Consider the following 57,671-nt stretch of genomic DNA (forward strand, 5'->3'; position numbering starts at 1 on the left):
TTCTCCCGTGGAACTTCAAGCCGTCAAGCTGAACCTGAGGTGGGATGCAGCCGCCGCTTACATTTATTCCGCCTGTTTCAATGTCTGCGCTTGCACCGTTTTGTCATTGCGAAAAGCTCACGAATAGAATGCGTTCGCATAGTGTCGGACTTGGATATCATGTCATCGGGTGCACCTTGCTGCCGCGTCTCACCGAAAGGGCGCGGCAGCAAGGTGCACCCCAGTAAGCCTTCTCCCAGTTTGAACTTTCTTCCCCCGGTTCGACCGTTCATTTCTGGACGGAGGGAGAGGTTCAGGAGAGGCACTCCTCTCTTGGCCGCGTGGGGCGCGAGCAGGATGGGGTGTCGGGGAAGGAGTGCGGAACGACCTTCCATGACCCGTCGGAGACGCCAGGGGGTGCAGGGGGAGCGGCGAGCGACGACCCTGCCGCTCTCCGCGCAGGAGGCCCCGCGGCGAGCGGCCCTCGGAGAGCCGGCAGTGTGTATGCAGCAAGCGCAGCGCCGCGCAATACACATAGTCGGTCCCTATGTGTACCGCTTGTCCGGCTTTGTTCCTACTTCGGTTGTTTCAGGGAACCGCCCTCGCGTCCCTATTTCCACTTCGATCTATCGCAAGAACAAGGAGAAGACGCGATGTTCGAAGGATATCAATTTTGTCACATCGAACTGTGGTCGAACAAGTGCGGTAACGGCGCCGGCCCCGAGCCGCATGCGTTTAGAAAGAACGGCCAGCGCAAGTGGACAGCGCAGGAGATCCTCGACGAAGCAGAGCGTATTGCAAGCGCGTCGGCTCATGTCATCCCCGGTCGGCCGGGGCCCCAGATACTGCCGCGTGCGGTCGAAACCTTTCGTGACATTAGGCAAGCGCAGGAGACGGCATCGCAGACGCGGGAGACTTATGTCAAGCGGGGAAAGGGCAAGAAACCGGTGGCGGTGACGCGGAAGCTGCGGAAGGACGCAGCGACGCTCTACGCGAGCGTCTTTTCTTTGCCGGTCCTGTCCGAGGACGCCTTAGCCGATCCAGAACTCAAGCGGCAAGCCATGGATGTTCTGGAGCAGACCCTGGAGTGGGAGTGCGAGAGGATTTCCAGGGCGGGCGGTTTGGTCCTGGCAGGCGTGGTCCATTGGGATGAGGAGCATCTGCATCTCCACGTATTCGCCGTCGACCCGGTCCGTGGACGTGTCGATCATCTCCATCCCGGCCGAGTGGCGAAAGAAGCAGTAAACCAGTCCGGTGAAGCGAAGTCGAAGGACCGCGGAAAGCGAGCGAATGTCGCGTACTGCGACGCCATGAGGGGGTGGCAGGACGAGCTACACGAGCAAGTCTTCGCATCGGTGGGGCTAATGCGCATCGGTCCCGGCCGGGACCGATGGAGCCGCAAGGCGTATGGTCGGGCGAAAGCTCTACAGCGCGACATTGCTACTCGGGAGAACCGTCTCGCCGATCTTGAAGCATGGGAGGGTACTCAGGAGAAGCGGCAGGCACAGCTGGATGCCCGCGAGAAGGCGCTCTGCGGACGCGATGCGAAAATAGCCCGGCGTGAGACCGAGGTAGCCGAGAAGGCGCGAACGGCCGAGTCTGCCAGGGCGGACGCAGTCGCGCTGCGCACGGCGCTGGACCTTGGAGGTCGGGCTGTGGTCCATCGGGAGCTCGACTACCGGCCGGCCTCGGCGGAGCGGGAGGAAGGTCTGGAGTTTGGACCCCGGGCGCCGAAATCGAAGAAAAAGCGAGAGCGGCTCATGGATGCCGTTCAGCCTGCCTACGAGTTCGTGGTCGATCTCGCGAAGAGGGCGTTCAATATTCGTCGACGCGAGACACGTCTCGCGAAGGCCGAGGCTAAGAACCGAAACGCCGCGACAGCAATCATTAAGGAACGCGAGCGAGCTGGGCAGGTGGTTCCAAAGACTCTTAGCCAGATCGCGAATGGCGAGGCCCTCCCGCTTGACCGAGACGCGTTCCCGGACGCCTTGTTCGTCGCGCGGGGATCTGATGTCTCGGCTCTCCAAAATCGTCTGGACAAGATGACCAATGTCTCGGTTCGACGCACTTGGATCGCGACTTGGCAATCCATGAAGATATGCGACGAAAGACCGGATCTCGCCGAAGACCTCGATCGTGGCGTCGCGGCCTTGGAGGAGGCAGCGCGCCAGCGTGGATACGATCTCGAGCGGGGGAAACACTATCCGGAGAAAGCGACAGATCCGCAGCGATCCAGTCTTCACACTGACGCTGAGCCTGACCCAATCCGGATCATCAGGACGGATCGACAGAGAGTGCGAACGCGGGGCTGATCGCAACGGCACATCCGGTAGGCAACCACGCCCATCCGGACGTGCCGAGACTGCTCTGTATTCCTTTCACTCCGCTGCAAGTGGTTCCGGGTCGTCGGGTCTCTTCTGTCCGGGCGTCCCCTTGGGAAACATGTCCAGCTGAGCATCATCTTTCGACACCGGAGAAGCAGCAACGGGATCGTCACGCTTGGGATTCGGCTTCTGGGCTTGCTTTGGTCGCTTGACCCTACTCACGACGTCCTTTTCGCGCTCCATGAGACGACCGTCGAGACGCGCGATCTCGAGCTGCGCGTCGCGAAGGGCCCTCAGGGCTTCCTCGAGCTTCTTCTCCAGATCCTGGGCCCGTATCTCCACGGCGTCCCGCTCGTCTTCGACCAGCGCACAGTTCGAGAGCGCCTCGTCAGCTTCGGACTTCAGACGCTCAAGCTCGGCGGCATGCGCCCGTCGGTCCGATGCGGCGATCTCGTCGGCGAGTTCCCAGCCCATCTGCCACATCGCAGCAGCGGCATCCTGAAAGTCCTCGGGCATCTCGGGGACGGCCCGCGCCGCCTGTTCCTTCGCCGCAATCTCAGCCATAATCTGCTTAACTTTGGGCGAAATGTCCCGAAAAGATCCGCCTCCGAGAATGTCGCGGACCGCTTGGTTTGTGACAGGCTTGCCATTGTTGGTGAGTTGATGGATCGCGTCGCGGACCTGTTTTTCAAGCGACGTGTTCTTTTTCTGGGCCATATTGGCTCCTCTTGGTAATGGTAAGCGCCGGTAATACCGTTACCTTGCGCTACCACCCCGGCGGGGTGGTGCTGAGGAGATGGATCTTTTCTATTTAGGCAAAAAATCTGAGAGCGAAAAAAAACTACGCGCCGGCGATGGCAATTGCGCGCGCCGCGAAATCGGCAAGATCCGCGCCCGTCGAAGCGGCCGTGTCGTGAAGGCTGCGATACTCGGGGTCAGTCACCTCGATGCTGACAGAGACGGTGCCGGCCGCGTCAATGGCCAGTAGACCAGCGTCGAAGAGGCGGTGGATGTCGGCACGCAGGATCATCCCGTTCGCTGGGTCATCTGACCCACCTGGGGCTCGCGGAGCGAGATGGGCGGCATCAAGTATCTCCGAGATCGAGCAGCCGGTGATCGCGCATTTCAGGCCATCGCGTTCCGCGATCTTCCTGCGGAAATTTTGTTGCTCCGGGCGCGTCTCGCGGAGCGCCCATCTCCGGAGCCGTTCATTCTCCTGGGTAATGCGGTTGTCGCCTGAAATCCTGATGCCGTCGGGCCTCTCAAGATGGAGGCGATACTCGTAGGTCGATATCCGTTCGAAGATCACGACGTCACCCACCTGCGCATCTTCCATGATGCGCCGAGTGAATTCGCCACGGTTACGCAGGAATGTCCTGGGCTTTCCAGTCCGACTGTCAGTCGGGAGATCGGCTTCAGTCGTCCGAGGGCCGTAGTGAAGAGTAAGCGTCCGGGCGGCAGCATCTCGTTTCGACGGTCCGCCAACGATGTCGACCGGAAGTAGATGCCGGAATGGCGTGATCGTGATCCTCGTGGCCGACATAGCCTCAGGTGTCAGGGGCGCGCTCCTGTATTCCGCGTTGATCCTGCTACGAGTTTCCATGGTCAGGTCCTGAACAATTCTTGGCACCAGTCTTCGCGGAGATCATTCTCTTTGCGCCACTGATTCAGCAATTCCTCGAATTTCGCTTCGGGCGCAAAGGGAGCACTCCAGTTCTCCAGCACATCAAATTGGGGCGTCGGCACTGCCCCGATGTTTGATCCACCGATCGCCACGGATACCCGGTTTGCGACCATTAGAATGGCCTTGTGACATATCCATACATTGTCGAGTGTTATCCCCCCGCCGGAGCGCTTACCCCGACTGAACTCATCCGCCGCGTGCAATAGAATCTTGTTGGCATGCTGTCGCAATTCATCGAAAGGCGCAGCGCTGAGGGCATCTTCAATCTCTTGAAAGAATGCATCCCCGATCCGATCCTTACGACCGCGTTTTGCGGGTGCCTTTTCCATCATTCGATCGAAGGCTTCATGCATGAGCCGCGACATATAAAACGCCCGTGGCCCCCTTGTGTCGAGGTATCCAAACGACACGCCGTTCTCATTCGGTTCGGGCAATTCCTCTATTCCGCAATCGCAGTCGTAAGGAAGTCCATCATGGCAGACAAACATCTCGCGCGTCAGGAGATGGCGGTTTTTCCGGATATCATCGATCAGTCGACGCAAGGAGATGACCTGTTTCTCCGGGTCTCGGGCTCCTTTCTCCATCAGCTTCCGAAAGGATATCACCTGTTCTGCAACGTAGCCTCGGTCGAGTGAAGACGCGATGATACCGCTCTGGGTGGAATAGCCGTCTCCGGCCTCATGGGCGAACTTTCGGGACTCGTTGATCAGTCGGAAGACGGCATCGGACCAGAGCATCCCGGTGATCTGTTTCGAAATCGCGTGATGTTCGTCGTGTTCCAGCCAGTACAGCCATTCGTCGCGCTTGGCTCGAAATGCTTTCAGAGAATCCCTGTCGAGGACATCGCAGTCCTCCAGTCCATATTGATAATCGCTTTTTCGGCTCGAAATATTCATGCCCGCCCAGATTTTCTGATCTCATTGTGCAATGCAATAGATCGTAAAGATCTCACTCGTCCTATCGAATAAAAAGTCCAGTCCTTCGGGTTTCTGGCGGCGGCTTCGCGGGTTTATCGGGCGGTCGGGCGCGGGTGGGGTTTTCTTGGAATAAGGGCAATGTGGCCTGGAGACGGGCTCCAGGCCTTGGCCTGCGGCGTGGCTTACGCCCTTGGAGCGGGCACGGACCTGTCCGGACAACATTCACGTCGGCCGGAGAGCCCTGTGCAAACCGAGCTCATACCATTTCGTGCGCGACATGCCGGCGGCCCTCCAAGGTTGCTCTCGCGATGCCGAGTTCTGCGAGAGCCAGTCTTCCCGTGATTTTGCCCCGGCGGCCTGTCGACGACCTTTTTCGCGTGATGCCTTTCGGCGGGCGCGCTCCTCCTCTGAGATGACCTGCTCAAGACCCAACGCCCGAGCGACATCATCGGAGATCTCCAGCAATTCTGCGATCCGCGCGCCAGAGTAGTGCAGTCTTCCATCGAGCGCAGGCGTTGACGAACACGCCTTCTGCGCCTGTCTCGCGGCGCTCCTGATGATTCCGACCACTTCGCGCTCGGAAAGGCCTGGCGTGGCGATGGCAGCCGTCCTGAGAACTTGATTTTCAATCTCTGTCTCCAGCGCTGTGTGCGTAAGGCAGGTTGCGACCAGGTGGAGGAAAGTGTTGCGCTTGCCTTCCGGAACACGTCCTCCCCAGTGGCTCACGATCTTGTCGAGATCATTTGAGATCATTGCGAAACGCTTGCGGGGGGCGAGGCCACGAGGCTCGCCGGATCTGGATTTTTTAGCCCGCGCGGCTTTCTGGTTCCGGAGCTGGCGACGCGTTGGACGGCCGGCGGCCTCGAAGATCCGGTCTGCAAGGTCGTCGAACGGGTATCGGCGAAGCGTCCCGTCGACCGTCCTTACCTCTGCGCCTGCCTTTAGGTTCGTGGTGCCGGGGATTCGAAACACTCTCGGCGCAACGCTGCACGCGCTGTCCGCGCCCAGGTGTCGGAAAAGGTCGATTAGGCACCTGAGGCAGGCGCTCCATCTGCGCCGCGCCTTCTTTGGAAGTGGATCGATCAGCCAGATTGCTGCCAGCCCTCGGCCGGTGAAGGTCACAATTGACGGACGAGGTATGCTCTTGGCATCAAGCTCTATATGCAGCTTCTCGACCCAGTGCTCATGGGGCTGGTTGCTGCCCGGAAGGCGGTGCACATCGAGATCCAGATAGAGGGCGTTGATCTGTGCCAGGCGGCCGCCATCCCGAGGGCCGTTGAATCGGTTGAGTGTCAGATAGGTGCTTTCGTCAAGAAGCGACTCCACGATCATCGGCGCGGTCTCGACCGAATACGTGCGCGTGATCGCCTCGTCCCGGCTTCGGATCATCACGAAGGAGACTTTTCCGATGCTCCCCGGAGGATGCAGCAACCGGACATAGTCAGCGGCCGACAGGTCGGCGGCGGCAGGTGAATTTCGGCGGGAGGCGGGAGATGAGTGTTCCATCGCAAGGAACTGGTTCCCTGCGAGTCAGCACGGAAATTCTGGCTTCAACGCGAGGTCAGGGTAGGGCGCCCGGAGGACCGTCCGCAGCGCCCGGTGCCAACGTCAGAGCGGAGCAAACAGGATCGGCCACCATTTCCAGTCGGCGTACTTGTCGCCGACCTGCTCGACATGAATGTAGCGGGACAGGCTGCCGTCCGGAGAGTGGCCCGTGTATTTCATGATGATATCGCGGCTGCCCCCGCCGAGACCGATTTCGAAGAAGCGTGAGACAGCCTCGTGACGAAGATCATGGAAGTGCAGGTCCTCGATACCGAGAACCTTGCATGCATCCGTGAAGAGGCGACTAACCGAGTCCGGGTTGAATGCGAAGACGCGGTCGTGGTCGCGAGGCATCGAGTTGATTATTTTCATTCCCTCTTCCGTCACCCATGTTTCAACGTCGTTTCCCTGCGTCTCGCGTGGATGCTTCATGTTTCGGATCGTAATCCGCGCCTTTTCTTCATTGACGTCTTCCCACGGCAGCGAGCAGAGGGCTTCTTGGCGGTGCGCGAGGGTTATCGCGCCGCCAATTATCTTATGCATCGGCACGCGTCGGCCATCGGCCCTGTAGCGGTCGAGGAAGTAAGTCAGCAGACGGTCGAGTTCGTCCAAACTTGGTCGCCGATTCCGTGTCGCCGAGCGACCGATCATGCGTTGATGTTTCAACGTGCGCATTGCGATCTCGAAGGCCCCGATTGGCATGTCGACCCTGCTGATCGGGCCACCGTAGCAAACGACCGTGCGCAAGGTCGCCATGTAGCTGTTCACCGTCTGGGGCTTGCGAGGTTTCAGGACGTAGTGTTCGGGGCAGTCTGCCTCCGAGTCTGACGGAGGAGCTTGGACGCCATTCAATAGATCCTGAGCCAATCGGAAAAAGTCATGATCGTCGGTCTCCTCTACTGCCAGTTTTCCGAAGTCGAGACGCTGAAGATAGGCGAGATTCGCCGCCTTGGTCTTGCCGAAGCCTTCCGGCGATGCGTCACAGTATTCGCAGATCACGTCCGCCCAAGTTTTGCGATGTCGAGCTGCGACGGCGCGATCGAGCGCCCCTTTTTCTGAAAGAGCACGTTCTGTCTTTCGGATCCACCGCTCCGCAGCCGTCTTATTCTTGAAAGTCTCCGCCAAGGTCAGAGCAACTTTGCCGCCCTTTTTCTTGCGGATGACCGCTGTGAAGCTTGTCGCGCCGTCTTTCTTCTGGCGTTGCATGATGGTACCCATCCGGGTCTCCTTTCCTTGAGTATTTGGCGATAGTTGGGAGATCGGACCGAGCGGCGCGTTCGGCTCGGATATTTGATTAGGGTTTGATATCTCCGATTGGAGGATCCGGCGGACACCTCGCCTTCGCTGCTGACGAGGCGAGGCTCCGGAGGAGCTGGAGAGCGGTGCAACAATTCGGGTCCGGTGCAACATTTTGTTGCACCACCCCAGATAACAGGGGCAAAAGGCCCATAAATCGAGGAAGATCGGTCAAGTGACCATGAGCGCAGAGCCAATAAAAAAAGAGGCTTCGGACATCCGCCGGGCGGCGCGGCTAAGCGTGGCCCCGATGATGGACTGGACCGACCGCCATTGCCGCTACTTCCACCGTCAGATCAGCCGCAATGCGCTGCTATACACCGAGATGGTGACCGCACCCGCAGTGATTCACGGCGACCGGGAGCGGCTGCTGGGGTTTGACGATGCCGAGCATCCGGTGGCGCTGCAGCTGGGTGGCTCGGATGCCAAGGAACTGGCCGAGGCGGCGCAGGTCGGTGCGGATTTCGGATACGACGAGATCAACCTCAACTGCGGCTGCCCGTCGGATCGCGTGCAGTCCGGGGCCTTCGGCGCCGTCTTGATGAAGACGCCCGATCTGGTGGCGGAGTGCTGCGCCGCGATGATCGCCGCGCAACCGGTTGAAGTCACGGTGAAATGCCGCATCGGGGTGGATGACCAAGACCCGCAGGAAGTGCTGCCGGAATTCATCGAGAAAGTCGCCGCCGCAGGCGTGACCCGGATCACGATCCATGCGCGCAAAGCGTGGCTGCAAGGCCTTTCGCCCAAGGACAACCGTGAGATCCCGCCGCTCGATTACCCGCTCGTCCACGCGATGAAGGCGGCCTATCCGCAGCTTCACCTGTCGATCAATGGCGGTATCAAAGATCTCGCCGCGGCCGAGGCGGAACTGGCGCAAGGTCTTGACGGGGTGATGGTGGGCCGCGCGGCCTATCACCAGCCGATGGAGGTGCTTGGCGCCGCCGATCAGCGCATCTGGGGGCAGGGCGAGGCGCGCGATCCGATCGATGTGGCGCAGGCGATGATCCCCTATATCGCGCGCCATCTCGAGCGCGGCGGCAGGCTGCACCAGATCACCCGCCACATGCTGGGCCTGTTCCACGGCAAGCCCGGCGCGCGGCGCTTCCGGCAGATTCTGTCGGAAGGCGCGACCCGCGACGGTGCCGGGGTTGAACTTTTCGAGAGTGCGTTGTCAGCGGTACGTGAACGGGTTAACTGAGCGGAACCCAAGGAGATTTCCGACATGCCCGATTTCGCCACGCTCGCGCCGCTCGTCCTGATCCTGATGGCAGTGGGGGCGTTCGCAGGCGTTCTGGCGGGGCTTCTGGGCGTCGGCGGCGGCATCGTCCTCGTGCCCGCGTTCTTCTATCTTTTCAGCGGGTTGGGCTACGGGTCGAGCGATCTTATGCAGGTCTGCGTCGCAACCTCTCTGGCCACGATCATCGTGACCTCGATCCGCTCGGTCATGGCCCATAACCGCAAGGGCGCGGTCGACTGGGACATCCTCAAGCAATGGGTCGTCCCAATCGCCATCGGTGCGATCATCGGGGTGCTGGTGGTGCATCAACTGCGCTCTTCGACCATGCAGATCATCTTCGCGGTCATGGTGCTGCTGATCGCCTGCTACATGATGTTCGGCAAATCGAGCTGGCGGATTTCGGACGGGCTGCCGGGTGGCATCTTCCGCGCGTGGTTCGGCCCGCTGATGGGCTTCCTGTCGGTGCTTCTGGGCATCGGGGGCGGGTCGATCGGTACGCCGATGCAGACGCTGCATGGCATTCCGATCCACCGCGCGGTCGCAACCTCGGCAGGCTTCGGCGTGACCATCGCGTTGCCCTCGGCGATCGGCTTCCTGCTGACCCCGGTCCCCGACGCGCCGCCTTACTCGATCGGCGCGGTCAACATCCCCGCCTTCCTGATCGTTATCGCGATGACCACGCTCACCGCTCCCCTGGGCGCAGCGCTGGCGCATAAGCTCGATCCCAGGAAGCTCAAGCGTGTCTTCGCGGGTTTTCTTATGCTCGTCGCGCTGAACATGCTGCGCAAAGCGTTCCTCTAAGTCTCTTCGGGCTTGCTGAAAATATCCCTGGGGGCGCGAAGGCGCGGGGGCAGCGCCCCCCTCCGTCACTTGATCTTGCGCGCCTTAGCCTCGTTCCAGAGCGCATCCATCTCGGCCAGATCGCTGTCCTTGGGCGCTTTCCCACGCGCTTCAAGTTCGCGCTCGATATGATTGAACCGATTGGTGAATTTCAGATTGGCCGCGCGCAGGGACGCCTCCGGGTCAAGCCCCAGATGCCGCCCCAGATTGACCATCACGAACAGCAGATCGCCATATTCCTCGGCCAGTTCCTCCGGCCCTAATTCGTCGCGCGCCTCTTCCAACTCGCGCGCCTCCTCGACGATCTTGTCCAGAACCTCGTCGGTCGAAGGCCAGTCGAACCCAACACGGGCCGCGCGGTTCTGCAGCTTGATCGCACGCGTCAGCGCGGGCAGGCCCAAGGCGACCCCGTCCAGAACACCGACACGCTCGGATTTGCCTGCAGCCTTGCGCTCGGCCGCCTTGATCGCTTCCCAATCGGCGGTCTGTTGTTCGGCGGATTTCTCGCGGCTCTCCGACCCGAAGACATGCGGATGGCGCGCCACCATCTTGGCGTTGATCGCGCGCAGCACGTCGGAGATGTCGAAACGCCCGTCCTCGGACGCCATCTGCGCGTGATAGACCACCTGCAGCGCGAGATCGCCCAGCTCTCCGGGCAATTCCGCCCAAGCCTCGCGCGCGATCGCATCGGCGACTTCATGGGCTTCCTCGATCGTGTAGGGCGCGATGGAGGCAAAATCCTGCTCCAGATCCCACGGGCAGCCGGTCTCGGGATCGCGCAGGCATTCCATGATCGCGGTCAGCCGGGTGAACTGATGCGCGGCGTCTCCCGTATCGTCAAAGATCAGGGCATCGTCGGGTTTGGCCATTGCAGCTTGCCTCCTGCCATGCGAATGCCTCTGGCCTAACCAGCCCGCAAGGGGAAGTCCACTATGCCCGTTCTCAACCGTATCGCCGATCTCGGCCCGCAAATGACCGAATGGCGGCACTGGCTGCATCGCCATCCCGAGCTGCGCTTCGCGCTGCACGAAACCTCGGCCTATGTCGCGGCCCGACTGCGCGAGATCGGGGTGGACGAGATCCATGAGGGCATCGCCGAGACCGGTATCGTGGCGCTGATAAAGGGGCAGGGCGCGGGCCCGACCGTGGGCCTGCGGGCCGACATGGACGCTCTGCCGATCACCGAGGAAACCCATGCGGACTATGCCTCGGAAACCCCAGGCAAGATGCATGCCTGCGGGCATGACGGGCATACGGCGATGCTCCTGGGCGCGGCGGCCTATCTCGCCGAGACCCGAAAATTCGCCGGGACCGTCGCGCTGATCTTCCAGCCCGCCGAGGAAGACGGCGGCGGCGCCGAGGTGATGGTCGAGGACGGCGTGATGGAGCGCTTCGACATCTCGCGCGTCTACGCGATCCACAATGCGCCGGGGCTGCCTTTCGGGCATTTCTACACCACGCCCGGTCCCTATCTTGCGTCGGTCGACGAGGTCCGCGTGACGGTGACGGGGCGCGGCGGCCATGCGGCGACACCGCAGGGTTGCATCGATCCGATCCCGGCGCTCTCGGCGATGGTCTCCTCGCTGCAGACGGTGGTCGCGCGCAACGTGGGCGCGGGAGATGCGCTCGTTATCTCGGTAACGCAGGTCCACGCGGGCACCGCGCTCAACATCATCCCCGAAAGCGGCTTTCTCACTGCGACGATTCGCTGCTTCGAGCCGGAAATCCGCGATCTGGCCGAGAAACGGATCCACGAGATCTGCGAAGGTATCGCGACGGCGCACGGCGTCAGCGTCGAGATCGAATACGAACGTGGCTACCCGCCCACCGTGAACGACCCTTACGAGACCGGCTTCGCCGCGGAGGTCGCAAGTGAAATCGCGGGCCCCGAGCGCGTGGTCACCGATGCTCCGCGTGAAATGGGCGCCGAGGATTTCGCCTATATGCTGGCCGCGCGGCCCGGCGCCTATCTGTTCATGGGCACCGGCGAGGGGGCAGGGCTCCACCATCCGCGCTTCGATTTCAACGACGAGGCGGCGCCGGTGGGCGCATCGCTGCTCGCACGTCTGGCCGAGCGCGCCCTGCCGCTGGCCTGACGGCCACCGGGTGCCCTTTCCCCTAGGTGCAGGTATTCCGGGGACGCTCCGCAGGAACGGGGCAGAGCCCCTCTTTCCGCGTCGAGTGTCTCCCTTTCGCGACGCGGGCCGCACACCGTTTCCGTCGCTCTTTGTCGCGACCGGGCGACGACCCCGCGCTGCGCGCCTTCTTTCGCACCGTCAACGCGACGTGAGGACGCGCGTGCCGGGGCCGCTTCGCCTTGCCAAGCCTCAGGGCCACGGATAGGGTGCGCGCCGACAACCGGGGCGTCATGCCCCCAAGGCCCATGACAAAGGACCATAGATCATGTTCGTGACCCCCGCTTTCGCGCAGGCCGCCGGTGGCGCCAGCAACCCCGCCGCCGCGTTCGGCCAGTTCCTTCCCCTGATCCTGATCTTCGTGATCATGTATTTCCTGCTGATCCGTCCGCAGCAGAAAAAAGCCAAGGAGCACAAGGCGATGCTCGAGGCGCTGCGCCGCGGTGATCAGGTCGTGACCCAGGGCGGTATCCTCGGCAAAGTCACCCATCTCAAAGAAGACGGCGAAGTCGAAGTCGAGATCGCGCAGGGCGTGAAGGTCCGCGTTGTGAAATCGACCATCGTGCAGGTTCTCTCGCGCACCGAACCCGCCAAGACCTCCGAATAAGCCATATAAGGCCCGTCCCCCATGTTGCATATTTCGCTGTGGAAGCGCGTGCTGATCCTGATCGTCGTTGTGATCGGGCTCGTCTTTGCCGCGCCGAACATCTTTTACAACCGGGTGGAGGGGCATAACGATGCCGTTGCCGCCGCTGCGAAGGGCCAGGCCCTGACGCCCGATCAGCAGGCCGCGCGCGCGGGCTGGCCCGACTGGCTGCCCTCCGACATCGTGAACCTCGGTCTCGATCTGCGCGGCGGCGCGCAGCTTCTGGCCGAGGTCAATGTCGACGAGGTCTACAAGGCCCGCGTCGATGCGCTCTGGCCCGAGTTCCGCAAGGCGCTCGCCGCCGAACGCGGGACGCTCGGCTCGATCCGTCGGCTCAACGCCGATCCCGGCGTTCTGCGCATCCAGATCGGCAATGCCGACCAGATCGCCGAAGCCCAGAAGATCGCCGAGACGCTGAACAACCCGGTCTCCTCGCTGACCGGCGTGGGCCAGAAGACGCTCGCGATCACCACCCAGGGCAACCAGCTGATCGTGCAGCTCTCGGATGCCGAGAAAGCCGCGACCGACGACCGCACGATGCAGCAATCGCTCGAGATCGTGCGCCGCCGGATCGACGCCGCTGGCACCCGTGAACCGACGATCGTGCGCGAAGGCTCCGACCGCATCCTGATCCAGGTGCCGGGCGCGAGCTCCGCGCAGGAGATCAAGCAGCTGATCGGCACCACGGCGAAACTGACCTTCAACTCGGTGATCGGCACCAGCTCGAACCCGAATGAAGCGGTGGGCTCGGATCAGGAAATCCTGCCCTCGGCCGACCAGAAGGGCCTCTATTACATCCTCGACAGTGTTCCGGTCGTGACCGGCGAGGACCTGACGGACGCGCGCCCCGATACCGATCAGAACGGCTATCCGGCGGTGGCCTTCCGCTTCAACGCGAGCGCGGCGCGCACCTTCGGCGATTACACGCAGAACAATATCGGCAAGCCCTTCGCCATCGTGCTCGACAAGAAGGTGATCTCGGCCCCGACGATCCAATCGCATATCGCGGGCGGCTCGGGCATCATCACCGGCCGATTCACGGTGAAAGAGGCGACCGATCTGGCGCTGTTGCTGCGCGCCGGCGCGCTGCCTGCTTCGATGAATTTCCTCGAAGAGCGGACCATCGGCCCGGAACTCGGCGCGGATTCGATCGCCGCGGGCAAGATGGCGGCGGCCGTGGGCGCGGTGCTCGTGGTGGTCTTCATGATCGCTTCCTATGGCACGTTCGGCGTCTTCGCCTCGCTGGCGCTGGGGATCAACATCGCGCTGATCTTCGCGATCATGTCGGCAATCGGCGGCACGTTGACGCTGCCCGGTATCGCTGGGATCGTGCTGACAATGGGGACCGCGGTCGATGCCAACGTGCTCGTGTTCGAACGTATCCGCGAGGAGCTGCGCAATCAGCAAAAGGCGAAAGCCGCCAGAGCGATCGAACTGGGTTACGAGCGCGCGATGTCGGCGATCATCGACGCCAACGTGACCACCTTCCTCACCGCGGTGATCCTCTTCGTGCTGGGCGCGGGCCCGGTGCGGGGCTTCGCCGTCACCTTCCTGATCGGGATTATCACCTCGGTCTTCACCGCGATCTGGGTGACGCGGCTGTTCGTGAGCCTCTGGTTCGCGCGCCGTCGTCCCCGCGAACTGGTTCTGTAAGGGAGATCGAGACATGGCATTCCGTCTGAAACTGGTCCCCGAAAAGACCAACTTCGACTTCTTCAAGCATCAGGTCGCGACCTTCGGCTTCTCCGTCGTCATGGTGCTGGCCTCGATCGTGCTCGTGCTGACCATGGGTCTGAACCTCGGCATCGACTTCCGGGGCGGCACCACGATCCGCACCGAGGCCGACCAGACCGAGCCGGTCGACATCGGCGCCTATCGCTCGGCCATCGCGCCGCTCGGTCTGGGCGACGTGCTGATCACGCAGGTCTATGACCCCAACTTCCGCGCCGATCAGAAGGTCGTCACGATCCGCATCCAGGCGCAGGACGGGCAGGAGGCGATCAGCCCCGAGACCCAGGCCAAGGTGCTGGATTCGCTGAAAACGGTGAACAAGGACATCAAGATCGTCGCGACCGAGTCGATCGGCCCGAAAGTCTCGGGCGAGCTGATCTGGACCGCGATCTGGTCGGTTCTGGCCGCGGTCGCCGCGATCCTCGTCTATATCTGGCTGCGGTTCGAGTGGCAGTTCTCGGTCGGCGCCGTCGCGGCGCTGATCCACGACGTGACCGTTACCGTGGGCATATTCGCGCTGTTCCAGATCAAGTTCGACCTGTCGATAATCGCGGCGCTGCTGACGATCCTCGGCTACTCGATCAACGATACCGTCGTCGTCTTCGACCGTCTTCGCGAGAACCTCGTGAAATACAAGAAGATGCCGCTGCGCGAGGTGATGAACCTCTCGGTCAACGAGACGCTGTCGCGCACCGTGATGACCTCGGGCACCACGCTGCTGGCGCTGATTTCGCTGCTCGTTCTGGGCGGCGACGTGATCCGCAACTTCGTCTTCGCGATGACATGGGGCGTGATCGTGGGTACCTATTCCTCGGTCTATGTCGCAAAGAACATCGTCCTGTTCATCGGGCTGGACCGCAACAAGGAGAAGAAGGACCCCTCGGAGAAGTTCTTCGACAAAACGGATGTCGCTACTGACTGAAGCCAATTTCGGGGCCTCGCTGCCGATCGACGGTTACGGGCCGGGATTTTTCCGCGTCGCCGGAGAGGTCACGCGAGGCTCGATCTGGGTCTCGGGAGAGGAGATGGGCAGCTGGGGCGGTCTGGACGACCGCGCGCCGCTGCTCGCGCTCGCAGGAAAGCTCGACGTGCTGTTCATCGGCACCGGCGAAGAGATCGCCCATCTGCCGAAGGACCTCGTGGCCGAACTGGAGGCCGAGGGACTGATGTGCGAGGGCATGGCCACGCCGTCGGCGGCGCGTACCTATAACGTGCTGCTGTCCGAAGGCCGCCGCGTCGGCTGCGCGCTGATCGCGATGCCGGAAAAACCCGACGCCTCCGAGACGCCTGAATGAGCATGCTGTCGGTCGACGGGCTCGCAGTGTCGCGCGGGGGGCTTCCGGTGCTGGAAGACCTGAGCTTCACGCTCGACGCCGGTCATGCGCTAGTGCTGCGCGGTCCCAACGGGGTCGGCAAGACGACGCTCCTGCGCACCTTGGCGGGGCTGCAACCGGCTCTGGCGGGGACAGTCTCGGTGCCGCCGGAAAGCATGGCCTATGCCGCCCACTCCGACGGGCTGAAATCGACGCTGACCGTGCGCGAGAACCTCGGCTTCTGGGCGTCGGTCTATGCGAGCCGCGATATCGAGCCGGCACTGGCGCGGATGAACCTCAAAAGCCTCGAGACACGGCCTGCGCATAGCTTGTCGGCGGGGCAGAAACGCCGCCTCGGGCTTGCGCGTCTTCTGGTGACCGGGCGCCCGATCTGGGTGCTGGACGAGCCGACCGTCTCGCTCGACACGGCCTCCGTCGCGCTGTTCGCCGAGGCCGTGCGCGGCCATCTCGCGGGCGGCGGAGCGGCGCTGATCGCGACCCATATCGATCTTGGGCTGGACGAGGCGAAGGTCCTCGACCTGACGCCCTTCAAGGCCAAGATGCCGGAAGAGGGCGGGATGCAGGGCGCCTTCGACGAGGCTTTCCTATGATCGCGCGGCGCGCTATAGGCGCGGTCGGGAGCCTCCGGCGGGGATATTTGAACCAAGGCGAAGGCAGCTGCGCGTTGTTTCGGCTTGGCCGAAATATCCCGGGGGATGAGCGGCGCAGCCGCGAAGGGGGCAGCGCCCCCTTGGCTCGCGCAGGAGGCCGGGCATGATTGCGCTTCTTATGCGAGACCTGCGCCTCGCGGTACGCGCAGGTGGCGGCTTCGGGCTCGGGCTCGCGTTTTTCCTGATCGTGGTGACACTGGTGCCTTTCGGCGTCGGCCCCGAGGGGAAAATCCTCGCGCGGATCGCGCCGGGGATCCTGTGGGTCGGAGCGCTTCTGGCTTGCCTGCTCTCGCTCGACCGGATCTTCGCGCTCGATTACGAGGATGGCTCGCTCGATCTGCTGGTCACCGCGCCTGTGCCGCTGGAAGGGGTGGTCTCTATCAAGGCGCTCGCGCATTGGATCACGACCGGGCTTCCGCTGGTCGTCGCGGCGCCGATCTTCGGGATCTTGCTGCATCTGCCGCAAGGGGCGCATGTCTGGATGGTGGTTTCGCTTCTTCTGGGCACGCCCGCGCTTTCGGTTCTGGGCACGTTCGGGGCCGCGCTGACCGTCGGGCTGAAGCGCGGAGGACTTTTGTTGTCGCTGCTGGTCTTGCCATTCTACGTGCCGACCCTCATCTTCGGGGCGGAGCTCGTGCGCCGTGGCGCCGAGGGGATGAACACCGAGACACCGCTTCTGATGCTCGCCGGGATCACGGCGGCGACGATCGCGCTCGTGCCCTTCGCCTCGGCCGCCGCGATCCGCGTCAATCTGCGCTAGGGCTTCCCGCGCGCATCCCATGATAGGAAGAGCCGACCTGGCCAGAAGGTGAGCAGAACAACAAGATGTCGATCTGGGAATACGCCAACCCCGTCAAATTCATGAAGACCACGGACAAGGTCCTGCCCTGGACGGTGGGAATTGCTGCGATCACGCTGATCGTCGGGCTGGTCTGGGGCTATTTCTTCGTCCCGGCCGCCGAGAATTTCGGCGGCTCGGTGAAGGTGATCTATGTCCATGTTCCCGCCGCGATGATGGCGATCAACATCTGGGTGATGATGGTCGTGACCTCGCTGATCTGGCTGATCCGGCGCCACCATGTCTCGGCGCTGGCCGCCAAGGCCGCGGCGCCGATAGGCGCGGTGATGACGCTGATTGCGCTGATCACCGGCGCGGTCTGGGGCCAGCCGATGTGGGGTACCTGGTGGGAATGGGATCCGCGCCTGACGTCGTTCCTGATCCTGTTCCTGTTCTATCTCGGCTATATCGCGCTCTGGGCCGCGGTCGAGAACCCCGATACGGCCGCCGATCTGACCGGCGTGCTCAGCCTGGTTGGCGGGGTCTTCGCGGTGCTCTCGCGCTATGCGGCGAATTTCTGGAACCAGGGCCTGCATCAGGGGGCGACGCTCTCGATGGATTCCGAGCAGCACATCGCGGATGTCTACTGGTTCCCGCTGCTTCTCTGCATGGCCGGGTTCATCTTCTTCTTCCTCGCGCTGGTGCTGATCCGCACCCGCACCGAGGTCCGCGCGCGCCGTCTGGGCGCCATCCAGCAACGTGAGCGCATGGCATGAGTGATACGACCGAACAAGGCGGAACCGTCACCGAGGGCGGCGTCGTCCTCGTGGACCCGTCCACCAAATCCTACACCTACACCGTCAATATCGCCTGGGCCTCGACAGTCGTGCTTCTGGTGCTGATCGTCGTCGTCTCGCTGATGCGGGGCGCGAAGGTGAAACGTCAACTGGCCGAGGCCGAGGCCCGCCGGAAAGGGGGCGCACATGGTTAAGCCGCTGATGCTATTGCCGCCGCTGATCTTCGCGGGGCTCGCGGGCGTGTTCATCTGGGGGATGACGCGCGAAGACCCGACGCAGCTGCCCACTGCCTTTGCGGGCAAACCGGCGCCGCCGGTGCAGCTGGAGCCTCTGGGTGATTTCAAACCCTTCACCGATGCCGATCTGAAGGACGGCAAGATCAAGCTGGTGAATTTCTGGGCCTCGTGGTGCGCGCCCTGCCGGGTGGAGCATCCCAACCTCGAAGCGCTCTCGGACGAAGGCATTCCGATCTATGGGGTCAACTACAAGGACAAGCCCGCCAAGGCGCAAGGTTTCCTCAGCGAGATGGGCAACCCCTTCGCTGAGCTGGGCGCCGATCCGAACGGGAAGATGGCGCTGAACTGGGGCGTCTACGGCGTGCCCGAGACCTTCGTGATCGATGGCGCGGGCAAGGTGCTCTATCGCTTTGCCGGACCGCTGACAGAGCGCGTGATCGCCTCGGATCTGCGCCCGCTTCTGGATGGCGAAACCGCCGCGAAATAAAGGGCAGGGCGCAGGCGCGCTTCTCTGACATCGGACAGCTTCAAAAGCAAAGGCCCCCGAACCGGGGGCCTTTCTTGTTTCTGGCTCAGAACGGGATCTCGTCGTCGAAATCCGAGCGGCCACCGCCGCCGCCGCCGCCCGAGGACGGGCCGCCATAGCCGCCGCCGTCATCGTAGCCGCCGCCACCCGAGGACGGGCCGCCGTAGCCACCGCCACCGCCGCCCTGACCGCCGCCCGAGCCGCCAGGCCCGTCGAGCATGGTCAGTTCCGAGCGATAGGGGCGCAGCACGACCTCGGTCGAGTAGCGGTCCTGACCGTTCTGGTCCTGCCATTTGCGGGTCTCGAGCTGGCCTTCGATATAGACCTTCGAGCCTTTGCGCAGATATTGCTCGGCCACTTTCGCCAGCGGCTCCGAGAAGATCGCGACCGAATGCCATTCGGTGCGTTCCTTGCGCTCGCCGGTATTGCGGTCGCGCCACGTCTCGGAGGTGGCGATGCGCAGGTTGCACACCTTGCCGCCGTTCGAGAAGGTCCGCACCTCTGGGTCGCGCCCCAGATTGCCGATCAGAATGACCTTGTTGACGCTGCCTGCCATATTGCCTCCGCCTGCGATTCTAGAATTGGTCCCAAAGGGTATAGAGCAGAGCCCCGCTGGAGCCTAGGGGCGAAGCTTCGCTCAACCGTGACGGAAAGCGGCGAAATCCCGCGTGCATCTTTGGTTTGAGAGCGATTTCGGCACCGCATTTCCAACCTTGCGTCGATAGCTGGCGGTCCGGGTTTGCCCCAGGTCTGCACGAGCCGGACGGCACCCGGGGACGACCCCGCCCGATCCGGTCGAGCAAACCCATATCCCATGAGGAGATACCCCATGAAATACCTGATGCTGATCGCCGCGAGCGCTACGATTGCCGCTGCTTCCACTCTCCCCGCACTCGCCGAAGGTGGCGAAGGCGACGTGGCCCCGGCACAAGAGCAGAAGCTCGCAGCCGAGCTGAAAGATCAGGGATACCAGGTTCGCAGCATGGAAACGGATGGCGGCTATATCGAGGTTTACGCGATGAAGGACGGCAAGCGCGCCAAGCTCTTCTTCGACTCGAACCTCAAGCAGGTGAAGCGTTCGGACAGCAACTGATCCGATCCTCGGGGACGGGCCGGCACGATCGGCCCGTCCTCTTCACGCCAGTCTTTCCCGAAAGCAGCAGGAGGGCCCGATCATGGCCATCGAAGACGCGAGCTTTACCGATCTTCCGTCGCATGAAACGTCTCACGCAGAACCGCCGCCCGTTGGCGCGCATAGCGTCTGGGACCCGTTCGTCCGGGTGTTCCACTGGTCGATCGCGGGCCTCTTTACCGCCAACGCCTTCTTCACCTCGCCGAAGAACGATCTGCATCACTGGATCGGCTACACGGTCGCGGGGCTCGTGATCGCGCGCATCCTCTGGGGGGTGTTCGGGACGCGTCATGCGAAGTTCAAGGATTTCCCGCCATCGCCCACCGGCGCGCTGACGCAGCTGCGCGATATGGCGACGGGGCGGCGGCACGCGCATCTGGGCCATTCGCCACTCGGCGCGCTGATGATCTACAATCTTTTGATCACGCTTCTGGTCATCGCGGGCTCGGGCTACCTGATGACGACCGACGCCTATTGGGGCGTGAAATGGCCCAAGGAAGTGCATGAACTGGCCGTCAACTGGGCCGAGGTTTCGATCGCCGCCCATATCGCCGCCGTCGTCTTTGAGAGCCGTCGGTTGCGCGTGAACCTTGCGCGCGCGATGATCACCGGTAAGAAGGTGTTCCGCAGCAACAGAGGGTAAACGCCCATGGCGATATCGCGAGCGCGAGTCTCGGTCTGGACGAAAGAGGGCGCATTGGTCGCCCTCATCTTATTCCAGACGGCCTGTGCCGCTCTCTTCGTGGCAGACGTGTTCAACGACATCCGCGAAGCCGGACGGTTCACGGTGGATCTCAACATGGAGCTGTTCGCCAATCTCGGCCTGATCGCGGGGATCGTCGTCGAGGCGACGGTGCTCTGGGCGCTCCTGCGCCGTCAGGCGCGCGCGGATCGCACCATCGGGGCCGCACAGGGCGCGATGGCCGAGATGATGGGCGCGCAGTTCGACCAATGGGGGCTGACGCCCGCAGAGGCCGATGTGGCGGCCTTCACCATCAAAGGGTTCTCGGTCTCGGAGACCGCCTCCTTTCGCGGATCGAGCGAGGCGACGGTGAAATCCCACCTCAATTCAGTCTACCGCAAAGCAGGGGTCTCGGGCCGCTCCCAGCTTGTCTCGATCTTCGTGGAGGAGCTGTTTCACGGCCCCATCAAGGCTGATGCGAAAGCGCAACAGGCACGCGCAATCTGACGTTAGGGAAGCGAGTCGGCGGGAGATCGCCGAGGCGTTCGGCGTTTTCCTTTAACTTTTTGCCGATTTCTTTATAGTTTGGCCCCGAAAATATGGACAGTGAATGGTAAGGGGCCGATGCGTAGGACGATCGGAATTCTCGGGCTTGCGGCAATTGCCGCGGCAACGGTGATGACGGGCCCGATGAGCGCCCAGGCAGAGGGGCTGAGGCTCCAGGGTAACTCTTCGAAATCGCGTGCGATGCTGTTCCGAAACCAGACCAACATCCTCGACACGCGCGCAGCCCAGCAATACGAACATTCCTCGCGGCTGCGACCCGGCGGCAAGCTGACCCAGACCGCCAGTGCCGAGAGCGTTCCACGCTACAACGGCAAGTATCGCGGCCAGTATATCAACACCGCGAAATCGGTGGCCTCGCGCCACGGCATTCCGACCGACCTGTTTCTGCGGCTCGTGCAGCAAGAGAGCGGCTGGAACCCGCAGGCGCGCTCGCACAAGGGAGCGATGGGGCTGGCACAGCTGATGCCCGCGACCGCCGCGAAACTGGGCGTGAACCCGCGCGATCCGGCGCAGAACCTCGAGGGCGGCGCGCGCTACCTCAAGATGATGTATGATCGCTTCGGAAGCTGGCGGCTGGCGCTCGCGGCCTATAACGCTGGGCCGGAGGCGGTCGCGAAACATAACGGCATTCCGCCGTATCGCGAGACTCGCAATTATGTGCGGGTGATCCTCGGCGGTTGATCCGTTATGCGCCAGAAATCATGAAAAGCCCCGCAAGATCAGCGATCTGCGGGGCTTTCTTTATGTTTTGCTTTAAGGAAGCAGTCTAAGCGGGAGATTTTACGGAATGATCCGGGTATACTTGGTGCCCGCGAGCGTCGCGCCCGCCATCAGACCTGCCTGGCCGAAGACCAACGCGATGATCGGCGCGGTCGAGGTCAGCGTGGAGGCCGAAATCGCGCCGCCCTGATCCGGCACCGCGTAGCGCGCATCCGCGCCCAGTTGCCAGCCATCGCCGCGGCGGAAGCTGGACAGCGCCTCGGGCGTCATGAAGAACAGGGCATGAGCATATTGCTGCGCGCCGATCTGCAGACCGAAACTCGCCGCTGCCGCCGCGTAGTAATCGACCGTCACGTTGTTGATCCGCAGCGCGCCGCGCCCGAAAGCCCCACCTACGCCGAAGCCCGCCTCGGTCATCAGCGGCATCCAGAGCACGCCCACCGATTTGTTCTCGAGATCGCGCGTGCCGGGATATTTCGTCAGAAGGTAGTTCCGGGTGGCGTCGACCCGCGCGTCCAGCTTGGCACTGCCTGCGCTGCCCACGCCGTTGCCGCAGGCCGCAAGGCCGAGCCCCGCACCGCCCATCGCCAGAAGGGTCCGTCTGGAAAGTTTCGTCATGTCTGTCGCTCCGCTCGATATGCCCGATCTCGCGCCGGGCTGAATGGTCTTATTACGACCGCTTGGCACAATTAATAGACGAGGGAACCCGCTTTGTCACTTATTCTTGAGCCCCTTCACGCTGAAGTGGCAAGACCCTGCTTAGCCGTTACCAAGCAGTTTCGCGGCCTCCGGCGCGAAATAGGTGAGCACACCATCGCAGCCCGCGCGGCGGAAGCTCATCAGGCTTTCGAGCATGACCTTTTTGTGGTCGAGCCAGCCGTTCTGCACCGCCGCCATGATCATCGCGTATTCGCCCGACACCTGATAGGCATAGGTCGGTACGCCGAACTGCTCTTTCACGCGGTGGCAGATGTCGAGATAGGGCATCCCCGGCTTCACCATGACCATGTCTGCGCCCTCCGACAGATCGCGCGCGACCAGCCGGAGCGCCTCGTCGGAATTACCGGGGTTCATCTGATAGGTTTTCTTGTCGCCCTTCAGCGCACCGGTGGCGCCGACCGCGTCGCGGAATGGTCCATAGAAGCCGGAGGCATATTTCGCGGCATAGCTGAGGATCGTCACGTCCGAATGACCCGCGCCTTCGAGCGCCGAGCGCAGCGCCGTGATGCGCCCGTCCATCATGTCCGAAGGCCCGAGGATATCGGCCCCGGCTTCGGCCTGCGCGATCCCCATTTTCACAAGACATTCAACGGTTTCATCGTTGAGGATAACCCCGTCGCGCACCAGCCCGTCATGGCCGTTCGCATTGTAGGGGTCGAGGGCGATATCGGTCATGATCGCGATCTCGGGCACCTCGGCCTTGATCGCGCGGATCACCCGGTTGGTGATGTTCTCGGGGTTCCAGGCCTCTTCGCAGGCCTCGGTCTTAACTGCCGGATCGGTATAGGGAAAGAGGCAGATCGCCGGTATGCCAAGCTTTGCGGCCTCTTCGGCGGCGCGCACCGCGCCCTCCAGCGTGCGGCGCACGACGCCCGGCATCGAGGGCACCTCGACATCCGCGCCCGGCACGTCGGTGATGAAGATCGGCCAGATCATGTCCTTCACGCTCAACCGGTGTTCCTGTGCCAGATCGCGAAGCGCTGCAGTGCGGCGCATCCGGCGCAAACGGGTGTGGGGGAAGGGCGGAAGGATCGGATTCATCGGCTGGCTCCTCTGGCTCGGGCAAAATGGGTGCCACGGATCGATGTAACAGGCAAGCGCGGCAGATCCGCGCGGGCTTCCGCTCGGGGCTGGGCTGGTCTATGCATCGTCAGGAGGGGGCGCGACACGACGACCCGGAAGAACGAGGGCGAGGGGCTTGGAAGTTTTCGACACGATCGCGCGGCTGATCGACCTGCGCAGCTTTTCCAACCTGTGGTATTGGATCGCCTTGGCCGCAGTCTGGTCTTCGGCCTCGCATTGGGTGTTGGGCGTGCCGTGGGACATGGTGATCCGCGCGCGCCGCAAGGGGGGCGACGCGGGTCAGGATCTGGCCGCGATGACGGCGCTGAGCGCACGGCGGCTGAACCGCATCCGGCGCGATGCCGGGTTCTCGATGTCGATCACCATCCCCTTCATGTTGAGCTTTCTCATCATCACCGGATTCATCTACGGCTCGGAGACGGCGCAGGCTTTCGCTCTGCTGCTTGTGCCGATGATGGCCGTGTTCGGCTTGAGCCTGCGACTGGCGCATAAACTCGATGCAGAGCCCACGCTTGCGCATGACCCGGCGATTGCGATCAAGGCGCTCTCGCGCCACCGGGTGAACGTGCAGGCGATCGGCGTGGTCGCGATCATCGTGAGCGCGCTCTGGGGAATGTATCAGAACCTTCTCGCCTCGATGCTGGTTTGACGCGCGAAGCAACTTGACACCGGAGACAGGCCGGATACCTCGCTTGGCTATGGAGCATTTTCTTCTCTCGGGCGCCCCGGAAGGGTTCGACGCCGCCTTGCTGGCCAAGGAACTTGCCAAGGGCAAGTCGGTCATCCATGTCGCGCGCGACGATCGCCGTCTGGCGGCCATGCGCGGGGCACTTGCGTTCTTTGCGCCCGAGGCGACGGTGCTGGACTTCCCGGCGTGGGACTGTCTGCCCTACGACCGCGTCTCGCCCAATGCCGATATCTCCGCCACGCGGATGGCGACGTTGGCCGCGCTGGCTTCGGGGATGCCCGGGCCGTTCGTTCTGTTGACGACGCTTTCGGCTGCCATGCAGCGCGTGCCCGCGCGCGAGGTTCTGGCGGGCGCGAGCTTCACCGCGCAGGTCGGCAAGCGGATCGACGAGCAGGCGTTGCGCGAATTCCTCGTCCGGATGGGCTTCTCGCAGGCCTCGACCGTGTCCGAGCCCGGAGATTACGCGATCCGCGGCGGCATCATCGACATCTTCCCGCCCGGCGAGGGCGGTCCGGTGCGGCTCGATCTGTTCGGCGATGTGCTGGACGATGCGCGCGGATTCGATCCGGTGACCCAGCGTACGACCGAGAAGCTGAAAGGCGTGGAGCTGGCGCCGGTCTCCGAGGTCATCCTCGACGAGGCAGCGATCACCCGTTTCCGGCAGAATTACCGGATCGAATTCGGCTCGGGTGGTGCGGAAGACCCGCTTTACGAGGCGGTTTCGGCAGGGCGCAAACAGGCGGGGATGGAGCATTGGCTGGGCTTCTTCCATGAAAAGCTCGAGACCATTTTCGACTATCTGCCCGATGCGTCGGTGATGCTCGACGACCAGATCGCGGCGCAGCAGGAAAGCCGTTGGGACGGCATCGCGGATCAGTATGACACGCGGCGCGAAGCGATGACCCGGCGCGACCGGCTGGACTCCGTCTACAAACCCGCGCCGCCGCAGCTTTTGTATTTGAACCCAGAGAGTTGGGAAGCGGTGTTGAAACCGCTTCGCGTGCTGCGCCTGCAGGTGATCCCGGCACCGCCCGGTCCCGGGATCCTGAATGCGGGCGGGCGCGTCGGGCGCAATTTCGCGCCCGAGCGCAAGGTGGAAAATGTCAGCCTGTTCAGCGCGTTGAAAGACCATGTTCAAGCACGTCTGGCCGATGGTCCCGTGGTGATCGCCTCGTGGTCCGAGGGGGCACGTGAGCGCCTCAAGGGCCTGATGGAAGACGAGGGCGTGATCGGCGCGAAGCTGATCGGATCGGCGCGCGAGATCGGGCCGGGGGTGAACCTCACGGTCTGGCCGCTCGACGAAGGGTTCGAAGCCCCGCGCGATGGCGGCGAGATGACCGTGATCTCGGAGCAGGACGTGCTGGGCGAACGGCTCGTCTCGAAGCCGCGGCGCAAGCGCAAGGCCGAGAATTTCCTGACCGAACACACGACGCTGTCGCCCGGCGATTTGGTCGTGCATGTCGATCACGGGGTGGGCCGTTACAAGGGGCTGGAGACGGTCACGGCCCTTGGCGCGCCGCATGAATGCGTGCTCTTGGAATATGCGGGCGGGGATCGCCTTTATCTGCCAGTCGAGAATATCGAACTGCTCAGCCGCTACGGCCATGAGGAGGGCTTGCTCGACAAGCTCGGCGGGGGCGCATGGCAGGCCAAAAAGGCCAAGCTGAAGGAACGCATCCGCCAGATCGCCGACAAGCTGATGCGGATCGCGGCAGAGCGTCACCTGCGTCACGCACCCATTCTGGAAGCGCCGCATCACGAGTGGGAAAGCTTCGCCGCGCGCTTCCCCTATACCGAGACCGACGACCAGATGAGCGCGATCGAGGATGTGGTGGACGATCTGAAATCGGGCACGCCGATGGATCGTCTCGTCGTGGGCGATGTGGGCTTCGGCAAGACCGAGGTCGCGATGCGCGCGGCCTTCGTCGCCGCGCAATCGGGCATGCAGGTCGCGGTGATCGCGCCGACGACGCTGCTTGCGCGCCAGCATTACAAGACCTTCGCCGAACGCTTCCGGGGCACCGCGCTGAATGTGAAACCGCTCAGCCGCTTCGTCTCCGCCAAGGAGGCGACGAAGACCCGCGAGGGGCTGCGCGACGGCACAGTCGATATCGTGATCGGCACCCATGCGGTTCTGGCGAAATCGGTGAAATTCGCCAATCTCGGTCTGCTGGTCATCGACGAGGAGCAGCATTTCGGCGTGCAGCACAAAGAGCGCCTGAAAGAGATGCGCTCGGAGATTCACGTGCTGACGCTGACCGCGACGCCGATCCCGCGCACGCTGCAACTCTCATTGACCGGGGTGCGCGACCTGTCGATCATCGGTACGCCGCCCGTCGACCGCCTTGCGATCCGTACCTATGTCTCCGAATTCGACACCGTCACCGTACGCGAGGCGCTTCTGCGCGAGCATTACCGCGGCGGGCAGAGCTTCTATGTCGTGCCGCGAATTTCCGATCTTCCCGAAATCGAGGAATTTCTGCAAACCCACGTGCCGGAGGTGAAATATCTCGTGGCGCATGGGCAGATGGCCGCGGGCGAGTTGGACGACCGGATGAACGCCTTCTACGACGGCAAATACGACGTCCTTCTGGCCACGACGATCGTGGAAAGTGGCCTCGACATCCCGACGGCGAACACGATGGTAATACATCGCGCTGACATGTTCGGCCTCAGCCAGCTTTACCAGATCCGGGGCCGGGTAGGCCGCGCGAAGACACGCGCCTATTGCTACCTGACGACGAAGCCGCGCATGCCGCTGACGCCACAAGCGCAGAAACGGCTGCGTCTGCTGGGCTCGCTCGACAGTCTCGGGGCCGGGTTCAACCTTGCGAGCCAGGACTTGGACCTGCGCGGCGCGGGCAACCTGCTGGGCGAGGAACAGTCGGGCCATATCCGCGAGGTGGGTTACGAGCTCTATCAGTCGATGCTGGAAGAGACGATCTCGAAGCTGAAATCGGGCGAATTGACCGAGACGGCGGATGGCGATTGGTCGCCGCAGATCAATCTCGGCGTGCCGGTGATGATCCCCGACAGCTACATCCCCGATCTCGACGTGCGCCTCGGCCTCTATCGTCGCCTGTCGAGCCTTACCACCAAGGTCGAGCTGGAAGGGTTCGCCGCCGAGCTGATCGACCGCTTTGGCGAACTGCCGAAAGAGGTCAACACGCTGCTGCTGGTCGTCCGGATCAAGGCGATGTGCAAACGCGCGATGATCGCCAAGCTCGATGCCGGGCCGAAGGGCGCGACCGTCCAGTTCCACAACGACAAGTTCCCCAACCCGCAGGGGCTCGTGGAATTCCTGACCGCGCAGCGCGATCTGGCCAAGGTGAAGGACAACAAGCTGGTCATTCGCCGCGACTGGAAGAACGACAAGGACAAGATCAAGGGCGCCTTCGCGATCGCCCGCGATCTGGCCGAGAAGGTTATCGAGGCGAAGAAGACGAAGCCCTGAGCGGCTCCGCGCGGAACATCACCTGTCCGCGCGGCAGCATCCGGTCGTCGCGGATAAGGCGCCAGCCAGCCGCATCCGCCATCGTGTAGAGCTCGGCTTCCGAAAGGTGATAGGGCGCGCGGTTCGCGTGGGTGACGACGCCGTCGTTCTGTCGGTGGATTGTGGCGCCTTCGGGGGCGAGGAATACCGTAAGCAGCAGGCACTCCAGTTGAGCAAAGCGCCGCAAGCCGTTGAAGCAATGTGCAATCGCGTCGCTTTCCAGATGCGGAAAGACACCGAAAGCGATGGCATGGGTGATCGTGTCCGTCACGCCATCAAAACCGAAATCCGCGTCTTCGACCAGCTGCATAGGATCGAGCCGGTCGCGCGCCTCCAACTCCGCCGCATAGCCCGCAAGCATCAGTGCGCGCGAGGCATCCGTGGCCCAGTAATGGCCGGGCTCCAGATAGGGCACCGCCTTGCAGCCCAGCCGCAACGCCCCCGCACCGATATCGAGAAGGACATGATCGGGCCGCAGCCCGTGATCCAGAAGCGCGGCCATCTGCGCGCGGCCCGTCTCGTCCCAGCGGCCGCCCACGATGTCGCGGTGGCGTCCCTTGGCGAGCGCCTCATCATAGAACCCGGGGCGGGTATAGGGCGACGACATCGGTGAGGCTCCGTGACAAGGGCGATGCGCGCATATGTAGCTTTTGCACCTGCGCGTAAAGCCCCGTCAGCCGGTTTCCTGCGTCTTGCGGATCAGCCACCAGGCGAGGCTCGAGCAGGTCAGCGTCGCGATCACCATCGGCAGCGCAGTGCCGTTGAAGGACAGGCCCACCGGGGCTGCGATGATCACCGCGCCGACGGTCGAAATCGCCGACACGATGGACGCCGCCATGCCCGCGATATGGCCCATATGTTCCAGCGCCAGCGCGTTGAGATTGCCGAAGGTCAGGCCCGCCATCGCGAAGACCGAGACGGAGTAGATGAAGATGAACGGGAAGCCCGCCGCGCCGTCAGTGAACCCGAGCAGCACCAGCACCAGCATCACCGTCGAGATCGCCACCTGGGAGATATAGGTCCCCTTGACGATCTTGCGCATCCCCAGCCGCATCACGTAGCGCGCGTTGAAGATCGTGGCCGAGCCCGCGAGCAGCGCGCCGATCGCGAACCACATCGGGAAGGTGTCGGTGACGCCATGCGCCGCGTAAAGCTGCTGCGCGGTGGACAGCAGGCCGAACATCTGCCCGAAGCCCAGCGTCATCGTCACGATATAGAGACGCACATCCGAATGGGTGATCACCTCCAGCGCCGCGGCGCGCAGCTTGGATACGCTCAGCGGTCGGCGATCCTCGGGGGCGAGCGTTTCGGGTTGGCGGATCATCAGCCAGCTCACGCCGACGCAGCCGAAGACCATGAAGGCCCAGAATACGCCGCGCCAGCCCGCGAGAGCGATCACCAGTTGGCCGACCGAGGGGGCGACGGCCGGCACGAGGATGAAGATCATCATGATGAATGAGGTGATCTTCGCCATCTCGCGCCCGGCGAAGAGGTCGCGCACCAGCGCCATCACCGTGATCCGCGGACCCGATGCGCCGATCCCTTGCAGCACCCGCGCCGCCAGCAGCGCTTCGAGGCTTTGCGCATGGGCGGCGACGAAGGCTCCGACCATGTAGATCGCAATCCCCCCCGCGATGGTCTTGCGCCGCCCCAGCGCATCCGAGATCGGCCCGGCGAACAGCGTGCCCACGCCCATGCCCAGCACGAAGGCGGTCAGCACCAGCTGCGCACGGTTGACCGCGTCGGGGCTCAACTCTGCCGCGATCTGCGGCAGTGCCGGCAGCATCGCGTCGATCGAGAAGGCGACCGTCGCGATCAAGGAGGCGAGCATGACCGTCAGTTCGGGCAGCGAAAGGGGCGTGCGCGCCCGGGGCGCGTCAGAGATGTGGGACATTCTGGGGGACTTTCCGAGAGTCGGATCTATTCGAAACGCGAGCATAGGGAGCTGCGCCGATTTGGCCAGAGGGCCGGGCGCGCAGCCCCCTGTGCGCTCACGCGATAGTGACGGTGGCTGCGACGCCGGACAACTCGGTCAGTGCTGGGTCGCGTCGGACGGTGTGCCGGACAGCTCGTCGATGACCTGCAGCCACAGCTCGGTCGGTTGCGCGCCACTCACCAGATGAGCATTCGCGACAACGACCGAGGGCACCGCGTTGATCCCACGCTCGCGCGCATGTTGTTCCTTGGCGACGATCGTGTCGATATCGGCATCCGAAGCCAGCAGCCGCTCCACCAGTCGCGGGTCCATCCGCGCCGCCTCGGCCACTTCACACAGCACGGTCGAGTCGCCGATATTGCGCCCGTCGCTCCAATGTGCGGCCAGCAGCCCCTCCATCGCCTCTTCCTGCCGCTCTTCCAGCCCCGCCCAATAGAGCAGGCGATGCGCGTTGCGGGTGTTCGGCTGATGGGTGACGCGCTCGGGGTGGAAATCGTAGACCTCGGCCTCCGCGATCTCGAGCAGCTGCACATGCATCTTCGCCGCTCCGTCCTGACCGAACTTCGCCTGCAGGTAATCGGCGCGCGCCATCCCCTCGGGCGGCATCGTCGGGTTCAGCTCGAATGGCTGCCACGCACGCTGGAACGGGTGGTCGGGGCGTTGGGCGAGCGCCCGGTCGAGCCGCGCCTTGCCGATGAAGCACCATGGGCAAACGGGATCGGCGAAAATATCGAGCGTGATCATGAGGTGACCTCCTGTTGCAGCATGGTGCGGATTTCCGAGCGCAGCACCTTGCCGTTGCGGTTGCGGGGCAGGGCGGCGATATGGGCGTAAAGGCGCGGCTGCTTGTAGCGTGCAAGCCGCGCCTCGGCATGGGCGCGCAGCGTCTCTTCCCCGGCGTCGCCGGTATAGGCCAGTGCGATGACGCTTGCATCGACTTTCACCGCGATTTCGACCGCGGCCACGTCGCCTGCGCCGGGGCAGTCATGCATGACCTCTTCGACCTCGATCGGCGAGACCCGGAAGCCGCCCGCATTCATCATATCATAGCCGCGTCCGAGATAGGTGATCGCACCATCTTCGCCCATCGAGACCGTGTCGCCGGTGACGAACCACGGGCCGATCCGGCGCGCCGCAGTCTCTTCGGGCGCATTCCAATAGCCCAGATAGAGCCCCGGATCGCTTTCATGGATCACCAGCTGCCCCGGCTCGCCGCGCGGCACCGGTTGCCCGTCTTCGTCCAGCACGGCGACATGACGGCCCGCCTGCGGATAGCCGCAGGTGCCGGGCGGCGCGGGATGGTCCGGACTGCCCGAGATGAAGGTCGAGCATTCGGACATGCCGAGCGCCTCATAGACCCTGGTGCCCGTCGCCGCGATCCAGGCCGCGCGCGTAGGCTCCGGCAGCGCCTCGCCCGCGCTCAGCCCATGGCGTAGCTTCGGCAGCGAGAGCGCCTCATGATGTCTTAGGATTTGTCGGTAGACTCCGGGAGCGGCGGCGAAGATCGTCGCGTCGAAGCGCTTGAGCAGCAGGGGCAGGCTGCGCGGCTCCACGCCGTCCGCCGGGATCAGCGCGGTGGCGCCCAGCGTCCACGGGTCCATCAGCCCGGTGCCGAGCGTATAGGTCCAGTTGAAGGCGCCTGCATGCATCAGACGGTCGTCGGGCCCCATGCCATACCAGTCGCGATACATCATCTGCCGCGCCCAGATCGCGCGATGCGCATGCATCACGGCGCGCGCCGAGCCGCCCGTGCCGGAGGTGAAGATCATATAGGCGAGGCGGTTCGGATCGCCCAATGCGTAGTCGCAGGGGGCGGCGTCCCCGGCCTTGCGCAGAATATCGGCGGGGATCACGTGCGCCGGATGATCGGGCAGGGCGATCCCATCGCCCGCCACGACAGCCGCCGGATCGAGATCGCCCGCCAGTTTGGTAATCTCCGCCTCGGTCAGCTGCGCCGATGTCGGCACCGGCACCAGCCCGGCTGCGATGGCGCCAAGAAAAGCGATGGGAAATTCCGGACCGTTGCCCAGCCGCAGCATCACGCGATCTCCGGGTGTCAGCCCCGCGTCGAGCAACAGCGTTCCCGCACCGCGCACCGCCGCGGTCAGCCGCGCATAGGACCAGCGCTGCGCGCCCGAAGGCTTCACGATCTGCATCGCCAGCTTGTCCGGGGTCGCCGCGCCTGCCGCCAGAACATGCGCGGCCATGTTGAAGGCGCTCGGCGGGGCGGGGATCGGGTCTGTGCGGCAAACGGAATCCATGCCGCCTAGCTAGGACGCGGCGCGCGCCCGAGCAAGCCCGAACGCGCGCCCTTCACTCTGACTTCGCCTTGGCGAAATAATCTTGGCGCAGGGCGAGCTGCCTTCCAATGGAAGGACGCCCCACCGAACGCCCGGAGCGCAGAGGAAGGGCCACGACGCCGCGGGGGCAGAGCACCCTGCAATTTTAGCAATGCGCGACCGTGCGCGGGAGCAAAGCGCCCATGTGACGTGAAGTTTGCGCGCCTATGCGCGGGCTAAGCTTACTCGTCCTCTTCCTCGTCGTCGCCGAAGCGCGCGTCGTCGTCATATTCGTCCTCGCCTTCGGGGACGTATTTCGAGGAGGCCGCGATCGAGTGACCGTCATGAGTCGGGTCCATGATCACGTCGGAGGGCAATTCGCCTCGCATCCAGTCGCGAATTTCGTCGCGCGCGTCGGCGGGCTCCTGTTCGGTCAGCTCGGCGATATAGCGGATGAAGGCTTTCTGATCGCCGTCGATCTCGTCAAGCTCGGCCTCGTCGGCATCCGGCCACCGATCCACGATAGCCTCGTAAAATGCCGCCCAGTTTTCCTCGATATGGTGCCATTTCATCGCTTTTGATCCTTTTCTTCACGGCTCGTGTCGCGGGTGACCCTCATACTGAGAAAGGGACGCGCGCGGGGCTTTGCAAGGCACAAGGCCGAGATAGCTCGCGCGGTTCCATATCGCGTTGAATTCCGGGAGTTACCTGAACCAGCCCTGCACCGAACGGGCACCGCCCGAGATGTCGTCGCCCACACCGGCCACCGTGTTGCAGCCCGCCATTGCCGCAGCGATCGCTGCCAGAAGGATGAGTTTCTTCATTGTCCTGCCTCTTCGTACCACCAGACATCGGGCTCGAAGCCCGGCCATGCCCCGTATAGCGGGGTCTTCTCAGGGTAGTGAAGCTGCTTGATATGGGCGATCCGGTCAACCGGTGCGTACCAGATCGGAATGACATAGCGGCCCGCAGTCAACACCCGGTCGAGCGCACGGGTCGCGGCGACGAAATCCTCGTGGCTTTTCGCATCGAGCATGGCCTTCACCATCGCCTCGGCGGCTGGGGAATTCATGCCCATCCAGTTGCGCGAGCCGGGCTCGTTCACGCCTTTCGAGCCCCAGTAGAGGTTCTGCTCGTTGCCGGGCGACAGTGACAGAGCGCGCCAGTACCACGCCATGTCGAAATCATAGGAATTGGTGCGCTGTGTGTATTGCGCATCGTCGATCACGGTCACTTTCGGGAAGATACCCAGCTTCTTGAGCGCCTCGGTGTAGATGTCGACGATGCTTTGCGTCTCGGCCGCGCCCTGTTGCAGCACGATCTCGAAGGTGAAGGGCTTGCCGTCCTTCTTGAGCACGCCATCGCTGTCGACCTGCCAGCCGGCCTCTTCCAGCAGCTTCGCGGCGGCGCGCATGTTCTTGCGGTTGCGCACGCCGCCGTCGGACGTAGGCAGGCTGTAGCCGTCGATCGTGCCGGGCGGGAGCTGATCGGCGAAGGGCTCCAGCAGGGCCTTCACCTTGCCCGCGGCGGCGCCGTGCTCCATCCCCAGCTCGGAATTCGAGAAGTAGGACGAGATCCGCGGCTCCGCGCCGCCATTGATGGTCTTGTTGATGAATTCGAAGTTGAACGCGTCGATCATCGCCTGACGCACCCGCCAATCCGCGAAAACCGGGTTGCGGGTGTTCATTACCAGCCCCTTGATCCCCGAGGGACGCCCGTTCGGAATCTCGGATTTGATCACGTCGCCCGATTGCACCGCCGGGAAGTCGTAGTTCCGGCCCCAGTCGGCCGCGTTCCATTCGGTGTAGCTGTCGGTCTCGCCGCCCTTGAAGGCTTCGAACACGACGCCGCCATCGCCGAAATAATCATAGCGGATCGTGTCGAAATTGTTCCGGCCCTTGTTGAAGCCCAGATCCTTGCCCCAGTAATCGGGGTTGCGTTTCAGCTCGATATATTTGCCCGGATCGACGCGGCCCACGACGTAGGGGCCGGAGCCGATCGGAGCCATATTCGTGGTGGAGGCGAAGTCGTGCCCCTCCCATTGCGACTTCTCGAGAACCGGGCGCATCCCCATGATGAGCGCCATTTCGCGGTCCTTCACCTCGGGTTTGAAGGTGATGCGGACCTTGCGATCGCCGGTCTTCTCGATCTTTTCGACCTTCGACCAGGCGTTCTGATAGCGCGGATGGCCTTCGGTCCCGAGCGTCTTGTAGGACCAGATGACATCCTCGACCGTCACCGGGTTGCCGTCCGAGAACTTGGCCTCGGGGCGCAGGGTGAATTCCACCCAAGTGCGGTCCGGGTCGGTCTCGACCGATTCGGCGAGAAGTCCGTAGAGCGTGAAAGGCTCGTCCATCGAGCGGCCCATCAGCGATTCGGCGACATAGCGGCTGATTCCTTCCGCCGGTCTCCCGTTCAGGATCCACGGGTTGAGCGAATCGAACATGCCGGCCACGCCAAATCTGATCTCGCCGCCCTTTGGGGCATCGGGATTGGCGTAGGGCAGATGGGTAAAGCCGGCGGGAAGTGCAGGCTCGCCGTACATTGCAATCGCAGGTTGTGGCTCCGCGGCAGCGATCCCTGTAAATACAGGGGCGAGCCCGAAAAGAGCCCCGCCGAGTAAATGGAAAAACACCGATCTCGTCATGTTAACAATCCCTGCCTTGCCTGCATTTATTGGCGCCAAGCTAGCGAGAGGTTTGAAACTGCGCAAACTTTTCCCTTGGAGAGCGGCGCAGGATTGCTTATAAGGGATGCACTGCTCGATAGGTTTCTTGCCTGTATGAAACCTGCCTCATGACTTGACGCCCGCCCTAGCGCGGGCGTCTTTTTTTACCTCATTACCCAAGAAAACAAGGCCCTCACCGCGATCTCACGCGGTATTGCGCTTGCAGCATGGCGTTCGCACGCGCGGCGCGGCATGATCCCGGCGAATCCGTCACTTACGTCACCGAAGGAGAGAACATGTCGCTTCAGGGAAAAACCGCCGTCATTACCGGGTCGAATTCCGGGATCGGTCTCGGGGTCGCGCGCGAACTCGCGCGCGCGGGCGCCGATATTGTCATCAACTCCTTCACCGACCGCGACGAGGATCATAAGCTCGCCGCCGATATCGCATCGGAATTCGGTGTCACCGCGCGCTACATCAAGGCCGATCTCTCGAAAGGTGCCGAAGCGCGCGCCCTGATCGAGCAGGCGGGCAAATGCGATATTCTCGTGAACAATGCTGGTATCCAGCACGTCTCGCCGATCGAGGAATTCCCGGTCGAGAAATGGGACGCGATCATCGCGATCATGCTGACCTCGGCCTTCCACACCACCGCCGTCGCGCTGCCGATGATGCGCAAGGCGGGTTGGGGCAGGGTGGTCAATATCGCCTCCGCGCACGGTCTGACCGCGTCGCCCTATAAATCGGCCTATGTCTCGGCCAAGCACGGCGTCGTGGGCCTGACCAAGGTCACAGCGCTCGAGACCGCGAAGGAAGACATCACCGTCAACGCGATCTGCCCGGGCTATGTGAAGACCCCGCTCGTCGAGGCGCAGATCCCCGACACGGCGAAGGAATACAACATGACCGAGGAAGAGGTGATCGAGAAGGTCATCCTCGCGCGCCAGCCGTCGAAGGAATTCGCGACGGTCGAGCAGATCGGCGGCACCGCCGTGTTCCTGTGCTCGGACGCGGCGGCGCAGATCACCGGGACCACGATCTCGGTCGATGGCGGCTGGACCGCGCTGTAACCTGAAAGACTGGCGGAGCGGTTTCGCTCCGCCTCTTCAATAGGGGCGCGACGAGAGCGTACGCTCATGCGCCTGACGATGCGCGATCACGGCCTCCAGCCGGTTCTTCACCCCGTATTTCTGCATGATGTTGGTCATGTAGAACTTCACCGTCTTCTCGCTGATCGCGAGGCGCTTGGCGATTTCGCGGTTTGTCTTGCCGCGCTCCAACTCGCGCAGCACCTGCATCTCGCGGTGGGTCAGGCTCTCGCTCTCGGATTTTTCCTGCCCCGAAAGCGCCGCCTGCAGCAGCGCCGCCGCGAAGCTCGGCGAAACGAATGTGCCGCCGTGCAGGATCGCGTCGATTGCCGCCTGGAGTTCCGAGACGCCGACCCCTTTGAGAATGTAGCCCTTCGCCCCCGCGCTCATCGCTTCGATCGCGGTGGCGGGCTCGTCGCAGGCGGTCAGCAGGATGCATTGCATGGACGGGTCGTGATCGATGATCTTGCGAAGCGCGTTCAACCCGCCGCCGGGCATGCTGAGATCGAGGATCATCACGTCGGGCCGTCGCGCCCGGGCAAGCTCGATCGCGTCGATAGCGGAACTGCCTTGATCGAGCACGTCGATATCGAGCGCGTCCTGCAGCACGGCGCACAGCCCCTGCCGGAAAATTGGATGGTCGTCTACAATACAAGCCGTCGTCGGCACAAAATCGGACATCGAAATACCCCTTGAACGATCCCGCGACCGCGTTCCCCAACGCGTGAAGGCCAAGCCATCCGGACTGTCGCGAAATCCGTCTTCCCCCCGGACGTCCAGAATGAAGAGGTCTTGAAGAAACACAATAAAGAAAGACGCTTATCATCTAGCCCCATCGGTGTATGGGCGTAGCTCCAAGGGTTTACCTTTGCGTCACTTTCAGCGGCGTTCCGGTTCGAGCGGGATACGGCAGATCACCTCCGATCCCTGCGGCTCAAGCAAGCGGAACTCGAGCGTGCCTCCCAGCGATTGCGCCCGGAATTGCATCCCCGGTAGACCAAGCCCGCCCTCGCGGTATTCGCGCTCCTGCGGGGTGGTGTGGCCGGGGGCCGCGCCGCTGTCGCTTATGCGCAGAACGAAATCGCCATCCTCTTGATAGGTTTCGATTTTCTGCGTCGAGCCTGGAGCGTGTCGCGCGGCATTGGCCAGCGCTTCTTGCACGATCCGGCCCAAGGTCCGCCGCGTCGTCTCGGACAGTTCCGGAGCGTCAGGTGCGAGCGAAAGCGTGACCTCCAAACCGGTGCGTCGGCGGTGATCGGTGGCGAGCGTTTCGACCAGCGCGGCCAGCGTCGGCGCAGCGTCGAATTGCGGCGCGACCAATCCGCCCGAGATGGCACGGATTTCCTCCATCGTCTTGCGCGCAACTTTTTTGATTTCCGAGACAATCCCGGCCGCTTTCGCTTCATCGGTCGCCCCGGGCGAACGAATCAGATGCTCCAGCCGGTCGATCTCCAGCACCAGGTAGGAGAGAAGCTGGCAGGCGCCGTCATGCAGGTCCGCGCCGATCCGACGTTTCGCGCGCTCGTCGATATCGGCGGCATTCCGTGCGGCTTCGGCGATCGAGCGGTGCAGTTGCGAATTGCCGAGCAGCAGCCGCTCGCGCTCGGCGAACTGGCGGCGGAGCTCGACGGTCTGGCGCTCGATCGTCAGGCTGCCGCGCTGCACGATCAGGAACAGCATGGTGAAGACGATGATCGCCACTGGCCCGACAAAGAGCCATGTCGTCTTGGCGGAGGTCAGCAGCGCGCCCCGGACCACATCGGCGTTCTGATAAAATTCTCCGACGGCAAGAATGGTGCCGGTCTCCAGGTCGCGCAGCGGCGCATAGATTTCATAGAGATGCACGCCCAGCGCGCGCTCGGCATCATGGGCCGCGTCCTCGAGATCGGGAAACCTTCCGAAGACATTCCCCTTGAGAGCCTCGAAGATCTCGTCGTCGGGCAGCACATGGCCAAGCCCTGCATCGGGCGCGAAGATCAGCTTGCCCTCGCGGCTCCAGATCTTGATGGCGAGGAAGTTGCCCTGTTTGCGAAACCCTTCCGCGAGCGCGTGCAGCGCGGCGAGATCTTCGGCGCGCAACGCGTCCGATCGGCCCAGCGCCTGAACATGCGGCTGCAGAAGGTTCTGCATGTAGAAGGCGGCAGTGTCGGCAGAGGCGTCGAGAAGCCGGGTCGTCGCGCGGTTGTTGACCCAATAGGCGAGGGAAGCCAGCAAGAGGCTCAGCACCAGGCCCAGACCCACCAGAAACTGCAGGGATAACGAAAATCCCAGAAACCAGCGCAGCGGGTTGCGCACCGGCTGCACCCGGTCCGGGGCCCCCACATCCCCGACCTTGGTCGCATCGCTCTTAGACCTTCGTCCCATGTTCCCTTGCGTCCTTTGGCGAGGAGCGTTCCCGACCATAGGGGAAAATCGCGTTGGACCTAAGACAATTTTCGTCGTCCCGATTCGATGGCCTCATGGAAACAGGAAAAGCGCCGAGCTTGTGGGGGTGTCGGCGAGAGATGCGGCGCAGGTGTGTTTGCCGTCTCGCACAGCCTCCTATGAACCGAGCTTCGGCAATGGGTGTGACACGGACCGCGATGCGCGGGCCGAATTGGTCTTAGGGGGCTACCATGACGATCAAACTGGCCGGAGCCGATCTCGATTATCTGCTGCAACAGGCAAATATCCTGAACGATTATTCGCGACTGACGAGCGCGCTCGACCCGAACGGGGTGCGCGAAGTGTCGGGCCACAACAACAACCTCGCGGGCGGCTATACCGTCGATGAGAACGGCAACGTCGTCTGGACCGGCGGTGGCAACGTGCATCCCGATTGGGGGCAGGCCGATACCGAGTTCCTGCGTATGTTCATGACAAACCACCCGACCGAGCCGGAATACGGCACCTCTTATGCGACCGTGCAGAAGATGTGGGTGACGCTGGTGCTGCCCGACAGCGAGGGCCGTCTGCCCGGCGATCTCGATTATGTCCCGACCTCGAAGCAGGTGCTGGTCGACAACCCGATGTCGATGTCGCCCTCGATGTTCGTGGCCGACTCGAACGGCGTGGCACCGGGTGCAACGGGCTACCTGCCAACCGTCAATGCGACGTCGATGATGACCGCGATGTCGGACGCGCAGCCGGAATACCAGTTCACAAGCGATGGCTCGACGCTGGATATCCTCAACAGCTCTGTCGTGGTGGATTCGACGCCGCGCCTGATCTCGCAGCTGATCAGCAGCTCGAATGTCGACATGACCGATCCGAACTACAACCCGGCTGCGGTCGCGGCGATGAACGCGCTTGGCGGCTCGGCAGTGGATGTGTCGAACTCCGTGGTGGGCGATATCACCACCGCATTCATCCCGAATCCCGGCGTGCTGGGCGGGGTGAGCTATAACGAATGGTTCGTGGCCTTCGGTCAGTTCTTCGATCACGGGCTGGATTTCATCCAGAAGACTGGCGGCGTGGTGATGATCCCGCTGAGCCCGAACGATCCGCTCTACGTTGATCCGATGTATGCGCCGAACCCGGATTACGTGGATGCGGCGACCACGCCGAACGTTCCCGAGATGATCGCGACGAACCCGTCTTACATTCCCGGCGTCTCGAACATGATGATGCTGAGCCGCGGGAAACTGTCGAACCCCGATACGGATTTCGACGATCAGGGCAACCTGCTGCCGGGTGTCACGCCGCTCTACAACAACAATACCGGCCTGATGATCGATCAGAGCCAGACCTACGGCTCGCACGAGTCGGTCAACGCGCTGCTGCGGCACTACGATGCGAATGGCGTCGTCACTGGCAGGCTGATCACCGGATCCGAGGACGGGATCGTCCATCGCCAGGATGCGAATGGAAATCTCGTGGCGCTCGACGTTTCGGACGGCTCGGCAATCGCGCCCGATGGTACGGAGGTCACGGGTAAGGAAGAGCTTGCGACCTGGGCCGACATGAAGGTCAACGCGATGCGGATTGGCGTCGAGCTGATCGACACGGATGTGCTCGATTGCCCGTGGATCAACGCCGATGCGATCGGTCGGCTGAACTTCACGCCGCAGCAGGATTTCCACTTCCGTTCGGATCAGAGCATCGCCGATATCGACGAGATGTTCGCGATGACGCCTGACGGCGTCGATATCAACGGCATGACCTACCACTCCTACGCGGAACTGGAAGACGCGGGCTACGATCCCTTCGTGCGTTGGACGCTGCAGGATGCAATGGACGGCCATTGCGCGGCGGCTGATATCGGCGAAGTGCGCACGACGAACCAGCCGATCCTGATCGATATCGCGCATGGCGCGACGCCGGGCCTCGACTTCCAGGGCAACGAGCTGAATCCGGCCTCGGATCCGAATTCGGGCTCTTTCACCTATGACGACGCGCTTCTGGCCCGTCACAAGGTCTCGGGCGACGGCCGCGTGAACGAGAACATCACGCTCACCTCGGTCCACCACGTTTTCCACGAAGAGCACAACATCCAGGCGCATAACATCATGATGTCGGCGGTCCGCGATGCGATCGAGACCGGTGACCTCAGTGGCCTGAACGGGACCGACGCGGCCAACGAGGGCTGGCTCGCGGTGGATGTCGATCAGGCGACCTTCGACAGCTGGGCCGGGACCGACCTGACCGACGACGTGGCTGTGCAGGCCATCGTGGACAGCCTCACCTGGGATGGCGAACGCGTCTACCAAGCCGCACGTCTGATCACCGAGAGCGAGTACAACCACGTCGCGGTCGATCAATACATGACGACGCTCTACCCGGCGCTGCCGGAATTCGTGTCCTACTCGGCCGATATCAACCTCAATATCAGCCTTGAATTCGCGCAGGCGGTGTTCCGTCTAGGCCACTCGCAGCTGCGCGAAACCGTGCAGATCGCGGTGACTGACGACGCCGGCGTCAATCCGGGCGAGGCGGGCTACGTGCCGACCTATGTCGAAAGGGGGCTCTTCGACGTCTTCCTCAATCCCGATCAGTTCGACGCCTACGGCGCATCCGGGATCGCTGCGGGTCTGCTGTCCCAGCAAGGCAACGAGATGGACGAATTCGTCACCGCGGCCCTGCAGCAATCGCTGGTCGGCGTGCCGCTCGACCTGGCCGCGCTGAATATCGCGCGCGGTCGCGATGTCGGGCTGCCGACGCTGAACGAGCTGCGCCAGCAGGTCTTCGACGGGCTGATGCAGAATACCTCGAACAACGCCAATGGCGCGGGCATCGCGCCCTATCACAGCTGGGAAGATTTCGGCGCGCATCTGCGCACCCCGGAATCGCTGGTGAACTTCATCGCGGCCTATGGCCGGGACGAAGCGGGCACGTTCAAGCTGCAAGAGGCGCGCGACGCCTATCAGGCGGGCACGGGCGAGCTGTGGCAGATCCGCGAGAAGGCGCAGGCGATCATCGATGCGGCGGCGGATCCGTCCGATCAGCTGCATGACGCGGCGCTGATGTTCATGCGCGGCTCGGGCGAGCCCACTTACACTCCGGGCGAGGGCTGGACGCTCTCGGGCGGTTCGGGCGATCAGGGCTTCTGGGATATCGACCTCTGGGTCGGCGGCTTGGCCGAACAGCCGATGTTTGATGGCCCGCTCGGCACGACGTTCAGCTTCATCATGCTGGACTTCACGCAGCGCCTGCAGGATGGCGACCGCTTCTACTACCTCTACCGGATGCCGGTCGGCCACCATCTGGGCGACCAGATCATTGGCGAACAATTCGCCCATTTGATCATGCGCACCACCGGGCTGGAGCATATCCCGGACGCCTTCGCCACGCCCTCGGCCACCTATGTGCTCGACGGGACGACCTCGAATGGCGACTACCACGACAATGCGCGCGACGGTCTGATGGGTGTCGATGACGCCTATGGCGACAACGACTATTTCAACGCCACGCTGGAGCGGCTGCCCGACGAGGTGCGCGACGTGGCCCTCGCAAATGGTGGCTTCGAGGCGCAGGATCTGGTCGCGGCGGGAGCCCCGACCAATGCGCGCGGCACCTATCTCAACGGGGCGATCGAGGGTTGGACCCTCAACGGCACCGGCGGCACCTGGGCTCCCACCGAAGCTGCGGTGCCCTTCCTGCCCGAAGGCACGCAGGTCGCCCAGCTTGGCCGCAATGCGTCGATGACGGCCGACACCGGCACGGAGCTCGTCGAGGGAAATGTCTACACCCTGACGCTCAAAGTGGGCGACAAGATCGGCTATGTCGCGACCGGCGGCACGGTCAAACTGGTGGCCTCGGATGGCACCGTGTTGGCCAGCGCCGTTTTCGCGCCGCCGCTCGATGACGACGACGTCACAACGGACGACGCCTGGGACATGGTGACCCTGAGCACCGATGCCGTGCCCGCGAATCTCGCAGGCCTGGGCCTGAGCATCGTGGTCGAGACCGACGGCACCGGCCAATACACGCTCTTCGACAATGTCCAACTCACCGAGAGCATCCCCGGCGGTCCGGCCAATGACGGCCATATCACGGTGATCGGCCTCTCCGGCGACGACTTCATCGTCGGCGCTCTGGGCGATGACGTGCTCTACGGCGACGAAGGCAATGACCGCATCGAAGGCGCGCAGGGTAACGATCACATCTATGGCGGCGACGGCGACGACTACATCACCGATTACGAGAACGACGACTTCATTCTCGGCGGACTCGGCAACGACACGATCTTCGCCGGTCCCGGCGTGCTCGATACGGCGCATGGCAACGAGGGCGATGACGAGGTCCATGGCGGCGACGGCATCGACGAGGTCTTCGGCGACGACGGCGATGACCGGCTCTATGGCGAGGGCGACACCGACCTGATGATGGGCGGTGACGGCAACGACTACATGGATGGCGGCGACAGCGTCGACGAGATGTTCGGCGGCAACGGCGCGGACTGGATGGTCGGCGGCGTCGGCGACGACAACATCAACGGCGGCTCGGGCAACGACCTGCTCGAAGGCGGCCTCGGCCCGACCGCGAACGATGGCGACCGCCTCAACGGCGACAGCCCCGCGCAGCTCAACCCGGTGATCGAGTTCAACGGCGACGGCACAGAGGGCGACATGGATATCGGCTCCTACGAGGACGCCTATATCAACGTGATCGCGAACCTGCAGACCTCGAACAACGCAGGCACCGGGTCGGTCCTGATGGACCAGTATGCCTTCCTCGAAGGGCTCGTGGGCTCGCAATACAATGACGAGCTGACCGGCGCGGACGAGAACGGCATCGGCTCCAACGGGATGAACAACTATCTCGTGGGCGGCGGCGGCGATGACAAGCTGACCGGTCTGGGCGATGGGGGCGACGAGACCACGGGTCAGGCCGATTTCATCTTCGGCGACAGCGTGGTCGTGGACTCGAACCTCTACTGGATCGGCGACAACCGTCACGACCAGTCGGTGTTCGAGGTCAACCGGATCGAGAACTGGTACGGCACCGGCGACACCCGTGTGGTGTTCTCGGACGGCTCGCTGGGCCACATCCTCGGCGACACCGGGGCGGAGGGCACCGACACCGCGCTCTATACCGGCAACCGCGACGACTACCGCATCGAGCTGATCGCGATGAACGACCAGCAGGCGGTTCGGATCACCGATCTTCGCAGCGGCACCGACAACCAGGGGAACCCGGTCGCGACCGATGGCGTGGATATCCTCGTCGGCGTCGAATTCGCCAAGTTCGCGAATGGCGAGATGCTCTCGCTCGCGGCGGACCCGATGTCCGACATCATGATGAACGCCACCGGGAACCGTGGCGGCGGAACTATCGCGACGCTAAGCGCGGATGTACCTTTCGACGGGCAGGCGACCTACGAACTGGTCGGAGGCTCGCCGGAGATGCGACTTCGCGGCGCCAATAACGATGAGCTTCGCGTCGCGGGCGGGCTTGGCGACAACGAGACGCTGAGCGCGACGATCCGTGCCACCGACCTCACCGGGACGCAGGTCACCGAGACCCTCAACATCGTCACCGGCGATGCCGGAGACAATACGATCGATCTGAGCGGCTCGACCAATGACACCGTGATCTACGGGAAGGGCGGCAGAGACACGATCATCGGCGGCGCGGGCAATGATACCATTGTCTGGCGTGCCGGGGACCGGCGCGACCTCGTCGACGGCGGCGCCAATGGCAAGGCGGGCGACCGCTTCGTGATCAATGGCAACAACGGCTCCGAGACCTTCGTGATCTACACGATGGCGGCGGCGATGCTGGCAAATCTCAATGTGCGAAATTCCTCGGCCGAGATCGTCGTGACCCGCAACGGGAATGTGATCGCGGAATTGAACAATGTCGAAGAGATCACCGTCAACACGCTCGACGTGACCGCTGGCAACGTACCCGAAGGCGGCACGACCGGGGGCGACACGGTCCAGATCGTGGGCGATTTCTCGGGCACGAGCCTCGCCTATTCCACGATCACCATCAATGGCGACGCGGGCGACGACACGGTCGACATCTCGGGACTCACCTCGGATCACCGCATCGTCTTCAACGGCGGCGGCGGAGATGACATGGTGGTCGGCGGCGAACGTCCGCAGGACGAAGTTCACGGTGCCCGCTATGGCACGCGCTCGGAGAGGCCCGATCAGGACGGCTCGAACAGCGGCAGCGATGGCGGCGCCGACGACAGTTCCGACGACGCGATGTCCGACGGGCTGGTGCTGGTCGGCGACGACACCGCCGAGACCTTCATCGGAATGGAGGGCAATGACGTCATCTTCGCAGGCGGCGGCGCGGACAATGCGCTTGGCAACGGCGGCGACGACATGATCTTCGGCGATGGCGGGGCGGATCGCCTCTTCGGCGGCGACGGTGACGACGTGATCGAAGCCGGCAAGGGGCATGACATGGTCTTCGCCGATGATGGCGACGACACGGTCATCGCGACCGAGGACGACGGGGCCGACAGCTACTGGGGCGGAGAGGGCTCGGATACGCTCGACTACGCCGCGATCCAGGCCTCGGTCGAGGTCGATCTGGGCCACGGCACCAACGGCCACGGCCAGGTGATGATCGGCGAGACCGCCGACCAGATCTACAGCTTCGAGAACGTCATCACCGGCAGCGGCGACGACACGATCATCGCCAACGGTGCGGTCAACGTGATGGATGGCGGCGGCGGCCATGACACCTTCGTGTTCAACTCCGCAGCCGATGCCGACGGCGACCGGATCAACGGCTTCGCACCGGGCGACAAGATCGACCTGAGCGGGATCGACGCAGATCAGGGCGCGGCCGGTTCGCAATCCTTCGTCTTGTTCGCGGCTGGCGATTTCAGCGCCGCGGGCGAACTGCGGGTCTCCTTCGAGATGCGCGACGATGGCGAGCACACCATCATCGCCGGCAATGTCGACGACGATCTGGATGCCGATTTCGAGATCGACCTCACGGGTCATCACATGCTCGACGCCTCTGATTTCAACGGAGTGAACTAAGGGTTGGCGCCCGGCGGAGGGGTCCGTCGGGCGCTTTGTACATAAGTCTCAAGATCTTGGTGGGAGGATCACATGAGCAACGCACGTCGTCGTTTTCAAGCCAGCGAAGAACTCGTTTCCGAGCGTCTGGGCCGTTATCGCGGTCTGATCGTCTTTCTCCTCGGACTGTCCTTCGTGATCAGCCTGCTCGCGCTGACGGGCTCGTTCTACATGCTGCAGATCTATGACCGGGCGCTGACCAGCGGCTCGGTTCCGACGCTGCTTGCACTCTCTGTTCTGGCCATCGCGCTGTATCTGTTTCAGGGGCTGTTCGATGTGCTGCGCAACCAGATCCTCGTGCGGGTCGGTGCGCGGATCGACAACCGCCTCGCGCCGCTCGCGCATCGGGTGGCAATCGAAATGCCCCGCTTCGGCTATTCCACGTCCGAGGCGTTGGAGCGCGGCCGCGACGTCGACACGATCCGCAGCTTCGTCTCGGGGGCAGGGGCCATCGCGCTTCTCGACCTGCCGTGGATGCCGCTGTTTCTGGGCTTCGTCTACATGCTGCATCCGCTATTGGGTCTGCTGACAATCGGCGGTGCCTGCGTGCTGATCACGCTGACCGTCATCACCGAGATGCTGTCGCGCCGTTCGGGCCGGGAGTTGCAGAAGGCCTCCATCGCCCGCGCGATGATCGCCGATACCAACACGCGCAATGCCGACGTGCTGCACGCGATGGGCTTCGGCCGCCGCGCGGTGGAGCGGTTCGGCACCGCCAATGCGGAGCACCTGCGCCTGCATGCGCGCACCAGCGACATCACCGGCACACTGAGCGGGTTGTCGAAGGTCACGCGGATGATGCTGCAATCGGCGCTTCTGGGCCTCGGCGCGTATCTGACCATCGTGGGCGAGCTGTCGCCCGGTGCGATCATCGCCTGTTCGGTCGCAGCCTCGCGCGCACTCGCGCCGGTGGAAATGGCGATCGGCAACTGGAAGGGCTTCACTGCCGCCCGCCGCAGCCATGCGCGTCTGCGCGACACGCTGGCGACGCTTGAGGATGACGACAGCCTGATCGCTCTGCCCGCGCCGACCGAGAGCTTCACGGTCGAGGGGATGACGGTCGTCGCGCCGGGCTCCGGCGCGGTGCTGCTGGGCGATGTCAGTTTCGATCTCAAAGCCGGCGATGCGCTCGGCCTGATCGGGCCGTCTGGCTCGGGCAAGACAACGCTTGCCAAGGGCATCGTCGGGATCTGGCCGCTGCTGCGCGGGCATGTCCGTTTCGACGGGGCCGCGCTCGACCAGTGGCGCGTGGATCTGCTGGGCGATCATATCGGCTACCTACCGCAGGAGGTTTCGCTGATGGAAGGCACGGTCGCCGAGAATATCGCGCGCTTTGCGCCGGACGCGACGGATGCCGATGTGGTGGCGGCGGCGAAGGCCGCGGGTGCGCATCAGACGATCATCCATCTGCCCGATGGCTACCAGACGCAGCTGGGCCCCTTCGGCACCTCGCTCTCGGCGGGGCAGCGTCAGCGGGTCGGTCTGGCGCGTGCGCTCTACGGCGCGCCGTTCCTTGTGGTACTGGACGAGCCGAACTCGAACCTCGACGCCGATGGCGAAGCGGCACTCAGCGCGGCCATCGCCTCGGTCCGCGCGCGTGGCGGCATCGTGGTGGTGATCGCGCATCGCCCGAAGGCGCTCGAATCCGTGAATCTCGTGGGCTTCGTCCAGGGCGGCAAGCTGGTGGCCTTCGGCCCCAAAGACGAGATCGTGAACCGCTCCGTCGGGCTCAAACCGCTGCCCAAGGGAAAACCCGCGGCACCGGCGGCGGAGCTGGGAGACAGTATCGAGCAGGCGGTGGGCTGAGCCATGGAACAGGACAAGCTCAAGCTCGGTATCCCGGACGACGAAGCGGCCATCGCGCCGATGCAGAAATACCGTGCGCCGGAACGGCGCTCGGTCTGGCCCGGCCGCGCAGCGGTGGGGCTGGTCGCCATTGCCTGGGCTGCGCTCGCGCGCAAGCTCTTCGGCACGGATGCGGCGCAGGCGGAAGGCGTTCAGGATGGACCGGCCCACCCCCCGGCAGATCCCGACGCCCCCGCCGGCCCGCAGACGCCGAACGCGCATCACATCCCCGAAATGGGGCCGAGTGACGTGCTTACGGAGGAAAACACGCCGCCCGATCCGTTGCCCGACAACGTGATCCTGTTCCCGGGCGCCAATCCCGCGCCCTTCACGCTCTCGCCGCAGCGATGGCACGCTAAGCACAAGGCGACGGTGGAGGCGCAGGGCGATACGCTGTTCTTCCCGGACGCGATCGAGGTCAAGGAACTCGATCTTCCGAAAGTGCCGGTCTTCACCTCGACCCGTGCCGCTGCACGCAAGGCGCGTGAAAGCCGTGGCGCTCCCGATGAAGCCCGTCCTCCGGACGCGGCGACCGAAGCCCCCCGCAACCGTGCGCCGGAGACGAAGGGCCCGGTGCGGCTGTCGCCCGGACGGCGGGATGAGAGCTTCTTCATCGTGGCGGCGGTCCTGCTGACCGGGGCGAGCGATCCCGATGGCGACCCGCTCTCGATCCTGTCGATGCAAGCGCAAGGCGGCGAAGTGATCGCCCATGGCGCGGGCGAATGGCTGATCAAGCCCGATCAGGGCTTCGAGGGCGAGCTGGTGATCACCTACGATCTCAGCGACGGCGCGCTGTCGATCGGCCAGACCGCGACCGCGCTGATCCTGCCACCCGAGTATCACGACGTGATCGGCACCGCCGAAGACGATCTGCTGCTCGGCACGCCCGACCGCGACGCGATGCGGGGCGAGGGGGGCGACGACATCCTCTATGGCCGCGAGGGCGACGACATGCTCGACGGCGGAGAGGGCTGCGACGTGCTGATCGGCGGCGCGGGCGCGGACGTGATCTATGGCGGCGCCGGCAACGACACGGTCTTCGCGGGCGCGGGTGACGACATTGTCTTCGGCGAGGCCGGGGCGGACCTGCTGCATGGCGAGGACGGCAATGACTATCTCGACGGTGGCTCCGGCGCGGACAGCCTAGATGGCGGGGCGGGCAACGACACGTTGGTCGGCGGCGAGGGCTCCGATCTGCTCGACGGTGGCGCGGGCGAGGACCTCGTGACCGGCGGCGCGGGCGAGGACCGCATCGTGGTTTCGCAAATCGCGGAGGCTACGGGCGACAGCTACGATGGCGGCGCGGGCTCGGACACGCTCGATCTGCACCGCATCGCGGAGTCGGTCACCGTCGATCTGTCTTCAGGGAAAATGACGAGCGAGACCGGCGAAGCGACGCTCGTCAGTATCGAGAACGTCGCTTCCGGCGCCGGAGATGACCAGCTGATCGCAAGTGATGCCTGCAACCTGTTCAGCGGCGGCGAAGGCGAGGACGTGTTCGTCTTCACCTCGGTCTCTGCGATCCGCAACGCGGGCGCGGGCCATGACCGCATCACCGATTTCGAGCCCGGCGACCGGATAGACTTCTCGCATATCGACCCGATGGGCGAAGGCTATGGTGAAATGCGGCTGTTCTACGCCGGTGCCAATGGCGAGGTCGCCGAGGCGCGTGGAGGCGTTTTCGTGGCTTACGAGATCGAAGACGGCGACGAGGGGCACGAATTCACCATCGTGAAAGCCAAGCTGAGCGCGCAGCACGAGGATGGCAGCGTCGAGGATTACGACTTCGAGATCGAACTCGACGGCCATCACACGCTGGAAGAAACCAATTTTCTGTTTGACTGCGACGCGACCGTCTGACGGGCGCTCGCGAGTTTTTGGTGGGGGGAACCGAAAATGACCAAGACTGACCATGATCCGGCCCTGTTCTCGATCCGTGCGCGGATCCTGTTCGCGACGGCCTTTCTGGGCGCGCTGATCCTCGTCTTCGGCGGATGGGCGGCGCAGGCGAAACTCTCCGGCGCGGTGATTGCGCAGGGGCAGGTTGCGGTAAAATCGCAGCTGAAGGTCGTGCAGCACCCGGACGGCGGCGTGATCCGCGAGATCCGCGTGGAGAACGGCGATCTCGTGCAGGCGGGGGATGTCGTGCTGAGCCTCGACGACACGCAGCTGCGCTCGGAACTGGGGATCGTCGAGACCCAGATCCGCGAGCTTACCGGCCGCCGCGCGCGGCTCCTTGCAGTGCGCGACAGCGCCGTCGAGATCGTGTTCCCGGAGGGGTTCGATACCGCCGAGGAAACCGCAGCGATCGCGGATGGCGAGCGCCAGCTTCTGGCCCATGACCGGGCGATGCAGGACTTGCGCCGCGACCAGCTTTTGTCTCAGGTCGACCAGTTCGACGAGGAGATCCGCGCGCTCGAAGCGCAGCGCCACTCGAACGAGATCGAACGGCGTCTGCGCGGCGAAGATCATGCCCGGCTCGAGACGCTCCTGAAGAAGGGGCTGACCGAGAAAGGCGCGATCACCGAGATCGAGCGCGACATGGCGCGGCTCGACGGGGTCTCCGGAGAGATAGAGGCAAATATCGCGCGAGTGCGGGGCCAGATCAGCGAGTCGAACCTGCGCATCTTGGAACTGGATCATCAGGCGCGCACCGCCGCGCAGAAGGAGCTGCGCGACATCGACGCGCAGATGGCCGAACTGCATGAGCGCGCCGTGGCCGCGCGCGACCGGCTCTCGCGCACCGAGATCCGCGCGCCGATCGCAGGGGTGGTGAACGAGTTGGGCGTGCATACGGTGAACGGCGTGATCGCGCCCGGGGAGCGGGTGATGGCGATCGTCCCCGATGGCGAGCTGATCGTGGAGGCGCGGCTGCGCACCACCGATATCGACCAGGTCATGCCGGGGCAGCCGGTGCGGCTGCGCTTCACCGCGTTCAACCAGCGGACGACGCCGGAAGTGGCAGGCGAGGTGCGCGTCGTCGCGGCCTCGGCCACGAAGGACGAGAGCGGCGGTAACTACTATCTCTGCACCGTCGCGCTGACCGAGGCGCCGGTGCTGCCTGACGGGCGGGGCCTGCGTCCGGGGATGCCGGTGGAGGTGTTCTTCCAGACGGGGGAGCGCACCGCGATCTCCTACCTGCTCAAGCCGGTCGCGGATCAGGTGCAGCGCACGATGCGCGAGGACTGAGGGCGCGAGGACTGAGATTTGATCCGGGGCGGGCCAAGGTCCGTCCCCGTTTCATTTTGGATCAGTTGGCCGCTTGCGCCGCGCCCTTCGGCACCAGATGGGTGATCCCCGTCGCCGCTGCCCGCGCCAGTGCCGGATCGAGCGACATCGGGATATATTCGCCCGAACGCCACAGCTCTGACAGGTCGTCGTAATGGCGGCTCAGCGGATGGCCCGATTGCCCGGTCGAGATGATGAAGACCGAGCTGTCCGGATCGGCGAAATCGAGAACTTCGCGATAGCCCGCCGCATGGACATTGGCGAAGCGATCGGGCCCGTCGCCGCCCTTAGTCCGCCCGCGCATCAGGGTGAAATCGCCGCCCGACGTCGATTGCCGGATATTCACGAACCATTTGAGCCCCGGCACCTTGCCCAGCACCGGATTGTCCTGCTCGGCGACATGCGCGTCGCCCCAGCGCCAGCTTTCGATATTCGGCCCGTATTTCTTCGACAGGTCCAAGAGCGCCGCGTCGAGCGATTGCCGCGCGATGTCGCTGCAGGTCTCCTTGGGCGCGGATTGGATGATGTCGCACCAATGGCTCGCGCCTTGGGTGTCGCGGAAGACGCGCTCGATGAACAGCGGCTCCAGGTGGTCGAACTTCTTCGCCAGCGGGCCCAGCTCGTCGCGGATCAGCCGGTTTTGCAATTCGCGCATCCAGGCGGCGTAGATCAGCGGCTCGGGCAGATGCTCGGACATCTCGCCATCCCAACTCGCCAGCATCTCCAGCGCGCGCTGACGCATCCGCTCGGGCGTGCCGTCAGGCGCGGGATCGCCGGTATACCACAGGTTCGCACCGACGAGTGGCAGCAGGCCGCGCGCGGCGGGCGAGACGGTATCGAGCTGCGCCGAGATGAAGCTGTCGCGCGAATGCACCTCGCGCTCGCCCATCAGTTTCGACAGGCGCTGGATGCGCTGCGTGTCGCCCCAGTGGAACGAGACGTTATAGGGGAAGGGCCGGTCCACCGTCTTGTTGTTGGTGTTCACGACGATGCCACTTTTGGGCTCCACGAATTGCGGATTGTCCTTGAAGGGCAGGGCGCCTTTCCAGCGATTTTCGGGTTTCCAGCCCGCGTTGGGCATCCGGCCCTGCGTGTCATTCGCCCGGTCGCGCAGCGGGATTTTCCCGGCGGTGACCAGCGCCACACCATCCTTGTCGGCCAGCGTGATATTCTGTGCAGGTGCTACGATCTCTTTTGCGGCGTCGAGCGCCTGCGGGATCGATTTCGCCCGCATCAGGTCCATCGCGCCGGTCATCGTGGTGTCTTTCGGATCGAAGGCCGTCCAGCTGAGCGACATCACCGAATGGGGCGGCGTCACCGTCGCCAGATCGAAATGGCTGCCGGGCAGAACCGGGCCGTTATCGGTCCAGCGCAGGGTCAGGGTCACGGGTTTCGCATCCTTCACCTCGACGATCACCCGCTTGGTCTTGAAATGCTTCCAGCCATCGGGCGTGCGGTATTTCGTCGAATCGTCGGGGTCGATTTCCTCGATATGCAGGTCCTGATCGTCGACATAGGCCGTGGTCAGCCCCCAGCCCAGATCCTTGTTGCGGCCCGACAGCACGAGCGGCATTCCCGGGATCGTGCCGCCGATCACGCCGCCCGATTGCAGTTGCAGCCGCGCGAGATACCAGATCGAGGGCGCGGTGAGCCCAAGATGCGGATCGTTGGCCAGAAGTGCGCCGCCCGCGGCCGAGCGGTCAGGCCCCGCGGCCCATGCGTTGGACGCCCCGGCAGAGCCGCGCTCGGGGAAGGGCGAGAACGCGCCGGGCGCGCCGTTCTCTGCCGTCTGGATGCCTTTTTGCATTGTCGGGAACAGGCTGGCGTAATCGGGCAGCGCGGCGGTTGCCTGTTGCGGATCGTCGGGCATGATGTCGCGCACGAGATCCTTTCCGGCGAGCGAAACGCGGGCGCGCAGCACCTCGTCCTGCAGCTGGTTCGACAGCTGCACCGCCATCAGCTTCATGATCGCGAGCGAATCCGCGGGCGTCCAGTAGGAGATCTTGCTGTCGAAAAGGAAGAATTCCGGCGCACCGCGCCCCATCGCGCCCTCGTTGACGATCTGGATCCACTGGTTGACGCCGCGCGCATAGGCCTGAAGCGCGGCCTTGGTGTAATCGTCCTGCGATGCCACCGAGTCGACTGCCGCCTGATAGAGGCCCAGCCGCCGCATCAGCTCGTCGGTCTTCAGCGTCTCCTGCCCGAATACCTCCGACAGCCGCCCCTGCACCGTGCGGCGCATCAGTGTCATCTGCCAGAGCCGGTCCTGCGCATGCGCCAGACCGAGGGCGAAGAACACGTCCGGGTCATTCTTGCCGAAGATATGCGGCACGTCCTCGGTGGAGCGCACGATCTCGACCGGGGCGGTGAGGCCAGTGACCTTGTAGGTCGCGTCGTAATCGGGCAGCGAGCGCGAGGCGAAGAAATAGATCAGACCCCCGATGAGCACCACGCCCACGATCGCGGCCATGATCAGCCGAACGCCCCATCGAAATGCCTTGTACATCGAGCCCTCTGCGCGCCTCACCCGGAATCCCTCCGACCGGCGCATGAGTTGACGCGCCGGGATGGCGCGTTACTAGTTGAGCCCGACGCTACAATCAACGCGCTCGCGCTTCACGGGGCGCGGTTTCGTATTCACGCAAGGGAGAGGTCGATGGCGAAAGTTGCATTTCTGGGGCTTGGGGTGATGGGTTATCCGATGGCGGGGCATCTCGCATCGGCGGGCCACGAGGTCACGGTCTATAACCGCACGGTCTCCAAGGCCGAGAAATGGGTGTCCGAACATGGCGGTTCCGCCGCGCCCACGCCGCGCGAAGCGGCCAAGGGCGCCGATTTCGTGATGTCCTGTGTCGGCAACGACGACGATCTGCGCGAGGTCTGCCTTGGTAAGGACGGCGCGTTCAAGGGGATGAAAACCGGCGCGGTCTTCGTCGACCACACCACGGTTTCGGCTGCCGTGACCCGCGAATTGGCGGGCGAGGCGGCTGGCCACGGCGTGGCCTTCATCGACGCGCCGATCTCGGGCGGGCAGGCGGGGGCCGAGAACGGTCAGCTGTCGGTTATGTGCGGTGGCGATGCGGCGGCCTATGAGAAGGCCGAGCCGGTGATCGACGCCTATGCCAAGATTTGCCGCCGTCTGGGCGAAAGCGGCGCCGGGCAGGTGACCAAGATGTGCAACCAGATCGCGATCGCGGGTCTGGTGCAGGGCCTCGCGGAAAGCCTCCACTTCGCTGAGAAGGCCGATCTCGACATCGCCGCCGTGGTCGAAGTGATCTCTCAGGGCGCGGCCGGCTCGTGGCAGATGGCGAACCGCTACGAGACCATGGCGAAGGACGAATTTGACTTCGGCTTCGCGGTGGACTGGATGCGCAAGGATCTGGGCATCTGCCTGAAGACCGGCGACGAGATCGGGGCCTCGCTGCCCGTCACCGCGCTGGTCGACCAGTTCTACAAGGACGTGCAGGCGATGGGCGGCAACCGCTGGGACACGTCCTCGCTGATCGCCCGCCTGCGCAAGCTGGGCTGAGCGGGCAGGGCGGCGGGCCATCGGCTCCGCTGCCCGCCCTTGCCGCTTCGGCGCTTGGCCCATAAACCTGCGCCATGCGCATCCTCGAGAACATCATCAGCGACCGCGGCTCGAAATACGCGGTTTCGGGCGGGCCTTGCACCTCCGAGGAGGAGGCCAAGGCCTTCGTCAAGGAACTCTGCCGGAAAAAGAAATATGCCAAGGCGACGCATAACACCTGGGCGCTTCTGACGGCAGACGCTCCGGTTAAGAACGACGACGGTGAGGCAGGCGCCGGCATGGTGATCCTGCGGATGCTCGAGCGCGAAGAGCTCTATGACCACATCATCGTCGTCACTCGCTGGTTCGGCGGCAAGCATCTGGGTGGCGACCGATTCCGTCATGTGCAGGAAGCGGTTCGCATTTATCTCGAGGATCTGCACGCAGGCTGACATGCGCGCTTATCGCAGCGCCAGAACCGGGATCGCCGACGCGTCAGTGCCGGAGATATGGCCGACCGTCTTGGCCCCGCCGCTCTGGCTCAGCGCCTTCACAACGTCAGAGGCCAGCGGCCCCGCCGCCGACCCGTCGCTCGGCACCAGCCCGTCATCGCGAGTGATCGCCCCCATCCAGAGCCGCGCGCCGGACGCATCGGTATAGCGCGTCTGCCACATTCGCAGCCGCGGCAGCTCGTCGGTCGCGTCGCCCTCCGGCACGCGGGTGAAGCCAAGTTCGCTCGGCTTGTTGTTCCAGAAAAGCGGTGCGAGGGCTGCTCCGGGGCGTATCGTGTCGCGCACCGCTCCGAAGGCCGCGCCCGCCAGCGTCTTCAGCGTCACCGGATCGGCGCGCTGCCAGCCGATGGATGTCAGCGCCGCGGTAATCTGATCGGTGTTCGCCGCCCACATCCCGAGCGAAAGCGGGAACTGTTGCTCCGCATCGAGCGTCTGCGCCATCAGCGGCGCGTCGCTCAACGCCTGCGGCTCGGCCCCTTGGGCGATCACGATCAGCGGCTGCGCGACCGGCGGCGGGTTCAGCGCCTTGGAGTAGTCGCGCACCCGAACCATCGTGAAGCCCATAAGCGCGAGCGTCACGACTCCGATCACGCCGATCTGCCAGCGCGGTCGCGTGCGCGGCGCCCCGGCCCAACGCGGATAAAGCCACTCGGCCACGGCGATGCCCACGAGCAGGCATAGCGCGCCGAGAAGCCAGCCGCCCATCACGTCGCTCAGGTAATGCTCGACAAGGTAGAGACGGCTCAGCCCGATCAGCCCGGCGAACAGGAACGCCAGGAAGCTCGCGCTGAGTGCTCCGATCCGGGATAGCCGCCAGAGGAGGAAGACCAGCATCCCGTAAAAGGCGACAGAGAGCGTCGCGTGGCCGGAGGGAAAACTGCCCGAGGTTTCGTGGAAATAGCCGAGGATCGAACGCGGCCGCCCGAAGCCGGCCTTCAGGATTATCACCGAAACCAAATCGAGTCCGAGCGAGACCACGAGCCCCGTGGCGAGATCGAAGCGGCGCAGCCACGCGAGCCAGACGAGGGCCAGCACGAGCAGCGCGGCCACGAGCTGCGTATCGCCGAGCGCGGTGATCCAGGTGAAGACCTGTATGAGACCCGGCGTCCAGAACAGCCGCATCAGCGCCGCCAGCCGTGCGTCGATCTGCACGATCGGGTCGCTTTGCAGGAAATCGAGCGACAGCCCGACCAGCACGGAGGCGAGGTAGAGGAAGGCCAGTGCGAGAAGGCTCAGCGGCAGTCCGGAGAATTTTGTTCGGTCGAGCCTGCGCGCGATCCAGGCCGCCGTTTTCGGATGGCGCCCGCCCCAGCTGTCGATGCGGGGGTGGCGCGCGATGTCGTCCATCAGACCGCCCGCCATCGCAAGGAGATAGGGCACCGCCCGGTCGAGTCGGCGCAGAATCCAGAAAAGCACCGCGGCGATCACGACAATGCCAAGCACGAACAAGGTGTTGCGCGTCATCATCGGGCTGAGCTGGGCGAAACCCGCGCCAAGCGCATAACCGAAGCCGACATGGAAGACAGCGTAGGGCAAGCCGCTCAGCAGGTTCCAGATCCGGAAGCGTCGCGTCTCCATCCCGGCGACGGCGGCGGCGAAGGGAACGAAGCCCGCGACGGGACCGAGGAAACGCCCCATGACGATCGCCAAGCCGCCATGGCGGGCAAATAGCTTCTCCGCGCGTCGATAGGCGGCCATGCCTTCGACATTCCAACGCCCGAGCATGCCGCGCCGTGCATGACGACCGAGCCAGAAGGTCGCCTCGCCGCCGAGCACCGAGCCGATCGCGACGAACCACAGCAGGTCGAGCAGGTCGAGCATCCCCCGCTGAACCATCACCCCGCCGGCGTCGACGAGAAGCGTTCCCGGCAGGAACAACCCGGTTGGCAGGAAGGCCTCCAACCCCGCCGCGGCCCCGATCACCCAGTAGCCGAAGATCCCCAGAGCGGCGAGATTCGGGAGCACTTGGTGGATGGCGTCTAGCATGTCAGTCCTTTGTCAGCAGGTTGCGCGCACCGCCGGAGATCAAGAGCGCGATCTCGGTCAGCGCGAGATAGGGCGAGGTGCCGGGCGGCAGCGCCACGTAATGCGGCCGCCATTCGGGGCGGAATTTCTGTTTGAACCGGCGCAGCCCCTCGAAATTGTAGAAGCTTCCGCCGTGACGATAAATCAGGTTTCCCACCCGGCTCGTGAGCCGCGCGGAGGCGCGATCGGGCAGCCCCGCCAGCGGTGCGAGGCCGAGGCTCAGCTCGGTCGCGCCGCGATCGCGAAGTGCCTCGATCAGGCCGAGGAACAGGAATTGCATGACGCCGTCGGCGGCTTCCGGGCGATATCGCATCAGGTCGATCGCGAAATGTTGCGCTCCGTTGCCGCCCAGAAGGTTCGCGAAGCCGAGAATCTCTCCCTCGCAGCGGATCAGGGCGATCTCGCAGTGGTTGAGGTAGCGCGGATCGAAGCGTCCGATCGAGAAGCCTTTCTCGCGGCCTTTCTGACCGGCGAGCCACGCATTGGAGATTTCCTGCAGCGTCGACAGCAGCTCAGGCGCATGCGGCGGGGCGGCGAGTTCGAGCGTGTACCCTTCGCGCAGGGCGCGGTTCTGCTCGGCCCGCATCGTTTTGAATTTCGACCCCGAAAGCGAGAACTTCTGCAGGTCGATCACGGCCTCTTCGCCGATCTTGTGCAGCGCGTAGCCCATCTCGATCCAGAGCGGCAGATTGCGCGTCGAGACCTCGTAGAAGACGGGGGTGAGCCCCTCGCTCACGGCGCGTTCGTGAAACTCCCATGCCAGTTGCCGCGCAACCTCCGGCGGGCCGACGGGATCACCAAGGACGACCCGCATCCCGCCGCGCTGCGCATACATCAGGAAAGCGGAGCGGTCGGAGGAGAACATCACGCATTTGTCGCCCGTCAGCGCGAACCAGCCCTGCGGCACGTCCTGCGCGGCGAGGATCGCGGCGACCGAGGCATCCTGCTCGGGATCCACGGAGAAGGCGAAGTGGCGTATCGGGCGCAGCATCAGCCAAAGCAGGAAGCCCAACAGCAGTGCGCTGATCAGAAGACCTGCGCGAAGCGCTCGCGGTGTCGGCGAACGTGCGGTGAAATCGAGCCAGAGCGCGTTCGAATAAGGATGCGCGGCATAGGCGAGGAAGAAGAAAACCGCCGCCGAGGCCACCATCCCCACGATTACAGCCAGCCAGAGCGGGCCGTAGCCCCCTTCGGTGAGCGCGACCTGCCGGTGGAACGCGCGGCGAAACGGCAGAAGCACCAGCGCGGCAAGTGACAGGACGATGGCGTTGTCGATGTCGAGATCGGCCGCCAGCACCGAGATCACACCGAGCACGAGCCCGGCGAGCGCCAGCCAATAGGCGAGCCGTACCCGGCGAACCAGACCATGCGAGAGCAC

46 protein-coding genes (1 of these 46 running past the window's edge) are annotated in these 57,671 nt (G+C 63.9%); 26 read left to right on the forward strand and 20 right to left on the reverse strand.

Translation table 11 applies throughout. The features are described from left to right. Positions 1-632 precede the first annotated feature (632 nt). The gene (locus tag DEM26_RS05640) at positions 633-2,291 is read left to right on the forward strand and encodes a hypothetical protein (RefSeq protein ID WP_109171918.1); all 1,659 of its coding nucleotides are present in this window, start codon (positions 633-635) and stop codon (positions 2,289-2,291) included. A 66-nt stretch (positions 2,292-2,357) separates the two neighbouring features. Here DEM26_RS05640 and DEM26_RS05645 read toward each other — a convergent pair whose 3' ends face one another. The 5 genes from DEM26_RS05645 to DEM26_RS05665 all read right to left on the reverse strand — a co-directional run bounded on the left by DEM26_RS05645 (position 2,358) and on the right by DEM26_RS05665 (position 7,667). Beyond that, positions 2,358-3,020 (reverse strand): DNA-binding protein, encoded by a 663-nt coding sequence (locus DEM26_RS05645; RefSeq protein WP_109171919.1) that lies wholly within the window; start codon positions 3,018-3,020, stop codon positions 2,358-2,360. A 124-nt stretch (positions 3,021-3,144) separates the two neighbouring features. Beyond that, positions 3,145-3,624, reverse strand: a complete 480-nt coding sequence (locus DEM26_RS20330; RefSeq protein ID WP_158275087.1) for an HNH endonuclease — start codon at positions 3,622-3,624, stop codon at positions 3,145-3,147. Positions 3,625-3,908: 284 nt separating this feature from the next. Next, positions 3,909-4,883, reverse strand: a complete 975-nt coding sequence (locus DEM26_RS05655) for a hypothetical protein (protein WP_109171921.1) — start codon at positions 4,881-4,883, stop codon at positions 3,909-3,911. Positions 4,884-5,126: 243 nt separating this feature from the next. Then, complete coding sequence (locus tag DEM26_RS05660) at positions 5,127-6,410, reverse strand: hypothetical protein (RefSeq protein ID WP_146194436.1); 1,284 nt, start codon at positions 6,408-6,410, stop codon at positions 5,127-5,129. Between the two features lie 102 nt (positions 6,411-6,512). Beyond that, a complete protein-coding gene (locus DEM26_RS05665; protein WP_158275088.1) occupies positions 6,513-7,667 on the reverse strand; it encodes a tyrosine-type recombinase/integrase in 1,155 nt (384 codons plus the stop codon). A 259-nt stretch (positions 7,668-7,926) separates the two neighbouring features. Between DEM26_RS05665 and dusA the strand changes: the two genes are divergently transcribed. After that, positions 7,927-8,943 (forward strand): tRNA dihydrouridine(20/20a) synthase DusA, encoded by a 1,017-nt coding sequence (gene dusA, locus DEM26_RS05670; protein WP_109171924.1) that lies wholly within the window; start codon positions 7,927-7,929, stop codon positions 8,941-8,943. A 24-nt stretch (positions 8,944-8,967) separates the two neighbouring features. Continuing rightward, positions 8,968-9,783 (forward strand): sulfite exporter TauE/SafE family protein, encoded by an 816-nt coding sequence (locus DEM26_RS05675; RefSeq protein ID WP_088722756.1) that lies wholly within the window; start codon positions 8,968-8,970, stop codon positions 9,781-9,783. Between the two features lie 65 nt (positions 9,784-9,848). Here DEM26_RS05675 and mazG read toward each other — a convergent pair whose 3' ends face one another. Continuing rightward, on the reverse strand, positions 9,849-10,691 hold the full coding sequence (mazG, locus tag DEM26_RS05680; protein WP_088724288.1) for a nucleoside triphosphate pyrophosphohydrolase: 843 nt from the start codon (positions 10,689-10,691) through the stop codon (positions 9,849-9,851). Between the two features lie 63 nt (positions 10,692-10,754). Between mazG and DEM26_RS05685 the strand changes: the two genes are divergently transcribed. The 10 genes from DEM26_RS05685 to DEM26_RS05730 all read left to right on the forward strand — a co-directional run bounded on the left by DEM26_RS05685 (position 10,755) and on the right by DEM26_RS05730 (position 18,616). Next, on the forward strand, positions 10,755-11,918 hold the full coding sequence (locus tag DEM26_RS05685) for a M20 aminoacylase family protein (protein WP_109171925.1): 1,164 nt from the start codon (positions 10,755-10,757) through the stop codon (positions 11,916-11,918). A 307-nt stretch (positions 11,919-12,225) separates the two neighbouring features. Further along, positions 12,226-12,564 (forward strand): preprotein translocase subunit YajC, encoded by a 339-nt coding sequence (yajC, locus tag DEM26_RS05690; protein WP_088718635.1) that lies wholly within the window; start codon positions 12,226-12,228, stop codon positions 12,562-12,564. A 21-nt stretch (positions 12,565-12,585) separates the two neighbouring features. Beyond that, positions 12,586-14,256 carry a protein translocase subunit SecD gene (gene secD / locus DEM26_RS05695; protein ID WP_075774768.1) on the forward strand — a complete coding sequence of 557 codons (1,671 nt, stop codon included), beginning with the start codon at positions 12,586-12,588 and terminating at the stop codon, positions 14,254-14,256. A gap of 13 nt (positions 14,257-14,269) precedes the next feature. Next, positions 14,270-15,256, forward strand: coding sequence for a protein translocase subunit SecF (secF, locus tag DEM26_RS05700; RefSeq protein ID WP_075774769.1), 987 nt, complete (start codon positions 14,270-14,272; stop codon positions 15,254-15,256). Then, on the forward strand, positions 15,240-15,629 hold the full coding sequence (locus tag DEM26_RS05705; protein WP_088726566.1) for an Mth938-like domain-containing protein: 390 nt from the start codon (positions 15,240-15,242) through the stop codon (positions 15,627-15,629). Before secF ends, DEM26_RS05705 begins: the two co-directional genes overlap by 17 nt. After that, positions 15,626-16,258, forward strand: a complete 633-nt coding sequence (gene ccmA, locus DEM26_RS05710; protein ID WP_075774770.1) for a heme ABC exporter ATP-binding protein CcmA — start codon at positions 15,626-15,628, stop codon at positions 16,256-16,258. Before DEM26_RS05705 ends, ccmA begins: the two co-directional genes overlap by 4 nt. Before the next feature lie 163 nt (positions 16,259-16,421). Then, positions 16,422-17,078: a heme exporter protein CcmB gene (gene ccmB, locus DEM26_RS05715; RefSeq protein ID WP_075774771.1), complete on the forward strand. Its 657-nt coding sequence runs from the start codon at positions 16,422-16,424 to the stop codon at positions 17,076-17,078. 65 nt (positions 17,079-17,143) lie between these two features. Beyond that, positions 17,144-17,872, forward strand: a complete 729-nt coding sequence (locus tag DEM26_RS05720) for a heme ABC transporter permease (protein WP_075774772.1) — start codon at positions 17,144-17,146, stop codon at positions 17,870-17,872. Next, positions 17,869-18,087: a heme exporter protein CcmD gene (gene ccmD / locus DEM26_RS05725; protein WP_088718631.1), complete on the forward strand. Its 219-nt coding sequence runs from the start codon at positions 17,869-17,871 to the stop codon at positions 18,085-18,087. Before DEM26_RS05720 ends, ccmD begins: the two co-directional genes overlap by 4 nt. After that, positions 18,080-18,616 carry a DsbE family thiol:disulfide interchange protein gene (locus tag DEM26_RS05730; RefSeq protein WP_109171926.1) on the forward strand — a complete coding sequence of 179 codons (537 nt, stop codon included), beginning with the start codon at positions 18,080-18,082 and terminating at the stop codon, positions 18,614-18,616. Before ccmD ends, DEM26_RS05730 begins: the two co-directional genes overlap by 8 nt. 85 nt (positions 18,617-18,701) lie before the next feature. On the opposite strand, the gene ssb is transcribed toward DEM26_RS05730, so the two are convergent. Further along, positions 18,702-19,211, reverse strand: a complete 510-nt coding sequence (gene ssb, locus DEM26_RS05735) for a single-stranded DNA-binding protein (protein ID WP_075774774.1) — start codon at positions 19,209-19,211, stop codon at positions 18,702-18,704. A 273-nt stretch (positions 19,212-19,484) separates the two neighbouring features. On the opposite strand from ssb, the gene DEM26_RS05740 reads away from it, so the two are divergent. The 4 genes from DEM26_RS05740 to DEM26_RS05755 all read left to right on the forward strand — a co-directional run bounded on the left by DEM26_RS05740 (position 19,485) and on the right by DEM26_RS05755 (position 21,717). Then, a complete protein-coding gene (locus DEM26_RS05740; protein ID WP_075774775.1) occupies positions 19,485-19,748 on the forward strand; it encodes a PepSY domain-containing protein in 264 nt (87 codons plus the stop codon). A gap of 82 nt (positions 19,749-19,830) precedes the next feature. Further along, positions 19,831-20,430: a cytochrome b/b6 domain-containing protein gene (locus tag DEM26_RS05745; protein WP_077701218.1), complete on the forward strand. Its 600-nt coding sequence runs from the start codon at positions 19,831-19,833 to the stop codon at positions 20,428-20,430. Between the two features lie 6 nt (positions 20,431-20,436). Continuing rightward, positions 20,437-20,976, forward strand: a complete 540-nt coding sequence (locus DEM26_RS05750) for a helix-turn-helix transcriptional regulator (protein WP_075774776.1) — start codon at positions 20,437-20,439, stop codon at positions 20,974-20,976. Positions 20,977-21,093: 117 nt separating this feature from the next. Next, complete coding sequence (locus DEM26_RS05755) at positions 21,094-21,717, forward strand: lytic transglycosylase domain-containing protein (RefSeq protein ID WP_075774777.1); 624 nt, start codon at positions 21,094-21,096, stop codon at positions 21,715-21,717. Between the two features lie 99 nt (positions 21,718-21,816). Here DEM26_RS05755 and DEM26_RS05760 read toward each other — a convergent pair whose 3' ends face one another. Both DEM26_RS05760 and hemB read right to left on the reverse strand, forming a co-directional pair. Continuing rightward, on the reverse strand, positions 21,817-22,374 hold the full coding sequence (locus DEM26_RS05760) for a YSC84-related protein (RefSeq protein WP_075774778.1): 558 nt from the start codon (positions 22,372-22,374) through the stop codon (positions 21,817-21,819). A gap of 141 nt (positions 22,375-22,515) precedes the next feature. Further along, a complete protein-coding gene (gene hemB / locus DEM26_RS05765) occupies positions 22,516-23,517 on the reverse strand; it encodes a porphobilinogen synthase (RefSeq protein WP_109171927.1) in 1,002 nt (333 codons plus the stop codon). A gap of 157 nt (positions 23,518-23,674) precedes the next feature. On the opposite strand from hemB, the gene DEM26_RS05770 reads away from it, so the two are divergent. Continuing rightward, positions 23,675-24,208: a hypothetical protein gene (locus DEM26_RS05770; RefSeq protein WP_075774780.1), complete on the forward strand. Its 534-nt coding sequence runs from the start codon at positions 23,675-23,677 to the stop codon at positions 24,206-24,208. A gap of 49 nt (positions 24,209-24,257) precedes the next feature. Then, complete coding sequence (gene mfd / locus DEM26_RS05775; RefSeq protein ID WP_109171928.1) at positions 24,258-27,701, forward strand: transcription-repair coupling factor; 3,444 nt, start codon at positions 24,258-24,260, stop codon at positions 27,699-27,701. On the opposite strand, the gene DEM26_RS05780 is transcribed toward mfd, so the two are convergent. The 6 genes from DEM26_RS05780 to DEM26_RS05805 form a co-directional block, all read right to left on the reverse strand. Beyond that, positions 27,673-28,347 (reverse strand): class I SAM-dependent methyltransferase, encoded by a 675-nt coding sequence (locus tag DEM26_RS05780; RefSeq protein ID WP_109171929.1) that lies wholly within the window; start codon positions 28,345-28,347, stop codon positions 27,673-27,675. The genes mfd and DEM26_RS05780 overlap by 29 nt on opposite strands. 66 nt (positions 28,348-28,413) lie before the next feature. Then, a complete protein-coding gene (locus DEM26_RS05785; RefSeq protein ID WP_199224635.1) occupies positions 28,414-29,634 on the reverse strand; it encodes a multidrug effflux MFS transporter in 1,221 nt (406 codons plus the stop codon). Positions 29,635-29,772: 138 nt separating this feature from the next. Next, on the reverse strand, positions 29,773-30,420 hold the full coding sequence (locus tag DEM26_RS05790) for a DsbA family oxidoreductase (RefSeq protein ID WP_109171930.1): 648 nt from the start codon (positions 30,418-30,420) through the stop codon (positions 29,773-29,775). Then, positions 30,417-31,937 (reverse strand): class I adenylate-forming enzyme family protein, encoded by a 1,521-nt coding sequence (locus DEM26_RS05795; RefSeq protein WP_109171931.1) that lies wholly within the window; start codon positions 31,935-31,937, stop codon positions 30,417-30,419. Before DEM26_RS05795 ends, DEM26_RS05790 begins: the two co-directional genes overlap by 4 nt. Positions 31,938-32,197: 260 nt before the next feature. Beyond that, complete coding sequence (locus DEM26_RS05800) at positions 32,198-32,527, reverse strand: hypothetical protein (protein ID WP_075774785.1); 330 nt, start codon at positions 32,525-32,527, stop codon at positions 32,198-32,200. Positions 32,528-32,775: 248 nt separating this feature from the next. Beyond that, positions 32,776-34,602 carry an extracellular solute-binding protein gene (locus DEM26_RS05805; RefSeq protein ID WP_109171932.1) on the reverse strand — a complete coding sequence of 609 codons (1,827 nt, stop codon included), beginning with the start codon at positions 34,600-34,602 and terminating at the stop codon, positions 32,776-32,778. A gap of 317 nt (positions 34,603-34,919) precedes the next feature. Here DEM26_RS05805 and DEM26_RS05810 point away from each other — a divergent pair, with 317 nt between their 5' ends. Next, entirely contained in the window at positions 34,920-35,693 is a 774-nt protein-coding gene (locus DEM26_RS05810) for a 3-hydroxybutyrate dehydrogenase (protein ID WP_075774787.1), read from the forward strand. Positions 35,694-35,729: 36 nt separating this feature from the next. Here the strand turns inward: DEM26_RS05810 and DEM26_RS05815 are convergent, their stop codons facing one another. Then, positions 35,730-36,392, reverse strand: a complete 663-nt coding sequence (locus DEM26_RS05815; RefSeq protein ID WP_088718624.1) for a response regulator transcription factor — start codon at positions 36,390-36,392, stop codon at positions 35,730-35,732. Positions 36,393-36,590: 198 nt separating this feature from the next. Then, positions 36,591-38,075 carry a sensor histidine kinase gene (locus tag DEM26_RS05820; protein WP_158275089.1) on the reverse strand — a complete coding sequence of 495 codons (1,485 nt, stop codon included), beginning with the start codon at positions 38,073-38,075 and terminating at the stop codon, positions 36,591-36,593. A 251-nt stretch (positions 38,076-38,326) separates the two neighbouring features. Between DEM26_RS05820 and DEM26_RS05825 the strand changes: the two genes are divergently transcribed. From DEM26_RS05825 to DEM26_RS05840, 4 genes are all read left to right on the forward strand, one after another. Continuing rightward, positions 38,327-45,136 (forward strand): peroxidase family protein, encoded by a 6,810-nt coding sequence (locus DEM26_RS05825; protein ID WP_109171934.1) that lies wholly within the window; start codon positions 38,327-38,329, stop codon positions 45,134-45,136. A 72-nt stretch (positions 45,137-45,208) separates the two neighbouring features. Further along, the gene (locus DEM26_RS05830; RefSeq protein ID WP_075774791.1) at positions 45,209-46,981 is read left to right on the forward strand and encodes a type I secretion system permease/ATPase; all 1,773 of its coding nucleotides are present in this window, start codon (positions 45,209-45,211) and stop codon (positions 46,979-46,981) included. Positions 46,982-46,984: 3 nt separating this feature from the next. Further along, a complete protein-coding gene (locus DEM26_RS20840) occupies positions 46,985-48,880 on the forward strand; it encodes a cadherin-like domain-containing protein (protein WP_109171935.1) in 1,896 nt (631 codons plus the stop codon). 36 nt (positions 48,881-48,916) lie between these two features. After that, positions 48,917-50,209: an HlyD family type I secretion periplasmic adaptor subunit gene (locus DEM26_RS05840; protein WP_088726551.1), complete on the forward strand. Its 1,293-nt coding sequence runs from the start codon at positions 48,917-48,919 to the stop codon at positions 50,207-50,209. A gap of 61 nt (positions 50,210-50,270) precedes the next feature. On the opposite strand, the gene DEM26_RS05845 is transcribed toward DEM26_RS05840, so the two are convergent. Beyond that, entirely contained in the window at positions 50,271-52,754 is a 2,484-nt protein-coding gene (locus DEM26_RS05845; protein ID WP_109171936.1) for a penicillin acylase family protein, read from the reverse strand. A gap of 48 nt (positions 52,755-52,802) precedes the next feature. Between DEM26_RS05845 and DEM26_RS05850 the strand changes: the two genes are divergently transcribed. Both DEM26_RS05850 and DEM26_RS05855 read left to right on the forward strand, forming a co-directional pair. After that, positions 52,803-53,777, forward strand: a complete 975-nt coding sequence (locus DEM26_RS05850; protein ID WP_369907739.1) for an NAD(P)-dependent oxidoreductase — start codon at positions 52,803-52,805, stop codon at positions 53,775-53,777. Positions 53,778-53,851: 74 nt separating this feature from the next. Further along, entirely contained in the window at positions 53,852-54,208 is a 357-nt protein-coding gene (locus DEM26_RS05855; protein ID WP_075774796.1) for a YigZ family protein, read from the forward strand. A 9-nt stretch (positions 54,209-54,217) separates the two neighbouring features. On the opposite strand, the gene DEM26_RS05860 is transcribed toward DEM26_RS05855, so the two are convergent. Both DEM26_RS05860 and mprF read right to left on the reverse strand, forming a co-directional pair. After that, the gene (locus tag DEM26_RS05860) at positions 54,218-56,254 is read right to left on the reverse strand and encodes a bifunctional DedA family/phosphatase PAP2 family protein (protein ID WP_109171938.1); all 2,037 of its coding nucleotides are present in this window, start codon (positions 56,252-56,254) and stop codon (positions 54,218-54,220) included. 1 nt (position 56,255) lies between these two features. Next, positions 56,256-57,671 carry the 3' portion of a bifunctional lysylphosphatidylglycerol flippase/synthetase MprF gene (gene mprF / locus DEM26_RS05865; RefSeq protein ID WP_109171939.1) on the reverse strand. Its footprint extends 1,191 nt past the window's final position, so 1,416 of the gene's 2,607 nt are visible here — the last part of the coding sequence; the start codon falls outside the window, past its right edge — the gene reads right to left on this strand; it ends in the stop codon at positions 56,256-56,258.

The sequence above is a fragment of the Thioclava sp. NG1 genome, assembly GCF_003122275.1.
Lineage (GTDB): Bacteria > Pseudomonadota > Alphaproteobacteria > Rhodobacterales > Rhodobacteraceae > Thioclava > Thioclava nitratireducens.

Coding starts and splice junctions, on each gene's coding strand:
- DEM26_RS05640 (WP_109171918.1), top strand. CDS start 633: ATGTTCGAAGGATATCAATTTTGTCACATCGAACTGTGGTCGAACAAG.
- DEM26_RS05645 (WP_109171919.1), bottom strand. CDS start 3,020: ATGGCCCAGAAAAAGAACACGTCGCTTGAAAAACAGGTCCGCGACGCG.
- DEM26_RS05655 (WP_109171921.1), bottom strand. CDS start 4,883: ATGAATATTTCGAGCCGAAAAAGCGATTATCAATATGGACTGGAGGAC.
- DEM26_RS05660 (WP_146194436.1), bottom strand. CDS start 6,410: ATGGAACACTCATCTCCCGCCTCCCGCCGAAATTCACCTGCCGCCGCC.
- DEM26_RS05665 (WP_158275088.1), bottom strand. CDS start 7,667: ATGGGTACCATCATGCAACGCCAGAAGAAAGACGGCGCGACAAGCTTC.
- dusA (WP_109171924.1), top strand. CDS start 7,927: ATGAGCGCAGAGCCAATAAAAAAAGAGGCTTCGGACATCCGCCGGGCG.
- DEM26_RS05675 (WP_088722756.1), top strand. CDS start 8,968: ATGCCCGATTTCGCCACGCTCGCGCCGCTCGTCCTGATCCTGATGGCA.
- mazG (WP_088724288.1), bottom strand. CDS start 10,691: ATGGCCAAACCCGACGATGCCCTGATCTTTGACGATACGGGAGACGCC.
- DEM26_RS05685 (WP_109171925.1), top strand. CDS start 10,755: ATGCCCGTTCTCAACCGTATCGCCGATCTCGGCCCGCAAATGACCGAA.
- yajC (WP_088718635.1), top strand. CDS start 12,226: ATGTTCGTGACCCCCGCTTTCGCGCAGGCCGCCGGTGGCGCCAGCAAC.
- secD (WP_075774768.1), top strand. CDS start 12,586: ATGTTGCATATTTCGCTGTGGAAGCGCGTGCTGATCCTGATCGTCGTT.
- secF (WP_075774769.1), top strand. CDS start 14,270: ATGGCATTCCGTCTGAAACTGGTCCCCGAAAAGACCAACTTCGACTTC.
- DEM26_RS05705 (WP_088726566.1), top strand. CDS start 15,240: ATGTCGCTACTGACTGAAGCCAATTTCGGGGCCTCGCTGCCGATCGAC.
- ccmA (WP_075774770.1), top strand. CDS start 15,626: ATGAGCATGCTGTCGGTCGACGGGCTCGCAGTGTCGCGCGGGGGGCTT.
- ccmB (WP_075774771.1), top strand. CDS start 16,422: ATGATTGCGCTTCTTATGCGAGACCTGCGCCTCGCGGTACGCGCAGGT.
- DEM26_RS05720 (WP_075774772.1), top strand. CDS start 17,144: ATGTCGATCTGGGAATACGCCAACCCCGTCAAATTCATGAAGACCACG.
- ccmD (WP_088718631.1), top strand. CDS start 17,869: ATGAGTGATACGACCGAACAAGGCGGAACCGTCACCGAGGGCGGCGTC.
- DEM26_RS05730 (WP_109171926.1), top strand. CDS start 18,080: ATGGTTAAGCCGCTGATGCTATTGCCGCCGCTGATCTTCGCGGGGCTC.
- ssb (WP_075774774.1), bottom strand. CDS start 19,211: ATGGCAGGCAGCGTCAACAAGGTCATTCTGATCGGCAATCTGGGGCGC.
- DEM26_RS05740 (WP_075774775.1), top strand. CDS start 19,485: ATGAAATACCTGATGCTGATCGCCGCGAGCGCTACGATTGCCGCTGCT.
- DEM26_RS05745 (WP_077701218.1), top strand. CDS start 19,831: ATGGCCATCGAAGACGCGAGCTTTACCGATCTTCCGTCGCATGAAACG.
- DEM26_RS05750 (WP_075774776.1), top strand. CDS start 20,437: ATGGCGATATCGCGAGCGCGAGTCTCGGTCTGGACGAAAGAGGGCGCA.
- DEM26_RS05755 (WP_075774777.1), top strand. CDS start 21,094: ATGCGTAGGACGATCGGAATTCTCGGGCTTGCGGCAATTGCCGCGGCA.
- DEM26_RS05760 (WP_075774778.1), bottom strand. CDS start 22,374: ATGACGAAACTTTCCAGACGGACCCTTCTGGCGATGGGCGGTGCGGGG.
- hemB (WP_109171927.1), bottom strand. CDS start 23,517: ATGAATCCGATCCTTCCGCCCTTCCCCCACACCCGTTTGCGCCGGATG.
- mfd (WP_109171928.1), top strand. CDS start 24,258: ATGGAGCATTTTCTTCTCTCGGGCGCCCCGGAAGGGTTCGACGCCGCC.
- DEM26_RS05780 (WP_109171929.1), bottom strand. CDS start 28,347: ATGTCGTCGCCCTATACCCGCCCCGGGTTCTATGATGAGGCGCTCGCC.
- DEM26_RS05785 (WP_199224635.1), bottom strand. CDS start 29,634: ATGTCCCACATCTCTGACGCGCCCCGGGCGCGCACGCCCCTTTCGCTG.
- DEM26_RS05790 (WP_109171930.1), bottom strand. CDS start 30,420: ATGATCACGCTCGATATTTTCGCCGATCCCGTTTGCCCATGGTGCTTC.
- DEM26_RS05795 (WP_109171931.1), bottom strand. CDS start 31,937: ATGGATTCCGTTTGCCGCACAGACCCGATCCCCGCCCCGCCGAGCGCC.
- DEM26_RS05800 (WP_075774785.1), bottom strand. CDS start 32,527: ATGAAATGGCACCATATCGAGGAAAACTGGGCGGCATTTTACGAGGCT.
- DEM26_RS05805 (WP_109171932.1), bottom strand. CDS start 34,602: ATGACGAGATCGGTGTTTTTCCATTTACTCGGCGGGGCTCTTTTCGGG.
- DEM26_RS05810 (WP_075774787.1), top strand. CDS start 34,920: ATGTCGCTTCAGGGAAAAACCGCCGTCATTACCGGGTCGAATTCCGGG.
- DEM26_RS05815 (WP_088718624.1), bottom strand. CDS start 36,392: ATGTCCGATTTTGTGCCGACGACGGCTTGTATTGTAGACGACCATCCA.
- DEM26_RS05820 (WP_158275089.1), bottom strand. CDS start 38,075: ATGGGACGAAGGTCTAAGAGCGATGCGACCAAGGTCGGGGATGTGGGG.
- DEM26_RS05825 (WP_109171934.1), top strand. CDS start 38,327: ATGACGATCAAACTGGCCGGAGCCGATCTCGATTATCTGCTGCAACAG.
- DEM26_RS05830 (WP_075774791.1), top strand. CDS start 45,209: ATGAGCAACGCACGTCGTCGTTTTCAAGCCAGCGAAGAACTCGTTTCC.
- DEM26_RS20840 (WP_109171935.1), top strand. CDS start 46,985: ATGGAACAGGACAAGCTCAAGCTCGGTATCCCGGACGACGAAGCGGCC.
- DEM26_RS05840 (WP_088726551.1), top strand. CDS start 48,917: ATGACCAAGACTGACCATGATCCGGCCCTGTTCTCGATCCGTGCGCGG.
- DEM26_RS05845 (WP_109171936.1), bottom strand. CDS start 52,754: ATGTACAAGGCATTTCGATGGGGCGTTCGGCTGATCATGGCCGCGATC.
- DEM26_RS05855 (WP_075774796.1), top strand. CDS start 53,852: ATGCGCATCCTCGAGAACATCATCAGCGACCGCGGCTCGAAATACGCG.
- DEM26_RS05860 (WP_109171938.1), bottom strand. CDS start 56,254: ATGCTAGACGCCATCCACCAAGTGCTCCCGAATCTCGCCGCTCTGGGG.